This is a genomic window from Pseudomonas sp. BF-RE-25 (genome assembly GCF_019956105.1).
GTDB classification, from domain to species: domain Bacteria; phylum Pseudomonadota; class Gammaproteobacteria; order Pseudomonadales; family Pseudomonadaceae; genus Aquipseudomonas; species Aquipseudomonas migulae.
Genome location: NZ_JAHBDB010000033.1, coordinates 1 through 56,075 on the forward strand (window position 1 = coordinate 1; position 56,075 = coordinate 56,075).

The following is a 56,075-nucleotide window of genomic DNA, read 5'->3' on the forward strand; positions in this document are numbered from 1 at the left end:
GTGGCGGGGCGGCCACCACAGGTTTTGGCGGCGGGACCGGTTTGGGGGCGGGCACCGGCACCGGTTCTGGCTCGGGAGCCGGTACGGGTTTCGGTTCCACTACAGGCTCCGGCTCTACTACCGGCTCGGGAACAGGCTCAACCGGTTTCTCGATCGGTGTCACCACCGGGGCGACCGGTTCGACCGGGACAACCTTTTCCCGGTGCATAAACCACCAGTAAGCCCAGAGCGCCAGGAGCAACAACAGCAGTGCCAGCAATGCCGCGGCGATCCACCATCCACGGCGCGAAGGCGCCACGGCGGCCACCGGAGCCAGCGGAACCACCGGCGGCACCACCGGTTTTGGCGGGCGCTGGTTCCAGCGCACCACCAAAGGCTCACCGTTGAGGCTGTAGAGTTTGTCCAGCTCGGGAGCGCCGAGCAGGCTGCGCAGGTCATCCGCTTCCGTGGGCTGACCGCGTTTTTGCAGTTCGTCCGCCAACTGTCCAAGGGACGTCTGACGCACTTCATAGGTTTCCAGCAATCGCCGTTGAGCGTCCTCGTTGAGGTCGGCATAGGGCGTAGGTTGGCCACCCAGTTCGGTCCACCATTCCAGCACCTCGCCGCTGCCCATTCGCGGGATGGCGAAGAGGCTGGAGACGGTCGGCGGAAAGTGTTTCTGGATGAGGGCGACTTTGGCTTGCAGCGCACTCATCCCCTCTGGTGTGGCTTGCGCATCCCTGATGACCCGCTGCATGACGTCGATTCCTGAAAAGGCTGCAGGCCTCCGGCGGGAGGCCTGCGGGTGAAAAGTTACTCTTCGTAACCGAGGCTGAATTGCAGTTGATTGACCTTTTTCTGCAGCGCCTTCAGTTGTTCCTGCTTGGCGGCCAGGGCCGCCTTTGAAGGCTTGGCCACCGGTGCAGTCTGCGAGTCCTTGAGCTGCTGTTCGAGCCCGGCGATCTGCTTTTGCACCTGGCTTTCGTTGCCATGGCGCGCCTTCAGTGAGGTCAGCAACTTGCCCAGCGACTGGTTCAGTTCAGCCTGGGATTTCTGCTGGCTGGCCAAATCGGTTTTGGTGCTGAGCTGCTGGGCCTGAATGTTCTCGTACACCTGACGGAACATCGCGTTTTGCTGGCGGGACTCGGCCAGGGCCTGTTCCTTTTGTTTGACCTGATCGCTGTAACCACCAGAGTAGTCGCAGTTCATCTTGGTCAGCATGCTGCTGTCGCGATTGGTCGCATCGCATTCGCCCGGCTGGGTCGCGCAACCGCTCAAGGCGAGGACGGCGGTCAGGACCGCCAGTTGTCGTAGCTTCATGTGCTTAACCCAGAGTGATTGCGGAACGCTGGCTGTAGAGACCGTCGACTTCCTTCTGCAAGGCAGCGACTTTCTCGTTCATTTTCAGAATGCTCACATCCACCTGCTTCATCTCGGCGCTGGAGCCTTGGGCGCGTTCGGCATCGGCCACTTTGCTGTACTCGGTGACTTTTTTGCGCATGTTGCTGAGGTCTTTGCGCAAGATTGCGATGTTGTTGTCGATCTCGGCGATTTGCGTCTGGGCTTTGGTCTTGTCGACCTTTTTGCTGGCGATGTCCTGTTTGATCTTGGCGATACGCGCCTGGTCATCCTTGATCACTTGCTGAGCAGTCTCGGTACGGGCAATCACATTGCGCGTGTCTTGCTCGACTTCGCTGTTCATCTTCGCCAGACGGGTGGAGGTGTCGGCGTATTCGCTGCGACGTTGATCCAGATAATAGTTCGCGCCCATGGCCACGCCACACGCGGTAATACCGGCGGCGATGGCGCAGACGGCCTTGTTGCTGCTGTTGGACAGCGCGCAACCGAGGATGCCGACACCGGCGCCGACGGCGCAGGCCTGGTAACCGGACTTGCTGAAGAACTCCGCGTCATTGCCCTGGGTCAGGCGCGGGTCTGCGCCTTCGCTGCCGCCGAGCATCGAACTGCCGGTGTTGGCGCAACCAGTCAGCAACAGGCTGCCGGCAACGACGAATGCGATCTGTAGTTTGAAGCGAGTCCAAAGGCTGCGCGACATGGTGAAACTCCTCGATGACGGTGTTGACGTGTTGTTATTGAGTGACGGTCTTGCAGCTGGTCAGCCAGGCCTCAGTGTCGATCTTCTGTTTTTGCAGGAAGGTCTTTTGATTCGCCCAGTGCGTGCGCAAGTAGGGTTTGAGGTCCTGAAGCTGTTTGTTGCGGGTGATGATTTCTTCCATCACCGGAACTTGTGCCTCGAGCAACGGCTGACCGTACAACGTCGCCGACTCCACCAGGCTGCTGGCGTAGTAACGGCTGAGTTTGTGCAGGCGATCCTTCTGCTCGTCGAGCTTGCCCTTGCGCATGTCGCAACTGGCGTCTTTTTCGGCGGCTTCGCAATTGAGCTTGTAGTTTTTCTGCAGGAAATCCACGTACTGGCCGTCGTCGAGCATCTTGGTGCACAGGAACGCACCCAGATTGAGGCTGGCGCGAATCGCCTGGTCGCGGGTTTCTTCCTGCTGCTGGTTGCTGGCGCGCAGCTGGTTTTCCAGGGCCTGGAGTTTTTCCTTCAGCGCTTTATCTTCAACACCCGAGGCCAGCGTGTTCAGCGACTGAACCGTGCCTTTGTCGGCGGATTCGGTTTCCTTGCTGCCGGTGCCGAGTTTCTTCCAGCTGTTCTCGATGCTGGCCACGCGTTCGCGAGAGGTCAGGGTCGGCGAGACCAATACCAGGCGCAGGCCGGTGGTTTTGTTTTTCACCTGGCCTTCGGCGTTGTAGTACGGCTCTTCCTTGCGCAACGCGGTGCGCAGGTCGGCCTGGGCGGTCAGGTAATTGCCGCCGCGCACGACGTAACCACCGGCCTGGCCATGCTGGCGGTCGAGTTTGTTCAGGCGAAACGGCTCGAACATCATTTCGTCAACGTTGCCGAGCATGTCGTGAAGGCCCAACGGATTGGGCTTTTGCAGGCCGGACAACTGCAGTTTGCCGTTGGACGATTGCGCCCCGGCGAACCACTCGTAAGCGTTGATGCCGTCGGGCATCGGGTAGCGTGTATCGCGGAATTCCGCCGCACCGACTTCCAGGCCACCGCGCGCGGCGAACTCCCATTCGACTTCCGTCGGCAAACGCAGGAAGCCCAGGGCGCCGTCTTCTTTCGGCAGCTTGCCGGCGGCGTTCTTGCGCAGCCACAGGTTGTACTTGTCAGCCGCTTCGACGGCTTGCACCCAGCTCACGGCCACTTGCGGCAGGCGCATCTTGGTCGCTGCGGTGGGGCAGGTTTCATCGGTCAGGGCGGCGTACTGCAACTGACTCATCTCGTACTTGGCCATCAGGTAGTAGCGGGACTTGTCGTTCTTGGCGCCGGTGAAACTGCCGGCGATAAACGTCGGTCGAGTCTGTTCGACATAGCCGTATTCCGCGCCGTCCTGACCGATGTTGATCGGGTAGTCGTCGAGCGGGCCGGTGACCGGAATGAACACCTTGCGAAACACCATCGAGCCTTCGCACGGCATCGGCAAAACGACGTCGCTGGCTTCGGGCATCGGGTTGTAATACTTCTCTTCCCAGCCCGCCGCCGAAGCGTCGAGCAAGTAGCCCAGGCTCAGGGGCAACAGCAAGCCAAAACGTTTATAGCTCACGCAGACTCTCCGCAGGTTGGATGCTGATGGCGCGCACGGCGCCGATCACGGCCACCAGTGTAGCGACCAGAAAGGTCAGAAGCAGGGCGGCGAGGCCATGCCAGAGTGTGATGTGGCAGACAAAGGTGCCGGTGGCCTGGCTGCTGCCGAGCAAGTAGTCGAACAGATGACTGCCGACAGCGTAAAAACCCAATCCGCCGAGGTAGCCGGCCAGGCTCAGCAACAGCGCTTGCACGACCACGAAACCGGCGACCGCCGTGCGCTTGAACCCCAACAGGCGCAGGACCGCGAGGCTTTTGCGCTTGCGGTCGATGTTGGCCAGGAACGCGCCGACCATCGACGCCACACAGCCAATCAATGCCGCCAGGGCAATAACACCGAAGATCAGCCCCAGCACATGGTTGATGGCTTTGACGTTGTCGATGTCGGCCAGTCGGCTCGACGTTTCGATGTGTTGTTCGTTGAGCCAGCGCTCCAGCGGCGCCACTTGGTCGATGTCGTGTGCATACACGCGAGCGCGGGCATACAGCGGTTGCAGATCACCCAGAGGCTTGCCGGTGGTGATGCCGAACGCACTGACCTGATAGCCATCGCGAAAGCGCTCCAGGTCCAGCAGCAACGGCGGGGCGACAAACCCGGCGGCGCGGCCGAAACGGGCGCCATCGAGAATCGCCAGCACGCTCAGCGACATCTCGCCGCGCTCATTCACGCCTTCCAGACGACGCAGCACGCGCAGTTGCACGCGATCGCCGACCTTGGCCTGCAAGCGTTGCGCGGCGCGGGCACTGAGGATCACTTGATCGCCGGTGGGGTTGAGTTCCGGCAGGTTCAGTTGCGGGTCGCCGGGTTCGGTGGCGATGATTTCCGCGCCTTCGACGAAGCGTTGCATGCCGATCAGCAAATCCGCCTGGGTGTTGAGCGAACGGGTCTGGCCGAGGGCAAAACCGGTCTCGGGACGCTGGCGCAGACGCTCGATCCAGGCACTGTCGTAGTTGCCGTTGCTGAGCATCTTCACTTCAAGGTTGCGCGGGTCGCGCAGCAGTTCGTCCTGCAACTGGCTGACCACCCCGTGCTTGAGGCCGAACAGCAGCAGCAGCGGCGCGATCACCGCCACCAACGAGGCGGCGATGCACAGCGACACCTTGCGGTCGTGCCACAGGTCTTGCAGGGCCAGCGTGCCCAGCAGGCGCAGTCGGTCAGTCCATCGGTTCAAACAGAGTCTCTCCCTGGCGGCTGATAGCGCCGAGTCGCGGCAAGCCGAAATCCTTCAACAAGGCCCAATCATGGGACACCACGAGCGCACTCAGGCCCATGCTCGACACCAGGCTCAGCAGCAATTCAAACAGGCGCCGGGCACTGTGCGGGTCGAGCGCGGCGGTCGGTTCGTCCGCCAACAGCAGCAGCGGTTCATGGGCAATGGCGCGAACGCAGGCCACGCGCTGGCGTTCGCCGATCGACAGTGCCTGCGGCTTTTTATCCAGCAGTCCTTGCAGACGCAATACCTCAACCGCGTGGTCGATGTGCGCGCTGTGTGCCGACATGCCGAGCAAACGGCGCGGCAGGCTGATGTTGTCGCGCACGCTCAGAAACGGCAGCAGGCCGCCACTTTGCAAAATGAACCCCAGGTGCCGCGAACGCACCGCCGCCAAAGCCGGTTGATCATCCGTGGCCAGCAATCGGGCGATGTCCTGATCCTGTTTTGCGCCCAAGCGAAAGCGCTCAAGCTCGACCGGTGCCAGCAGCAGGCCGATGGCCTCAAGCAATGTGCTTTTGCCGCTGCCGCTCTCGCCGGTGATGGCGAGGATTTCCCCGCCGCCGATCTGCAAGTGCGGCAGGCGCACGTGATGGGCCAGCGCGCCTTCACCACGGCGCACCAGCAGGTTCCTGATATCGAGCATGGGCGTCTCGTTAAGGCATCATTTCCAGAGGCACCGGGTACACGTTGTCCCGCGCATCGCTGTCCTTGGCCAACGCCACCCAACGGTCGACGTCAGCGTTGTAACGCTGGTAGTGCCGCAGTTTGGTGTTGAGCGTACGGATGAATTTCTCCTGCGCCAGACCGTCCCAGCTCTTCCAGGTTTCTTCATCCAGGTTCAGCACTTCGCTCTGGTACGGCAGGTCTTCGATGTACTCGCCGAGCACGCCCATGTCCGCCAGTTTGGCATTGTTGTTCTGCTTGAGCTGGTTCGGATCGGCGCCCATGGTCGCGGCCACCGAGCGCAGGCGGTCGAACATTTCTGTCGGCGAAATCAGGCCTTCGTTGGCAGCGTCGAGAATCTTCTTCATCACGTCGCTCAAGTCGCTGAGCTGGGACTTGGTCAGCAACACCCGCACGTCGGTGGTGGGGATGTTCTGCTTGATCAGGTCACGGTCGGTGATCCACGCCTTGAACACCGGCGGGGACTTGCTGTTGTTCTTCTCGCCCAGATAGGCCAGTTGCATGGCGTGGCCGATCAGTGCGGCGTCCTCGAGCATTTTCTTCTCGGCCGGGTCCTGCTTGGCGTTCGCCGCGCTGCCGATGGCATCTTCGCCCATGTAGGCGGCTTTCACCTGTGTAGTGATCGCGGTGGCCAGTGCGTCGACCTTGCGCCCGAACTCCTGCACATCACCGGCATTCACCGGGTAATACAGCGAGGTGTTGGTGCCCGGGTAAGTCGACAGGTTCTGGTACTGCGCCTCGGCCTTGGCGTGATCCTTGACCCCGGCCGGGGTTTTCAAGTGCAGGGTGTAAATCGCTACGCCCGGGTTGGCAGCCTCAATACGCACCTGTGCAGCGCTCAAACCGGTTTTCGACAGTTTGTCGTCACCTTCGATGGCGCCCGCGTCGGTGATCAACACCACGTAGCGCGCACCGAACTGGCTCCAGTCGACCTTGTCGATGCTCTCCATGACGCCGGCAAAGGCATCCTCATCGAAGCTGCTGCTCGACACTTTGGCCTGTTTGAGGTCGGCGATCTTGGCGAAAAAGTCGGCGCTGTCTTTCACCTTGGTAGGGTCGGCGTACATCTTGGTGGTGTATTCCAGGCCCGGCACCGCCTGGGTATTGGAACGGAAAGCCACCATGCCGAACTTGACCTGCTTGCCGAGGTTCTGCGATTCGATCTGCTGATAAACCTTGCGGATCGCTTCGCGGGTACGGTCGATGTACGGGTCCATCGAAATCGTCGAGTCGATGACAAACACCACCGCAGCGCTGAATTCCTTCAGTTGGCTGGCGGCCATGTCTTCGGCCTCTTTGCCGCCGGACGCATTTTTGCCGGCCGCGCCCTTGGTGTCTTTTTCGTCGGGCTTGCTGACCGATGCGACATTGAGCAGGCGCGTGCGAAAGCCCGCTTCGGTCATGACTTCTTCGCCGCTCAGCACGGGCAACAGGTAGAACTGCTTTTGCAGGTCGACGAAGTATTCAGGTTCTTCGGCCAGCACGCCGGGTGCTTGCTTGCCCTTTTTCAACGTGGCGCGCAGCGGGGCGACTTTGCTCACCGGGTCCGGTGCATTGAGAATGCCTTCGACCGTGGCGCGTTCCTTGAAGAACAGCAGCCGGTCGCGGTTGGCCGGGTTGGTGAAGGCCAGGGTCAGCTGCATTTTCCAGTCGGTGGTGCAACTGGCGGGCAGCCAGCCAATGGTTTTGCCATAACTGTCGGGGCCGACTTTCAGCCACTCGGCGTTTGCCGCCTGGGCGCGTTCGTACACGTAGAAACGGCTGAACACGGGTTGCGCCTCGCCTGCCGCACCGCCCGCCGTCGGGCTGATCTTGCAGCCCGGGGTGGTCAGCACGCGTTGGAACAAGGTCTTTTTACCGGCCTGGATCAGCGGTTTGTCATCAGCCTGGGACAACGGGCTGATGCACAGCGCCAACAGCGCGGCGCTGCTCAGCAGGAAACGACTCACGGGTGAACGCATCACTTCTGCAACTCCTCGAAACGCTGCTTGGCTTCGGCGTTGTTCGGGTCCTGGGTGAGGATCGTTTCGTACCAGTAGGCCGCGGTGGCGTTATCCGCTACCGGGAAGCACTCGCTGGCCTTCAGGTATTTCGGGTCGTATTCGCGGGCATAGGCGTTGGCGATCAGCGCGTCACCGGCCTGGGCACGGTTGGCGTACAGGCGCTGGGCGACACCGCAGTGTTTGCCGGCCTTGGCTTCGTTGATGATTTCCAGCAGCTTGGCGCTGTCGGGTGCCGCCTTGATGCAGGTCTGGACGAAGGTCAGCTCGGGCAGGCTGTTCATGCTTTCCAGCGTGCAGGCTTGTGCGTCGGCACCGGCCGGTGCGGCGGCCGCGACCGTCGGGGCAGGCGCCGGCGTGCGTTTGTAGAACCAGAACCCGGCCGCTGCCGCCAGCAGCAATACCAGCACAAGCGCGAGGCCGAGCAGGCCTTTGTTGCTCTTCTTCACCGGTGGCGGAGCAGGCGTGTATTCGCGTTCGTTGGGCACCGATTCCAGTTCGATTTCTGGCTCGGCGGTGGGCAAGATCAATTCCGGCAGTTCCGGGATTTCCGGGATTTCCGGGATCTCAGGTGCTGGTGCCGCCGGCGCGGTCAAATCTGCGCCGCCGTACGTCGAGCGCGTCTGACCACCCGCCGTGGACGGCAACAGCCCGACGCCTGGCCGGACCACGCCTTTGTCGGCATGCCCCAGGCTCTGCTCGCGCAGTTCGATCTGGAATTGCGAGTTGGCGCTGCCTTCCAGCAGCGGGTCGACCACTTCCGGGCCGACCTGGGCTTCAAGGGCATCGCCACTGGCGGCGACAGTGAAGCGCGAAACCTTGAACCAGAACGGGTTGTTGCTCCAGGCCTGTTGGTCCTGGAGGTAGAAACCGTCCTGGTTACGCTGAATGGAGAATTCCAGCTGTTCTTCGCCACCCTGCCATTTCTTCACAGTAAGGCAGGCCCGGCCAGGCACATTGGGCTCTAAGGCGAGCAGGTCGACACGAATTGGCATTGCTTATCTCGCTGCGAAGGCTGTGAGCACTTGGCCCAGCCGTTCGTTCTGTTCAGGGGTGATTTCGCGACCGGCACCATGGCCGGCGTTGTCCTGCGTGATACAGGCCAGGCCCGAAAGCCAGTCGCCGAGATACCGTTGCGCCTGGTTCGCCGGTTGCGGCGGCAACTCCGGCACTTGTCCCGGACCGATGTCGGTATAGAACGAGAACAAGGGCGCTTTGGCACCGGTCCGGCTAGGTGGGCGCTCGCTCACGGGTTTCTGGAGGTAGCCGAACCAGGACACGAAATCGCGCAGCACGCGTTGTACTTCCAGTACCTGGCGCTCGACCAGTTGATCGCGACGCGCACCGCTCTGGGCACGCTTGAGGACGGCGCGGCTCAGTTGCCCCGGCAAATCCTGGCGATAACCGGCAGTGATCAGCTCGTCGACCACCGCTTCGAGCAAAGCCTTTTCCAGTCCCAGCAGGTTGAGCAGGCTTTGCCGGGTGGTCAGTTCGCGCAAGTGCGCGACCCAGGCCTTGAAGGCCGCTTTGGCAAAACGGTGTTCGTTGCTTTGCAGTTCCGGGACCGGCGTGTGGGGCTTGCTGCTGGCCGGTGTGCTGTCGGGGCTGGCGTCATCGCCGAAATCGAAATCGAAACCGGCGTCGTTGCCGTACAGGCTCTGGCTCGGTGTCAGGGCGACCGGCTCATCGCTGACCGCTGGCTCGTCATCGGTTTCGTACACGCCGCTGAGGTACAGGTCGCGTACCTCTTCGCTCGGCATGTCGAGTTGATCGATGAGTTCGCCCAGCACCGCCGGACGACGGCCCAGGGTCGACAGAATCATCTGCGCCTGGGCTTTCTTGGCAGCGGCGGCGCCGTCACCGTCGGCGTGATACCAGGTGCTCAGACCATGCGTGGTCAGGCCTTCAAGGCATTCGTCCAGCTGCTCGCGGATGCGCTGCAGCTTGAATTCGATATTGGCCACGCCCTTGAAACTGCCGCTGAAGTGACTGATGCCACCGTCATCGTTGCGCAGCATTTCTTTCCAGGTATTGGCGGGGTTGCTGACGTGTTTGCACACCAGCGCGTTGCTCGCAAAGCTTTCGCCCAGCGCATCGACGCGTTCCTGGTAACTGGCGTTGATCCCGGTTTCGGCGCCGCTGGCGTCCTGGACGATGAATGCCGCGTCCATGCGCGGTTTACGCACCAGGAAGGTGTTCTGGAACGGCGTGCCGGCCCAGTCGTTCATCCAGCTCAGGCTGCCGAAGCGCTCCAGCATGGTCAGCTTGACCATGCCGTTCCAGCTCTCGTCGTACTGATCGGGTGTCAGGCTCAGGGAGTTGGTGATGCGCAAGTCGAGCATGGTCAATGCCCAGATCAGACCGGTGTCGCGTTTGCTGCGAGCGGCCGCGTCGGCGCCCTGGGTTTTTTCGATCCAGCGCGTCAGCACCGGGCCAACGTCGTTGACGTCGCTTTGTTTGGTCGAGCCGGTGCACACCACCAGCGCGTTCATTTCCTGATTGTCGGTGTAGCGCTCAAACAGGTACGCGACCTTGCCGCGCAGAATCAGCTGCGAGACGGAGTTGTCCTTGGTGGCGGATTCCGGGTCGTTGGAGTTGGCGATCTCGTGCAGCTTCTTGCGTCCGCGATAGCCGGGGAAGTCGAGCAGATCGACCTGGTTGACGATGTCATCGGCCGGGGCTTCGATCAGGCCGAACGTCATTTCCGCCGTAAGTGCCGCCAGTTGCGCGACAGGAATGCCCTGGCTGTTTTGCAGGCGACCGTCGATGCGTGGCCGCACGTCGATCGGCAAGTCCCGCGGGCTGCCGAAGCGCTCGAGGATGTCGACGTTCATGATGCTGTCGCGCTGGCTGTAAGTGTCGTTTTCGAAACTCACCAAGGCCTTCAACGGCGCGAATACAGTTTCAGGCAGGCCCAGCTTGTGCAGCGCGCCGGCCAGTTGCTGATACACGCGCGTCAGTTCGCTTTGCTCACCCCAAAGAATGGCGAACAGCTCGGCACGTTCCTGGAAGTTCAGGCGCGGCGCGAGCTGCAAGGCTTTCGGCCAATACAGGTGCTCGAGTTTTTTCACCGAGTTACGGAAGTTGTCCCGCAGGTAATCCCACAACGACACCAGATCGTCGGCGCTGACACCCGGCTGCATCGGCCCGGTCTCGCGACCTTCGAACGGCTTGAGGACTCGCTGGATGCGTTCTTCGTCAATCTCGTAGGAAATCCGCTCAAGGTCGAAATCCTTGAACCAGGAGTTGGCGAGAATCTTCGCCAGCTCGATTTCCTTGAACAGCGTCAGCTCCACCGGGAAATCCGGGTCCTGGCTCGGTGTGGCCCGCCGGCTGAAGCGCGTCACCAGGCCGGTGGCTTCCTTGCCGCCACCCACCGGGTTGATGTGCTTGATGAAGTCCAGGCGCTGGCCGCCGAAATCGGTTTCCAGTTTGCCGTTCTGCCCGGCCGCGAGGGCCGAGATCAGGTAGGACTTGCCCGCCTGGGACAAACCGAAAAAGCCGATGGTCATCGGCGTGCAGGCCACGCGACCGAGGCTGTGGGCCAGGTTGCGGGCGCGATGCAGGCGGATGTTCAGGTTGTCGGCTTCGCTGTCCAGACGTGGCGCGTTGACACGGGTCTGGCCAATCCATTCCAGCGCCTGACCGGCACCTTCATAAACAGCGGCCCAGCGGGTAGAGAGCTGATGTTGATCGGGGGTCAGGTCATTCATTTGCGTTTCACACTTCCACTGTCGAGCCAGTACTTGGTCTCGCTCAGGCCGGCGTCGAGCATGGTGTTGAGTTCCAGCTCGAGGTCGCTGCGCGGGTTGAAGTTGACGTTGCTGCAGTTGGATTCGATGTTGCGTACCGAGAGGCGGTCGCTGACCAGATCCTGCTTGCGTGTGTACTTGTCCGCCGGTTTGACCTCGAAGCGCACCTTGAGCAGCGGCGCGCTGCCGTTTTCACCGATCGCACGGGAGAACTTCTCCCGACCGGCCTTGGTGAAACGCAAGGTGTACAGCGGCGAAGCGGCCCAGCGGTCGGCGGCCAGCTGACGGAAACCGAGGCGCAGATCGCCGCGCATTTCCAGCTGAGGCGTGTCGGCGGTGTCGCCCGTGCCGATTTCCGGCAGCTTGATTTTGTAGTCTTCGGACTGAATGTCGCGGTACAGCACGTCGGCATCCTTGATCACGTTGTTCAGGTCGATAACGCCGATGTTTTTGACCGTCGAATACGGTTTGAGTGCCGAAGCGCGGAAGTAGAAGTTCGGCACACTGTGGTTGGCGCACAACAGGCACAGCATCGCGCCGACCGAAGCGGTGCTTTTCGGGTCGTCGATCAGGCCGTTCTTGTGGAACGGGTACCAGCCGCCGGTGCGGTAGTTCTGCAACGCCAGGATGCGCCCCGGTGGCAGCGGCAACACCTTGCGGATGAACGCCTGAATGCCGGGCAGGCGCGAAGGGCGGCCGGTCAGCAGCAGGACGTCGCACGGGTAATGCGCGACCACTTCACACAGCGCACCGAGGATCTTGGTGATGTTGATCTGATCGTTGAGGAATGCGGCATGGAGCTTTTGCAGGTCGAAGCTGATCAACGATTCGTACAGGTCAAAGGCGCTTTGGCTGCCGACATCACGACGCACGGCGGCATTGACGTAATCGAGCACGGTCTGGCTGATTGCGTTGTCGCCCAGCAATTGGCGGTACGTCTGGGTGCTCACTTCCTGCTGGTCTTGCGGGTCGTAATGCTCGTAGGCCTTGAGCAGCGCCAGGCCTAGCGGGGCAAATACCTGCAGGTTCAGTTGCTGGCGCAGGATCATGTCCTGGGCGCTGACCGATTCATCGCCACACAGCCGCGACATCAGCGAGACGGGCGATTTGACCCCTGAGATCTGCAAGGCTTTTTCGAAGCTCGGCAGGACGAAGTCCTGAATCACGTCCAGCAGAATGTCGTCGCCGGCCACTTTGAAGCCATCGCGAAAACGCTGCTCGGGCACGATGTGCACGTTGCTGCCGCTGCCGGTGTTGCCGGCGCGGTCGAGGCGATAGTCGGTGATCACCAGGTCGGTGGTGCCACCGCCGATGTCGATGGTCGCCAGGGTGATGCGTTCACGGTCGGTTTTGTCCGGCCGGGCGAGGGTGTCGAAAAACTCTTCCGGGTGCCCGGCGAAGTTCTCGTTGACCTCGGTGTACAGGTACACCAACTGACCGCAGGAGGCTTCGTCCCATTCGACGCGGATGCTCGGGATCGGCGTGCGCGGGCTGACGGCCTGGTCCTGATGCGGGTCTTCCTCGCCGGCATGCCAGCCGAGGCTTTTCCACACCAGGCCGATGGCTTGCTGCATGCGTTCGTTGAGGATGCTGCGCTCGGCCTGCGGCATGCCCGGCGGCACGGTCAGGGTGATGCTGTTGAGCTGGCGCGGCACACGGGTGTGACCCTGGCGCGAGCGCTGGGCCGGGCTGTTGATTTGCGACAGCGCCTGGGCCAGGACCTCGGCGAGCATGAACGTCATCAGCGAGCTGCGCGAATAACGCGGCATGAACACCGGCAGACGATCGTCTTCTTCAAGACTGTAAAGCGCCTCGCCGGTTTCATTGATCAGGTGCGAGAACGGCGCGGCAGTGGCGTACGGCTCGCTGTCGGTCTTGATGTACGAGCAGTTGAAGCGCCAGCCGTGGCCGTAGGCGTTTTCGTCCCACAGGTAACGTTTCGGGCTGGACAACCCGGTCGAGCCTTCGGTGCCGCGACGACGGCTGGCCAGACGACTGGCCTCGTTGCCGACACGGGCAATCGTCGCCCACTGGAACGCATCGTGCCGGCCGCTTTTGACCGAGCAGTGGTCCTTGCCGAAATACGCCTGGGCGAATTCCACACGGCTTTCGAACGGCAGGTTGTAAGTGTGTTCGGGGGTGATCAGGTCGCGCAGTTCCAGCACGTAGTTCTGTTTCAACCCGGAACCGGCCTGACCGTGGTTTTCGATCAGGATGCCGCAGGTGCGCGAGTTGCCGACGTCCAGCACCAGGTCCACCGGAATCGGTTTGACCAGGCCATTGCTGTCGTTGGCAACCACCTTCAATTCAGGGATTTCAACTTTCGGCCGGGCAGTCGACTGCTCCGCCGCCGATGGCTTGCTCAGAAGGCTCAGCAAGTTGAGGTAGTGCGCCAAGTGATAGTTGGCGCGGATGTCGGTGTCCAGCTCTGCGCGCGAGCGGTGGGCATTGCCCTCGTTGAACACTTCGAGCAGCCATTCGTTGACCCACGGCTGGGCCAGGAACCAGCGGGTTTCGCTGGCCTTCGTCGCCAGTTTGAAGGACACGCCGGAGCTGATGTCTTCTTCGTTCGGCGCCAGGTAAGCAGTGCCGTCACGCTTGGGCATCACGCGGCTGTCGAACGCCATCGTCAGACGATGGGTGTTGCCGTCGATGTCGGGCGTCGCCAGTTTGACCAGGCGCATGCGCGACCAGTTGGTCGGGCCTTCGTCGAAGCGGTGCGGCGGCATGAAGCGGAAAAACGGGGTCGGCAGCCAGACACCGTCCAGCAGTTCGAGGCTGCTTTTCATGTCGACGCTGAACGCCGGTTTGGCCTTTTCGACCTTTTCTGGCTCCGGCTCGTAGAAAAAGAAGTCTTTCTCTTCGTTGTATGACAGGCGGCAGATCAACCCGCTGATCATCGGCGCGAACTCGCCCGCCGGTTCTTTGCGAGGGTCCAGGCGCAGGGCGAAATCCATGAACTGGATGCCGGTGTCGCTGACCAGCGTGACGGTGTCTTCGAATTGGGTGACTTCAGGCAACATGTCGGGTTATTCCGTTTTTATTCGGCCACGTGCCGCATGGACATGGGGAATTGTTCTTTGCCGTAACCGCCGGTGCAGTCTGCGACTGTGGTCGCCCCTTTGCGGCAGTTGACCTTGGGCATGTCGTAAGTGCTGCCATCGCCACACACGGCCTGGCCCTGACTGTCGATGGCCAAGCTGCCACCCTTCATAGTAGCGCTCACCGGCCCGGTGCATTTCGTGCCGTCGGCCTGGTGTACGGTGACTTCGCCCTTACCGTCCTTGAGCTGGTATTCCAGACGCAGCGGTTTGCCGGTCCGGCGGTCCTGAATACCGGCGCCGGCGCGGAACTGACCGTCGAGGAACTTGGCGGCACCGTCGGCGGCGTCCGGTGGAATGCTCAGGGGAGGGCCGGGTTTTGCGGCGGCGGATTTTTCGGCCTCGGGCGATGTGATATCCGGCGGCGCGGTTTTGTTTTCGGGCGGGGTGGCGGGCGATTCGGCTGCCGGGTCTTTGGCTGGGTCTTTGGCCAGGTCGGCCGGCGCTGCATCTGCCTCGTTGCCCTCGACCGCCGGCGCTTCCACTCCTTGGGTTTCGGTCACGGCGGTACCGGTGCCGGTTCCAGTGGTAGAGCCTACAACGGTGCCCGTCACCGGAACGCCGTTCAGCGTCGTGGCATTGCCGGTCAGTTGCGGTTCTTCCAGCTGTTTTTCCACCGGCACGATGCCCTCAGGCAGCAGGTCTACCGCCACCAACGGAATCGGCACGCAACCACGCAGACCAAGCAACAGCCACAAAAGCAGTAGCAGGAACGGCAGCAGCAACAGCCACCACCAGCGACGCCACCACGGACGAGCAACCACCGGCACGACGGGCGCAACGACGGGCGCAACGACAGGCGCGGCTTCGACCACCGGGGGCAGCGTAAACGCGGGCGGAACCTGATAGAGGCAGTGCAGGGGATCGCGATTGCCGGTACCGGCATGCTCGAAACCCCAAAAGGTCAGCACCGGCTTGCCTTGCACCAGGTAGACGAAATTCTCATCGGGGAAATGAATCACGCGCTTGAGCAGCTTGCCGAACACGGCTTTGTCGCCTTGCTGCTGTTCGCCGGATTCAGTGCCCAGGAAACGCTGGCTCAATTCCTCGAGCGCGGTTTTCAGCGCTTCAAGTTGGCGGCGGGCAGGGACGCGTTCTTCTTCGGTCGCACTGCTCCACGGGATCACATCGCCGTCGAGGCCGCTGTACCAATCGATCTGGTTACCGAGCTCATCGCTTTGAGGGATGGCCAGATGATCGACCATTTCGGGGTTCTTGCGGCGAATGGCTTCGCGCAATTGCAGGGCCGCCCGGTATACCGGTTGACCTGTTTCGCCCAAGGCTGTGAATGACCCGCTCTTACCGCTGCGTAATAGTGCCCCGCGCATTCAAACTCCATATGTTCTGTTGCGCAAAAATGACAGACAAAGGCGTCTGTCCTTGCTCCTGCAATTAGCTGGCGACCTTAATGTCATAATGATGTCGCCGTCAATCATCCGGAGGTCCAAAACCGTATGAGACTAGCGTAAGCGTGCGGAGGTTGCATGGGGTCAATTTAAATTGGCTTGGGAAGGCTTGGGTGTAAGCTTTTTAAGCTTGCTGAATCGTTTCATCAGCGCTATAAAAAATGCACAACTCCAAGAAAGGCCTCCCCATGACTCCGCTCAAATTCGTCGTTGCCTTTGGCGCTCTGTCCGCCTCCCACGCCATGGCTTGGGATTACGTCCTGCTCGACAGCGACAAGGCTGCTCAAAACTGGCAGATCACCAGCCAGCAACTCGGTGTGAAAACCGACAAACCCTTCTCCGTGACCCTTCGTAACTTGCACGGCGGTCGGCAGGAGGGCGTCAGCATCGTCGACATCGATAACGGCGCGATGAAACTCTCGGTGGTGCCGACTCGCGGGATGAACGTTTTGCAGGCATCGGTCGGTAATGTGCGTATGGGCTGGGATTCGCCGGTCAAGGACGTGGTCAATCCGTCCTTCATTGAGCTCAACGGTCGCGGCGGACTCGGCTGGCTCGAAGGTTTCAACGAACTGGTCGCCCGTAGCGGCTACGAATGGGTCGGCCACCCCGGCGTCGACAACGGCGAACTGCTGACCCTGCATGGCCGTGCAGCCAACATCCCGGCCAGCACAGTCACGCTGCACATCGACGAAAAACCGCCGTATGCCATCAGCCTGCGCGGCGAACTGAAAGAACAGGCATTCAAGAAAGTCGACTTCTCGGTGATCACCGAACTGGTCACCGAGCCCGGCAGCACAGCGTTCGCTCTCAACGATACCCTGACCAACAACGGCGACTATCCGAAGGAATATCAGGCGCTGTACCACAGTAACTTCAGCACGCCATTTCTGGAGCAGGGCGCGCGTTTCGTTGCGCCGGTCAAACAGGTGTCGCCGTTCAACGACAAAGCAAAAGGCGATCTGCCGGACTGGCAGACTTACCGCGCGCCGACCAAGGACTACGACGAAACGGTTTACAACGTGGTGCCGTATGGCGACGCCAAGGGTGACACGTTGACGGTGTTGCATAACAAGGCAGGTAGCCTGGGCGTTTCGGTCGGCTTTAACACTAAACCGCTGCCCGTGTTTTCGCTGTGGAAAAACACTGATACCCAAGGCCAGGGCTATGTCACCGGTCTCGAGCCGGGGACCAGCTTTTCCTATAACCGACGCTATCAGCGGCCGCTGGGGCTGGTGCCGACGATTGCGCCGAAGGAGCACAAGCAGTTTCAGATCAGTTACAGCTTGTTGGCGGACAAGGGCGCTGTGGACCAGGCGCTGAAGCGGGTGAGTGACATTCAGGACGGGCGGGAAACCGAGGTTCGGCAGACGCCGTTGGTGGATCTGACGAAGGAGTGATTCCATCAGCTGGAGGTTGGCCGGTATTGCAGCGCTTCAGCCAGATGACCACGGGTGATGCCATCGACCTGCTCAAGGTCTGCGAGGGTTCGAGCGACCTTGAGCAGTCGATGCGCAGACCTCAACGACAGGGTCAGTCGTTCGCACGCTGTTTCCAGCCAGGTTTCGTCGATTGTGGATAACGTGCAGTGTTTGCGCAGGCCCGGCAGATCAAGAAAAGCGTTCGCGCAGCCCTGGCGTTTGTGTTGCCGCTCTCTGGCGTCGGCGACCAGCAACGCGGCGGTGGCGGTGTCATCGCCGGGTTTGAGTGCAGGATTCAGCGCCGTGGCTTCCCGGGCGACGGTCAGGTGCAGGTCGATGCGATCCAGCAGTGGCCCCGACAGTTTGTTGCGGTAGCGCTGGACCATGTCCGGTGTACAACTGCATTTGCCACTCGGTTCGCCAAGATATCCACAGGGACACGGGTTCATCGCGGCCACCAATTGAAAGCGGGCCGGAAACCTCACGCGATCCTTGGCGCGGGAAATCACGATATGGCCGGACTCCAGCGGCTCTCGCAAAACCTCCAGCACCTTGCGGTCAAACTCCGGCAGTTCGTCGAGGAACAGAACACCATGATGGGCGAGGGTAATTTCACCGGGTTGTGGCTTCGAGCCGCCGCCCACCAGCGCCGGGCCGGAGGCGGAGTGATGGGGTTGGCGGAAGGGCCTTTGCGGCCAGTGGCTCAAGGGCACGCAACTGGTGACGGATTGAATGGCGGCGACTTCCAGCGCTTCATTTTCGGCCAGGGGTGGAAGCAGTCCTGGCAAACGACTCGCCAGAAGGGTTTTGCCGGTGCCCGGTGGTCCGCTGAACAGCAGGTTATGAGCGCCCGCCGCCGCGATCAGCAATGCGCGCTTGGCCGAAAGTTGGCCCTGTACTTCGTTCAAGTCTGGATAGGGTTTGCTGGCGTAAAGCAAACCGTTGGACACGTAAGGCTCGACCGGTGTGTGCCCATTGAAGTGCGCAACCGCTTCCAGCAAATGATCCACCGCGATCACCTTCAACCCCGACGCCAGGCACGCCTCCTCGGCATTCGCCCGCGGCACCATCAGCGAGCGCCCGGCCTTGCGCGCCGCCAGTGCGGCCGGCAACACGCCCCGCACGGCACGTACCGCGCCTGATAGCGCCAGTTCTCCCAGACATTCCACATCATCCAGTGTCAGCGTTGGCACCTGCACGCTGGCGGACAGAATCCCTAGGGCAATCGCCAGATCGAATCGTCCGCCGTCCTTCGGTAAATCAGCGGGGGCGAGATTCAGCGTGATACGCCGCGCCGGGAATTGCAGGCCTGAGTTGATGATCGCACTGCGCACCCGGTCCTTGCTTTCCTTCACCGCTGCTTCGGGTAAGCCGACCATGGTCAGCGATGGCAGACCGTTGGCCAGGTGGACTTCGACGGTGACGGCGGGCGCATCCACGCCGATTTGGGCGCGGCTGTGGACGATGGAGAGGGACATGGTCGTTCCTTGAGCTTTACGGGGGCCGCTTCCTGCGGGTTTTTTAAGGGTAGTCGGGAGGTGATGATTTGGTGCGGCGGCTGAGCCGCGAAACTTTCGCAGGATGTTGCGAGCTTTGTTGCGCTGCTTTGGATGCGAAAAAAAACGCCACTTGGACGGTTTATTCGGGGAGCCTGGTCCGACTCGTGCCTGCAAGCCAGCCATCAGGTTCGAGCTCTTTGCCATACATTGCTGCCACTTTAAAAAAACGATGTTGGCTGGCAGAAACGCTTCCGGCTAAACGGAGCGCCTCGGCATGAAGCTCAGCGATGAGTAACAGTTTTGTTTGCCGTTTTTTGGGCTTCACAGCGACCTGCCTTTGATTGATGGTTTAGTTGTTAGGCCAGTCAACTTAAGCGCCGAAGACAGTTTTGATGCAATCAGAATTGCCCCATATTTTTGTAGGACCAAGCTTGGTTTTTGGGGCCTTCTGAAGGGCGTGGGTAGTCCTTTTCCTAGAGTTTTGAAAGAGGGGGAAATACTCATAGCAGCGAGTTTGCATTCATGAATTTGCCTTATACACTCAAGCTTAATGCATAACGTTAAGCTTTAAATTATGATCGTTAGCTTTAAGTGTTCTGAGACCGAGTACCTGTTTTGCAACGGTAAGACCCGTTTGTGGTCAGCCATTCTGAGTGTCGCGGAACGAAAGCTGACGATGCTTGATGATGCTGTCGTGCTGAAAGACCTTCGATCTCCGCCGGGCAATCGCCTGGAGGCGTTGGAGGGAAATCGAAAAGGTCAGCACAGCATCCGCATCAACGCTCAATGGCGAATTTGCTTTGTCTGGGGCTGCAACGGGCCGGAGAATGTAGAAATCGTCGATTATCACTGAGGTGAGTAATGACTAAAAATGGTATGCGCCCGGTGCACCCTGGCGAGATCCTCAAAGAGGAATACCTGGAGCCTCTGAGCCTGACGGCTGCCGCTCTGGCCAGAGCGTTGAACGTGTCGACACCTACGGTCAACGATATTGTGCTTCAGCGTCGGGGTGTCAGTGCTGATATGGCTCTACGGCTATCTATCTGTCTGGACACGACCCCGGAATTTTGGCTCAACCTTCAATCGACCTACGATTTGCGTAAAGCCGAGATTGAGCGAGGGGCCGCGATTCGGGATCAGGTCGAGCGGCTTGCACACTGCGCCTGATTGTTGTCTTGGATTTACCGAACCCCACGCAAAAAGCGTGGGGTTTTTTATTCAGAATGCGTGAAGCATTTTCGCGGCTCTTTTCCACCAAGGTGCACTGATAGCAGACCTTGAAGACTCCTGATCAGGCAGCATCTGCGGCACATCCTGCAGACGAATCCACGGCTGGTTATTCCAGTGCAACAAGTTCAGCGACATCTCCGGCCAGTGCAGCAGGCTCAGGATCGGCCGGTCGATAGATATGGGTTGCTGGGCATCCCTTAGGGCTGGCACTACGTCGTGGGTCAGCCATTCGCGCAGGGCTCGGTGTTCGGGGCAGTAGTGGTAGATCAGTAACGCGTAGACGCCGGATTCGCTGATCAATAGCGTGTGTTCGATGCTGCCGTGGATGAGCATTTTGGCGGACTGGCGTTGGTCGGGATCGAGTTTGCGGACGGCGCGGTCGTCGAGGTAGAGGCGCAGGAAGCGGCCGAGGTCGCGGGCGCTGAACCAGGGTTGGTTTTGGAGGAGGAGGGCGTGGAGGTGGAGTTTGTGGCGGGTGAAGACGTGAGGAATCAGATAGTTTTCGTCCATCGAGCAGTACCCACATTTCGCTTGGTAGATGACTGCCACTGATCGTCGCCAAACAATAAGGGTGGCAGCTGCGTGCGGGTTGGCGAACCGGCCAAGCAAATCCCGGCAGACCCTGAGGTCTCCCACACACAGCCGCCATAACTCGAATCGGGAAATAAATACCTGATGTCGAACGATATGCGCTGCATTTGCTTGGTTCCGGGTCGCCAAACCCGGTGCTGAACATTCAGCATTGGGTGAGCTTAGAAACCGGGGCTTTGCGGCGCAATCGGACGGCGGTGGTTTTGTTGTAGGACGTTGCCGGGATTTTTGCGGGGCTGAAGATCAAATGATCGCAGCCTGCGGCAGCTCCTACAGGTAAATCTGAAGGTCGTTCCGACCTTCAATCGCGAGCAGGCTCGCTCCCACAGTGGATCGGGTTTCAAAGTGGGATTTGCGGGGTTACTCGGTTGGGGGATTGAGCTTTGCTTCCAGCTCGGCAACCTTCGCTTCCAGGCTTTCCAATCTTGCCCGCGTGCGTGCCAGCACAACCATCTGGCTATCGAATTCTTCCCGGCTCACCAGGTCCAGTTTGCTGAAGCCGCTTTGCAGCAACGCCTTGAACTGGCTTTCGATTTCGCTTTTCGGCAGTGGGGTGTCGCCGCTGAAGAGGCGGGAGGCGGTGCCGGTCAAGGCGTCGAGGAAATCTTTGGGCGCGAGCATGGGAAAGGTCCTGGAAACAATGGCGGGCAGTGTATCACGCAGTGTCTATAGTCAATCCCGACCGCAGGGATGCACGCTTTTCGCGCATGCGGACGGACGGTGCCGCACCGTTGTTGTGCGTAACGCGTCCGGTGTTGCAGCGATGTGGTGGGCATCTACGGCCAAGAGCTTGAAAACTGAGGGTTTTGTGGAGATGGCAAGCTTTCTGCTTAGACGGTAGTGACCCATGCACTGATGCAGTCGATGTGACGAATGCAGTGCGCCAAGCGAAACGGGGGAAGAGTTTCGTGCGGAGCGGTTAGCTGGCGTCGGACGGGCAGGTAAGGCCGACGATGCGTTACAAAGCCAGGCACTGCGCTTAGACTTGAGCCGGGTTTGTTTTCCTGGGGCAAGTCCACCAATTCGGGAGAGAGTTTTCATGAAGCTAGTCACTGCCATCATCAAGCCGTTCAAGTTGGACGACGTGCGCGAATCGCTGTCCGAGATCGGCGTGCAGGGCATTACCGTTACCGAAGTCAAAGGCTTCGGGCGGCAGAAGGGTCACACCGAGCTGTATCGCGGCGCGGAATACGTGGTCGATTTCCTGCCCAAGGTGAAGATCGATGTCGCCATTGACGACAAGGATCTTGATCGGGTTATCGAGGCGATAACCAAGGCAGCCAACACCGGCAAGATCGGTGACGGCAAGATCTTCGTGGTCAATCTGGAACAGGCGATTCGCATCCGTACCGGCGAAACCGATACCGACGCGATTTAAGCCGCCACAAACCCCAACGCCCCAGGAGAAAACAATATGACTCTGCGTAAATTCGCAGGGCTAGGAGCCCTGTTGTCCCTCGTAATGCCCAGCCTGGCCATGGCGGCAGACGAAGTGGCGGCCCCAGTCCTCAATTCCGGCGATACCGCCTGGATGCTGACCTCGACAGCCCTCGTGCTGTTCATGACCATTCCCGGCCTCGCGCTGTTCTACGGCGGCATGGTTCGCTCCAAAAACATTCTTTCCGTGATGATGCAGTGCTTCGCCATTACCGGTCTGATCAGCGTCCTGTGGGTCATTTATGGCTACAGCATCGCGTTCGACACCACCGGCATGGAACAGGGCGTCGTCAACTTCAACTCCTTCTTCGGCGGCATGGGCAAGGCTTTCCTCGCCGGTGTCACCCCCGCCAGCCTGACGGGTCCTGCGGCGTTGTTCCCTGAGGCGGTGTTCATCACTTTCCAGATGACGTTCGCCATCATCACCCCTGCGCTGATCGTCGGTGCCTTCGCTGAGCGGATGAAGTTCTCCGCGATGCTGATCTTCATGGGCATCTGGTTCACTCTGGTTTATGCACCGATCGCGCACATGGTCTGGTCCGGCAACGGCGGCCTGATGTGGGACTGGGGCGTGCTCGATTTCGCTGGCGGCACCGTGGTGCACATCAACGCCGGTGTGGCCGGTCTGGTGGCGTGCATCGTGCTCGGCAAGCGTAAAGGCTTCCCGACCACCCCGATGGCACCGCACAACCTCGGTTACACCCTGATGGGCGCAGCCATGCTGTGGGTTGGCTGGTTCGGCTTCAACGCCGGTTCCGCCGCAGCGGCCAACGGCACTGCCGGCATGGCGATGCTGGTTACCCAGATCGCAACCGCCGCCGCCGCACTGGGCTGGATGTTTGCCGAGTGGGTCACCCACGGCAAGCCAAGTGCACTGGGTATCGCCTCTGGTGTGGTCGCCGGTCTGGTTGCAATCACCCCGGCCGCTGGCACCGTGGGCCCGATGGGCGCACTGGTGATCGGTCTGGCAGCGGGCGTGGTGTGCTTCTTCTGCGCCACCACCCTGAAACGCAAACTCGGTTATGACGATTCCCTGGACGCCTTCGGCGTGCACGGTATCGGCGGTATCCTCGGCGCGATCCTGACCGGTGTGTTCGCCGCTCCGTCGCTGGGTGGCTTCGGCACCGTCACCGACATCGCCGCACAAGTCTGGATTCAGTGCAAAGGCGTGGGCTTCACGGTGATCTACACCGCAATTGTCACCTACATCATTCTCAAGGTACTGGACGCTGTCATGGGTCTGCGTATCACCGAAGAAGAAGAGGCTGTCGGCATCGATCTGGCGCTTCACAACGAACGCGGCTACAACTTGTAAGACGCGCATAAAAAACTTGCCCGGCTTGCCGGGCATTTTTTTGTCTGGAGTTTGTCAGTGTGAGGACTGCTGAAAGGTTTTTTCGTACACGTTTAGTGGTGTTTACGGCGGGCGTTTTTCTGCGGCCAATGGCTTACATGATTGAAGGAATATTAGGGCCTTTGTTTTTTCCCAGAGCGCGCTAGAATGCGCCCCGAACGTGCGGAGAACTGTATGTGGCAACAGACTCTGATTACCCTGCGGGCGAGGCCCCGGGGCTTTCATCTGGTAACGGACGAGTTACTCGCCGGCCTGCCTGAACTCAAGGCGTGTCGGGTCGGTCTGTTGCATTTGTGGCTGCAGCATACCTCGGCGTCGTTGACCATCAACGAGAACGCCGATCCGGCGGTACGTCGCGACTTCGAACGATTTTTCAATCGTCTGATCCCACAAGGAACAGACGGCTATGAGCATAACGACGAAGGCCTGGACGACCTCCCGGCGCACTTCAAGGCCAGCGTGCTTGGCTGTCAGCTCAGTTTGCCGATTTCGGCGGGCCGACTGGCGTTAGGGACCTGGCAAGGCGTTTATCTGGGCGAGCACCGTGATTTTGGCGGTGCCCGTAAAGTCCTCGCCACCGTGCACGGTGAAGAGGCATGAACCGCTGGTCACCAGCGGTTATTGAATTTTTCCGGCAGCCTTCGACAGAGGGCAAAGCTGGGCTATAACTAATCTGCTTTTCGCAAGTCATGAGGTAGAACATGAGCGACGATGATCTGGAAAACGACGACCTCGAAGTAGGCGACGACGACGAAACCGAAGAAGGTCTGGAAGCAGCGGCGGAAGACGTCGCTGAAGACGACGGCGGTGATGCGCCCGTTCCGACCGCCAAAGGCAAAGCCAAGGCAGCGGTATCGGTCGATGAGCTGCCGAGCGTCGAAGCAAAAAACAAGGAACGCGATGCCTTGGCCAAGGCCATGGAAGAGTTCCTGGCCAAGGGCGGCAAGGTGCAGGAAGTGGAGGCCAATGTGGTCGCCGATCCTCCCAAGAAGCCTGACAACAAGTACGGCAGCCGGCCTATCTAAGCGTCTGCCCTTGCTTGCTGAAAAAGCCCGCCGTCGCTGCGGGCTTTTTCATGTCTGTAAAAAAGTCTGGAGACCTGTGTAGATCCCCTGTGGGAGCGAGCCTGCTCGCGATGGCGGTGTCTCAGTCAACATCAATTGTGAATGTTAAGGCCTCATCGCGAGCAGGCTCGCTCCCACAGGGTCGGTAGTGAACTCAAGGTCAGTGATGGACATTCCACCGCGCCAGCAACGCCGGCAGCTCGGTCAGGCTGCGAATCTCGGCGTCCGGCGCTTTCTGCGCTTCCCACAATTTGCCTTGCGGGTTAAACCAGATCGCCCGCAACCCCGCCTGCTGCGCCCCGGCAATGTCATCACCCGGATGGTCGCCGATATGCACCGCCGTCGCGGCCGTTGCGCCGCCACGCTTCAGCGCCTCATGAAACAGGCGTGCGTCCGGTTTGGCGATGCCTATGTCTTCGGCGCACAGTGCAAACTTGAAGTAGTCGGCCAGCCCTAAACGGCGCACATCGGCATTGCCGTTGGTGACGACGCCGAGTGCATAGTGTTTGGCCAGCGTCTCCAGTGTCGGCTCGACTTCCGGGAAGATTTCCAGCTGATGCCGGGCATGCAGAAACACTTCAAAACTCTGATCGGCCAGGTCTGACGCCTGTTCATGGCCGTAACCGGCTTCTTCCAGTGCGTGGAAAAGCACCCGACGACGCAAGGCACTGATTCGATGCTTGAGGCCCGGTTCGCTGCCCAGAATGCGCTCGCGAATCCCCCACAAATGCTCCACCGGCACCGCGCCCAGATTCGGTGCATGTTCGGTCAGCCATTCACGCAATACGGCTTCGGCGCTGACGATGACCGGGGCGGTATCCCACAAGGTGTCGTCGAGGTCGAAGGTGATCAATTGGATCGTCATGAATCATCGCCCTTAATGCGTTTGGCCCGTGGATGGGCGCTGTCGTAAACCGTCGCCAGATGCTGGAAGTCCAGGTGGGTGTAGATCTGGGTGGTCTTGATGTCCGAGTGGCCGAGTAATTCCTGCACCGCGCGCAGGTCCTGCGAGGACTCCAGCAGGTGGCTGGCGAAGGAGTGTCGCAACATGTGTGGGTGCAGGTTTTGCCCCAGTTCACGCTCACCGGCGGCCTTGACCCGCACCTGAATCGCCCGAGGGCCGAGGCGCCGGCCTTGCTGGCTGACAAACACGGCGTCATCCGCCGGGTTGGTCATGGCGCGCAATGGCAGCCACAACTCCAGGGCTTCGCGGGCCTTTTGGCCGACCGGCAACAGGCGCGTCTTGCTGCCTTTACCAAGCACCTGAACCATGCCGTCGGCCAGGTCCAGTTGATCGAGATTGAGCCCGGTCAGCTCCGAAAGCCGCAAGCCCGAGGAATAGAACAGCTCCAGAATCGCCTGATCCCGTCGCGCCAGAAAGTCATCCTCCACCGCACCTTCAAGCAGTTGCAGGGCTCGGTCGGTGTCGAGGGTTTTCGGCAATCGCCGCTCGCCTTTCGGCGGCGCCAGGCCATTGGCCGGGTCGTGATCGCAAAGGCCTTCGCGGTTCAGATAATGATAGAGCCCACGCACGGCCGAGAGCAGGCGCGCCAAGCTGCGCGACGATTGACCCTGGGAATGCAGGCGGGCGATCAGGCTGCGCAGGCGCTGAATGTCCAGCGCGGCCCAGCTGCCGATGTTCTGTTTGACGCAGAAGCCCAGCACTTTGTCGAGGTCGCGGCGGTAGGCGTACAGCGTGTGGGGCGACACCTGTCGCTCACTGCGCAGGTGTTCGCAGTAAGCGTCCAGTTGCCGTTCCACGATCAGCGTACCGAGCGCAGAGAGCTGTTGACCCGTGGCAGCACGCGGCCCATGACTTCGGCGATGTAGCTGAGGAACAGCGTGCCGACCGAGCTTTTGTAGTGCTGCGGATCACGGCTGGCGATGGCGAGGACGCCGTGAATGCCTTGATGGCTGATGGCGACGACGGCGGTCGAGCCGATCTGCTTGCGCTGCTCTTCGCCGAACAGGAAGTCCAGTTCATGCTCGCGCAGGCTGCCGCTGACGCTTTTGTCTTCCGAAAGCAAACCACCAATTGCCGTTTGCGCGTCGGCGTGGGTCACCCAGCGGCCAACCGGCATCGGGTTGTCGCCCAGCAGGATCAGGCTGACAAAAGGCACCTGAAAGTCCTGACGCAGACTATCTTCGACGCTGATCACCACATCTTCCAGGCTGGTGGCGTCCATCAGCGCGAGAATCAGGCGGCGGGTCTTGTCGAAGAGACGGTCGTTGTCGCGGGCCACGTCCATCAAGTGCGACAGGCGATGGCGCAACTCGATATTGCGGTCGCGCAGGATGGTCATCTGGCGCTCGACCAGCGAAATGGTGTCGCCTCGCTGGTGCGGAATGCGCAGGGCCGGGAGCAGTTCTTCGTGCTCGACGAAGAAATCCGGATGAGCCTCCAGGTACGCGGCAATCGCCGCCGCCTCAAGGCTTTCGGAAGGGGATTCGTCGGGCTGTAGGGCGGGAACCTGGGGCTTGTCGGTCATGGGTTTGACTCACTCAAAGACGTACTTGTCCTTCATATACACGGACTGCCGGGCCGGTCATCAACACCGGTTGGCCAGGGCCTGCCCATTCAATGGACAGACGCCCGCCGGGCAGGTCGATCAATAGCGGCGAATCCATCCACCCCTGGCTGATCGCGGCCACTGCAGCAGCGCAGGCGCCGGTGCCGCAGGCCTGGGTTTCCCCGGCGCCACGTTCCCAGACGCGCAGCTGCGCGCGGTTCCGGTCGATGACCTGGAGAAAACCGACATTGACCCGCGCCGGGAAGCGCGGGTGATGTTCGATTTTCGGCCCCAGTTCATGCACCGGTGCGTTGTTGATATCGCTGACACGCAGCACGGCGTGCGGATTGCCCATCGACACGGCGGCGAGTTCCACCGTGGTGCCGTCGACGTCGAGCGAGTAGCTCGACGCCTGAGTGTCGGCAACGAACGGGATGTCGGCCGGCACCAGGCGCGGTGCGCCCATGTCGACGCTGATCTGGCCGTCACTGCGGATATCCAGCTCGATAATGCCACTTTTGGTTTCGACGCGAATCTGCCGTTTTGCGGTCAGGCGCTTGTCGAGTACGAAGCGGGCGAAACAGCGCGCACCGTTGCCGCACTGTTCCACTTCGGAACCGTCGGAGTTGAAGATCCGATAGCGGAAATCCACGTCCGGGTTGCTCGGCGCTTCGACGATCAGCAACTGGTCGAAACCGATGCCGGTGTGCCGATCGCCCCATTGCTTGGCATGCTTGGGCAGGATGTGCGCGTGCTGGCTGACCAGGTCGAGGACCATGAAGTCATTGCCCAGGCCGTGCATCTTGGTAAAACGCAGCAGCATGGTTTTACTCCGGCAGCAGGCTTTCGCCAGCAAACAACTCGGCTACCGTCTCACGGCGACGCACTTCAAATGCCTGATCACCGTCCACCAACACTTCAGCGGCGCGGCCGCGGGTGTTGTAGTTGGAACTCATGACAAACCCGTAGGCGCCGGCCGAATGCACAGCCAGCAGGTCGCCTTCTTCGAGGGCCAGCTGACGATCCTTGGCCAGGAAGTCGCCGGTCTCGCAGATCGGCCCGACGATGTCGTAGGCACGAGCGGCGGTGGTGCGAGGGCGCACGGCGGTGACGTCCATCCAGGCCTGGTACAGCGCCGGGCGGATCAGGTCGTTCATGGCCGCGTCGACGATGGCAAAGTCTTTGTGTTCGGTGTGCTTGAGGTATTCGACCTGAGTCAGCAGCACGCCGGCGTTGGCGACAATGAAGCGGCCCGGCTCGAACACCAGCGCCAGGTCACGACCGTCGAGACGCTCGCGCACGGCTTTGATGTAGTCGGCAGCCAATGGCGGCTCTTCATCGCGATAACGCACGCCCAAGCCACCACCGAGATCGATGTGGCGCAGGTAAATGCCGCAATCGCCGAGGCGGTCGACCAGGCCCAGCAGGCGGTCGAGGGCGTCGATGAACGGCGGCAGGGTGGTCAGTTGCGAACCGATGTGGCAATCGACGCCGACCACTTCCAGGTTCGGCAGCTGCGCGGCGCGCACGTACACGTCTTCGGCGTCGGCAATGGCGATGCCGAACTTGTTCTCTTTGAGACCGGTGGAAATGTACGGGTGCGTGCCGGCATCGACGTCCGGGTTCACACGCAGCGAGATCGGTGCGCGAACGCCCAGCTCGGCGGCGACGATTTGCAGGCGTTCCAGCTCATCGGTGGACTCGACGTTGAAGCAGTGCACGCCGACTTCCAGGGCGCGACGCATGTCGTCACGGGTCTTGCCGACACCGGAGAACACGATCTTGTCGGCGCTGCCGCCGGCGGCCAGTACGCGTTCCAGCTCGCCACGGGAGACGATGTCAAAACCGGCGCCCAATCGCGCCAGGACATTCAGCACACCCAAGTTGGAGTTGGCCTTGACCGCGAAGCAGACCAGGTGCGGCATGCCGGCCAGTGCATCGGCATACGCCAGGTACTGGGCTTCGATGTGGGCACGGGAGTAGACGTAAGTCGGGGTGCCAAAGCGTTCGGCGATGGCGGACAGGGCAACCCCTTCCGCGAACAGCTCGCCGTCACGGTAGTTAAAAGCGTCCATGGCGTTCCCTTATTGGTAGACGTCGTGCTTGTGTGCTTTCGACGGCTGCTTTTGCGAGGACTTGGCCTGCTCGGCAGGGTCCTGGGAGTCGTCAGGCAGGTACAGCGGGCCTTTTTGACCACAGGCCGACAATAAACAAGCGACCGCGACGAGCGCAGCAAAGGAAGAGATCAGGCGCTTCATGGCGAAATCCTTGAAAATGCGTTAATTGCGCCGGAGTATACCGGCCACCCGGCAGCTTGCCTATGCGACCAGGGTCCCGTCCGGCGGGGCTTCGCATGAAGCCGGCTAGCAAGGTGCAATCCCTGTGGGAGCGAGCCTGCTCGCGATGGCGGTGTGTCAGGTGACGATGATGTTGAATGTGCCGGCCTCTTCGCGAGCAGGCTCGCTCCCACAGGTGTACCTAAATCGGCCCTTGGTCGTTATCCTTTGCAATCACCGGGGCTCGCCCGTATCTTGCGGCGCTTGAGCCTGATCAGACACTTTTTGAGGTTGCCGTAATGAGTTTGTCCGAAGCGCGTTTCCACGATCTGGTCGATGCCACCCAGCAAACCCTGGAGGACATCTTTGACGACAGCGACCTGGATATCGATCTGGAGAGCTCGGCCGGTGTGCTCACCGTCAAGTTCGAAAACGGCACTCAGTTGATCTTCAGCCGCCAGGAGCCCCTGCGTCAGCTGTGGCTGGCGGCGGTGTCGGGTGGGTTCCACTTCGACTACGACGAAGAGAGCGAGCGCTGGATGTGCGACAAGAGCGAAGAGCAGCTCGGCGAGATGCTTGAGCGCATCGTCCAGCAACAGGCCGGCGCTGAATTCGATTTCGAAGGTCTGTGAGATCGTGACCCAGCCGGCCCCTGTTCGACCGCCCAAGCCGCTTTACAGCAATGTCAGCCCGGCGGTGCCTTCGCCGTGCAGCGGCGTGTGTCGGCTGGATGAGCAGAAGGTCTGCCTGGGGTGTTTTCGCCATGTCGAAGACATCCGCGAATGGCGCTCGGCGGATGATGAGCGCCGGCGCACGATTTGCGTCCAGGCCTCCCATCGCAAAGCCAGCGCCGAGCCCTTGTAGGAGCGAGCCTGCTCGCGATGGTCGTTAACGATGACGAGGGCTGTCTGGATGAGCGCGGCGTGTTCACGTTCTTCGCGGGCAAGCTCGCTCCTACAAAATGTGGCCCTGCTTGTATATTTTTTGAGCTGTGATAGTGTCCAGAAACGCCTCAACCCATCGAGGCTCGTGAAAACCCCGCCTTTTTCTGGCGGGGTTTTGCTTTTTCTGTGCAGAAGAAAGGAGTCTGCCTCTATCATGACCGCACCTTCCATCACCCTTACTCGTCTGGACGTTCAACGTCTGGAACGCCTGATCGACAGCCTGGACGACACGCTGCCGGGCGTTATCGCGCTGCAAACCGAACTGGATCGCGCCGATACCGTGGTCGGTCACGATGAAGTGCCCGCCGATGTCGTGACCATGAATTCCAGAGTGCATTGCCGCGAAGAAAGCAGCGGCAAGGATTATCACCTGACGTTGGTGTACCCCAGGGATGCCAACGCGGACGAAGGCAAAATCTCCATTCTGGCGCCTGTCGGTAGCGCACTGCTGGGCCTGAAGGTTGGCCAGCACATCGATTGGCCCGCTCCGGGCGGCAAAACCCTCAAGCTGACCCTGCTTGAAGTCGAATCGCAACCAGCCAATGGCGGCCCCTTCCCGGAATAACTTGCCTCAGACCAGCTCGAGCGCGTCATTCAATGCGCGCTCCAGATCGGCCTTGTAGCGCAGGTACAAATTGCTTGAGCTCTGACCATCACCGAGCAGGCCCGACAGGTCCAGGTCGGTGATGTAGCAGCGATAGCGATCGGTTTCACGGCGCTGCTCGACGATTTCCCGGGCGACCACACTGAACAGTTGGTCGCCATGCTCCAGCTCTGAAAATTCCCGCTGATTGCAATACAACGTGACTTGCACCTTGCCCGGTGCGGCTTTGCCGATGATCGCCTGCACATCATAGAACGGCTTGTTGACCGGAGTTTGCGGCGCGAGTCGGGCTTCGACCCGGCGCGCTCGTCCGGGGCCCGACGGCAGCAGTTGGTAATACAACGTGTCGAGGCTCAGTGGCTGGGCGGCGTCCATCGGCAGCAAGGCATCGCGCCGGTACTGGATCGATTGCAGGAAGCGTTGCAACGGCACCAGCAGGCTTTGTTCGTCGTGATAGGGCAAACGCTGCTGCCACAAGGCATTGAACTCATCCAGCACGTACAGATCGGCCTGGTCATCCTGAGTCCGGTAGAACACCTGAATGCACTCGGGCTGACCCATGGGCAGAATCAGCGCCAGGTCCTGATCCTCCAGCGCCATTGGGTCCAGGTGCAGCGGGCTGTAGCTCGCCAGCTCTTCTCCGAGGTAGTCGAACAGCGCCGGCAGGGTGGCGAGGGCGACGTGATTGACCTGCCCTGGCACCAATTCCAGCACGTGATAATGCTGCTGGACCTGAATCAGGTAGCGATGATTGAGCTTGCTCAGCAGCAGGTTCTGCGCGGTGTCGATCACTTCCTCGACCCGTTGCGCAATGAACTGCGCGCGGTTGTGGCAGAAACAACGCACCCGCAACTTGGGTTGCTGTGGGCCGTTCGGCAGGTTGTTGAGGTAATCGCGCAGGCAGTCGAGCAGGGCGTGAGGGCCATCGAAGCGATTGACCGACACCTCGTTCCAGCTGTTGAGCGTGACCTGATCCAGGGTCAGCACCAGGTTCTCGCGGACTCCGGCGTAACTCAGCGAGTCAGTGCGCTCGGTGGTCATCAGAATGTTCAGGTCGCGGTGATGCTTGAGCGGATCGACGCCGACGTTCACCAGAATCAGCACCTCGCTCGGCACGCTGGCGCGCAGCAGCGGTTCTTCGGCGACCGTGGGCAGGGGCAGGGCGATGCTCTGTTGCAGGCTGCCGAGCAGGTTGAACAGTTCGAATTCGCTCAGGTCACTGTCGCCGGGATGCAGCGCCAGGCGCGTGCTGCTATCGATCACACCGTTGCGATGGCACCAGGTCAGCAGTTCCAGCAATTGGCGGCTGCGCTTGATCGGTGCGAAATGCTCCCACTCGAGGGCGGTCAGGCTGCCGTTGTACAAGCCCCACTGGGTTTGCCCCGATTCTTTTTTGTCTGGCGCATGCACCAACGTCAGGGTGTCTTCGGCCAGGTCCGGGGCGATGCCCGGATTGATGAACTCGACTTTGTCGGCCTTGCGCTCGAACGCTGCGTACAGACGTCGGCCCAGCACGTTGAGGTCGCGCTTGTTGATCAGGCTGACGGTCTGTTCGCTGCGGGCAAACTCCGTCAAAAAGCGGTAGCTGTAATTCAGTTCGTTGACCAACGCCCGGCGTTCGGAGCTGACCTGCCGGACTTTCCATTGGCTACGGCTATCAAGCAGCGCCAGTTGACGCTGATCCCAATGCCATTCGTGGGCCAGGCGTTCAAGCAACGAGCGCTGCCAACTCTGGGTGCGGCTGCTGCCAGTAAGTTTACGATTGACCTTCAGGTACAACGCGCGCCGCACCAGCTCCAGGCGCTCCGATTCGCCACGGGCGGTGAGGTATTCCTCGATTCGCCGGTAAACCACGACGTACGGGTCCAGCTCATCGAGGTCGAGCTGGTTGGCGAACACCGCTTGCTTGAAACGCAGGCTCAGGCACTGAACCCTGGGGTGTTCGCTGGCGTAGACCTCGGTCAGCAACAGCTTGAGCACCGACTTGTAGGGTGACTCGATCCCTTTGAACAACTGCCAGAGCCCGGCACCGATGAATTCGCCGGGCGGGATATACGCCAGGTGCCCAAGATCCAGGGTTTCGTCGGCACGGATGAAACGTTTGGACAGCAGCGTGTGGGTGTAGCGGTCGTACGCGGCCTCTTCGTATACCGGCACCAGCCACCAGATGGGCGTGCGGCCAGCCAGCCAGATTGCCGTGCGGTAGAACTCGTCCAGCAGCAGGTAATGCTGGGTGGTGCCGCAGTCTTCCGAACTCAGTTGATTATCCCGCTCGCCGAGCACGAAGCGGGCCGGGTCGATCAGGAAAAAATGCGCCTCGGCGCCCTGGCTCGCGGCCCAGGTTTCGAGCAACTGGCACTTTTTACGCAGCTCGTTGAGTTCGCTTTCGCTCAAGTCCGGTGCGTGACAGACCCACACGTCCATGTCGCTTTGATCGGCCTGCGCCAGGGTGCCGAGGCTGCCCATCAGGAACAGGCCGTGAATCGGTCGCGGTGGATTGCTGCCGTGGCGCGGCTTGTATGAAAACGAGCGGGTCAGGCGCTGGGCTTCGGCCAGGGCGTTGGCGTCAGGCTCGAAGTTCGACAGCCCGGCGGGCGTGCTTCCGGAAACGTAACCCGGCAACAGCGGATGATTGACGTGGAAAAACAGCGGCAGCAGGGTCAACACCCCTTGCTGGCGGGTCGACAGCCCTTCCATGGCCCGCGCCATGCGGCCCTCGTTGAGCTTCAGAAAACGTGCGCGCAACTGACCGAGAACCTTGCGGTCGATTCCCTCGTCCAGATCGGGGCGGATTTCATGGGTGCGGGTCATGTCAGCTCAAACCGGCTCGCAGGGCTCGGACGTGGAGGATCTCAGGATGAGGGGCAGTTTAGCGCCTCGGCCCCGGGATATTCAGGCTGATTTTGTTTTTTTGGCGTCAGATTTCTATCGTTGGGCGACAGTTCGTATCGAAGAGTGCCCGCGGAAATCCCGTAGCGGGGGTTTCCGTGGGCGATACGGTGGGTCAGGCTGTTTCCTGGACGCTCAGAATGGTGAGAACGGTTTGCACACTTTGTGCGGCATCACGACCCAGGCTGGTCAGATAACCGCCATCGGGTTGGTCGATCAGTTCTTTTTCGAACAGGCGTTGAGCGGCAGCTATGGCTTTCGGGGCAGCGGTCTGATGAATTTTCAAACCTTCCTGGGAACTGTCCAGGTTGAAGAGTGCGAGGATTTCCAGTTCGGCAACCAACTCAGGGGTAAGCGACATAAGGACTCCAGACTTTCTAGGAATTGGACGACAGCGCCCCTAAGGTGATCCCACTCGCGCGGCATGTCCAGTGCTCACGACAGGGTTTTTTCTCTTCGGGAAGCATTCCCCGGCAGCGGGGTGCGTACCAGTGTAGTCAGGGTCTGGAAGTCGGCAGGAGTGATTGGTCACAAACTGTGTGGGAGCGGGCTTGCTCGCGAATGCAGTGTGTCAGGCAGCAACAATATTGACTGACCCACCGCATTCGCGAGCAAGCCCGCTCCCACAGAGGTATTCGCTTACTTCTTTTCCGGCGGCAATTCCGGCAAGGCACGCAGTGCCGCTTCGTACCATTCGGTGTTGAACGCGCGGTCTTCTTCGAGGATCGCGTCGATTTCTACCGCTAAAACGTGAGCCATCAGGTTGAGGATTTCCTCACGCTCGTAACCCACCAGGGTCAACTTGTTGAAGGTCGCCTTGGCGGCTGGCGGGTTGTCGCTCTCGATCTGGTTTTCGATCGCTTCGATCAGGGTATTTTCGGTGAATTCTTCTTCGTCGCTATCGATGTCGGTTGGCTCGCTCATGGCAGGCTCCTCAAGTTAAGGCGGGCAGTTTACCTGCATTCAGCGCTGTGATGCTGCTGGCGAGAAACCCCCGGGCGTTCTATAAACAGGCACTGCCAACCCCGCACGGCCTGGAGGCTTCGTGATGCTCAAGCTTTATGGATTTTCCGTCAGTAACTACTACAACATGGTGAAACTGGCGCTGCTGGAGAAAGGACTGCCGTTCGAGGAAGTGCCGTTTTATGCGGGGCAGAGCCCTGAGGCGCTGGCCATCAGCCCCCGTGGCAAGGTGCCGGTGCTGCGCGTCGAGCAAGGGTTCGTCAACGAAACCTCGGTGATTCTCGAGTACATCGAGCAGAGCCAGAAAGGCACGCCGCTGCTGCCGAGCGATCCCTTCGAGCGCGCACAGGTCCTGGCGCTGGCCAAGGAAATCGAGCTGTACATCGAGCTGCCGGCTCGTGCCTGTTATGGCGAAGCATTTTTCGGCTCGCCTTTACCCGACGCCATCAAGGACAAGACCAAAACCGAATTGCTGCTGGGTTTTGCCTCGCTTGAACGGCACGGCAAGTTTGCCCCTTATGTCGCAGGCGACAGCCTGAGCATTGCGGATTTGTACTTCCTGTACAGCGTGCCGCTGGCCTGTGCGGTGGGCCACAAGCTGTTTGGTGTTGACCTGTTGGCAGACATGCCAGCGGCCAAGGCATTGCTCGAGCGCCTGGAGCAGAACCCGAACGTGCAGAGGGTTGCGGCGGACAAGGATGCGGCGATGCCAGCGTTCCTGGCGATGGTGGCGTCCAAGAAATAAAGAAGTGGCGGCCATTGTGTGTGTCAGAAGATTCGCAATCTTTTGTCCCATATGGCCGTCGCCCTTGTCCGACGGACCGTTCAGGCATTTCCGTCTTACGCGGTAATAACCAGGTTCTTCCACGACCCCGGGTATTGGTTACTTTGAGCATCGATCGTTTCCGATCAGGAAACTTCCACGGTCAAGGAGACCCGACGATGCTCAAACTGTATGGCTTTGCGGCCAGCAATTATTTCAACATGGTCAAACTGGCACTCCTGGAGAAAGGCGTGCCGTTTGAAACGGTTCCGTTTCATGGATGCCAGAACCCGGACATCCTGGCGGTCAGCCCGCGCGGGAAAGTGCCGGTACTGGAAACCGAACAAGGGTTCTTGAGCGAAACGGACGCGATCCTCGATTTCATCGAAGAGACTCAACCGGGCATTTCACTGTTGCCGCAAACGCCGTTTGAAATGGCAGGCGTTCGAGCCTTGGCCAAGGAGATCGAGTTGTATATCGAACTGCCGGCGCGAGTCTGTTATGTCGAGGTGTTCTTTGGTGGCAGGCCGACCCCCGAGGCGCTGAAGGCCAAATCCGAGCGAGACCTGATCAAGGGATTTGCCGCCCTGAAACACCGGGCGCGGTTTGCACCGTACGTTGCGGGCGAACAGTTCACCCTGGCCGATTTGTACTTTCTTTACAGCGTCGATCTGGCTGTTGACGTCGGAAAGCGTTTGTTCAGCGTCGATTTCCTCGGCGACATGCCCGGCGCCAAAGCGTTGCTGGAGCGCCTGGCGGATAACCCTAATGTACAAAAAGTCGCCGCTGACCGGCTGGCCGAGGCGCCTGCCTTTTTGCAGCGGGTGGGAGCCGTTGGGCGCGCGACAGCCTGAGCATAAAAAAGCTCGATGGCCTTTCAGCCATCGAGCTCAGGTATTACAGAGGCCGTTTAGCGGCTGGCGAGCAACGCCTGGCCGCGAGCCACCGCCTGCTTGACCTGCGCCGGAGCGGTCCCGCCGATGTGGTTACGGGCGTTCACCGAACCTTCGAGGGTCAGCACGGCGAACACGTCCTGATCGATCTGGTCGCTGAACTTGCGCAGCTCTTCCAGACTCATTTCCGCCAGGTCTTTACCGCTTTCCACGCCGTACTTCACGGCATGGCCAACGATTTCGTGGCAGTCACGGAATGGCAGGCCGCGACGCACCAGATAGTCGGCCAGGTCGGTGGCGGTGGAGAAACCGCGCAGCGCCGCTTCGCGCATCATCGCGTGCTTGGGTTTGATCGCCGGGATCATGTCGGCAAAGGCCCGCAGCGAGTCGCGCAGGGTGTCGGCGGCGTCGAACAGCGGTTCCTTGTCTTCCTGGTTGTCCTTGTTGTAGGCCAATGGCTGGCCTTTCATCAGGGTCAGCAGGCCCATCAGTGCGCCGAATACGCGGCCGGTCTTGCCGCGAACCAGCTCTGGCACGTCCGGGTTTTTCTTTTGCGGCATGATCGAGCTGCCGGTGCAGAAGCGGTCCGGCAGATCGATGAACTGGAACTGGGCGCTGGTCCACAGCACCAGCTCTTCGGAGAACCGCGACAAGTGCATCATCGCGATGCTCGCGGCCGAGCAGAACTCGATGGCGAAGTCACGATCGGACACGTTGTCCAGCGAGTTGCCGCCCACGGCGTCGAAGCCCAGCAGTTGCGCGGTGTATTCGCGGTCGATCGGGTACGTGGTGCCCGCCAGCGCGGCACTGCCCAACGGCATGCGGTTGGTGCGTTTGCGGCAGTCGACCAGACGCTCGTAGTCGCGGCTGAGCATTTCGAACCAGGCCAGCATGTGGTGCCCGAAGGTCACCGGCTGCGCGGTTTGCAGGTGAGTGAAGCCCGGCATGATGCTGCCGGCTTCGCGCTCGGCCTGTTCCAGCAGGCCTTTTTGCAGGCGGGTGATTTCGCCCAGGATCAGGTCGATCTCGTCACGCAGCCACAGGCGAATGTCGGTGGCGACCTGGTCGTTACGGCTGCGGCCGGTGTGCAGCTTTTTACCGGTCACGCCGATGCGGTCGGTCAGACGCGCCTCGATGTTCATGTGCACGTCTTCGAGGTCGATGCGCCAGTCGAACTGGCCGGCCTCGATTTCACCCTGGATGGTCTTCAGGCCATCGGTGATGCTGTCGCGCTCGGCATCAGTCAGCACGCCGACCTTGGCCAGCATGGTGGCGTGGGCGATCGAGCCCATGATGTCGTGGCGATACAGGCGCTGGTCGAAAGTGACGGAGGCGGTGAAGCGGGCGACGAAGGCGTCGACGGGTTCACTGAAGCGGCCGCCCCAGGACTGATTGGTCTTGTCAGTGCTCATGAATTCGCTCGTATCGGCTGAAGAAAGATGGCGTTGAAAGCTGCGGCGGATAATAACAGGGTTGCCAATCCTGTCGCTGACACTGGTCGATACGTTTTTTTCTCATGCGTCGACCCATACTCAAGGCAGGCATTGTGGAAATTGCGCAACGATATTTTTCAATTGAGCAATAACGTGCCGGCAACCGTCTACAGTTGGACAGTAGGATCAGCGCACTTCCTGGCGCTGCAGCGGACGATAAGAAGAGGGGGTGTTCATATTGTGTATCAGCAAACCCTACGGCGATGCCTCGCCAACCGCCAATTGCCCGGCAAATAAAAATTTAGCAGTCGGACGGGCGGCACTTTTTGGCCCTCGCGCTAGTCTTAGCGTGGATCGCGGTGACAGACGTCACTTCACCTGTCTACGCTATCCTTGTGCGAGACTCACGCAGGAATCCAGCGCAATATGAATGTCCTGATCGTTGATGACGAACCCCTTGCCCGCGAGCGCCTGAGCCGAATGGTCGGCGAACTCGAGGGATACAGTGTCCTGGAGCCGAGCGCCACGAACGGCGAAGAAGCGTTGGCACTGATCGACAGCCACAAACCGGATATCGTGCTGCTCGATATCCGCATGCCGGGCCTCGATGGCCTGCAAGTGGCTGCACGATTGTGCGAACGCGAAACCCCGCCCGCCGTGGTGTTTTGCACAGGTCCCGATGAATTTGCCGTGGAAGCCTTACAGGCCAGCGCCGTAGGCTATCTGGTGAAACCTGTGCGTACAGAACAATTGCATGATGCGTTGAAAAAAGCCGAACGCCCCAATCGCGTCCAGCTCGCGGCTTTGACCCGTCCCGCCGCCGAAACCGGCAGCGGCCCGCGCAGCCATATCAGCGCCCGTACCCGTAAAGGTATTGAACTGATCCCGTTGGGGCAGGTGGTCTACTTCATTGCGGATCACAAATACGTGACCTTGCGCCATGAAGGCGGTGAAGTGCTGCTGGATGAGCCGCTCAAGGCCCTTGAGGATGAATTCGGCGACCGTTTCGTGCGGATCCACCGCAACGCCCTGGTCGCCCGCGAACGCATCGAGCGCCTGCAACGCACGCCACTGGGGCATTTTCAGCTGTTCCTCAAAGGCCTGAACGGTGACGCCCTGATCGTCAGCCGACGCCATGTGGCCGGTGTGCGCAAAATGATGCAACAGCTTTAATTCGCCACCCGCAGGCGAATTTCTCACCCGATTGCCGGACGTCCGGGGCCAGGGAGGCCAGGCAATTCCTGATTCAAGTCAAAGCGGATTTGGTTGAGCTGTTATTATCTGCCGTATCTATTCAGTACGGATTGATCCATGTCCTCTCGCGAAATCCGCATCGCCACCCGCAAAAGTGCTCTCGCCCTGTGGCAGGCCGAATACGTCAAAGCCCGTCTGGAAGAGGCCCATCCGGGGCTGCTCGTGACGTTGGTGCCCATGGTCAGTCGCGGCGACAAGCTACTCGACTCGCCGCTGTCGAAAATCGGCGGCAAGGGCCTGTTCGTCAAGGAGCTGGAAACCGCGCTGCTGGAAAATGAAGCCGACATCGCCGTGCATTCCATGAAAGACGTCCCGATGGACTTCCCGGAAGGCCTCGGTCTGTTCTGCATCTGCGAGCGAGAAGACCCGCGCGATGCCTTCGTCTCCAATACCTATGCCAGCCTGGACGAATTGCCGTCAGGCAGCATCGTCGGCACCTCCAGCCTGCGCCGTCAGGCTCAGTTGCTGACCCGTCGCCCGGACCTGGAAATCCGCTTCCTGCGCGGTAACGTCAACACGCGCCTGGCCAAGCTCGATGCCGGCGAGTACGACGCCATCATCCTCGCGGCGGCCGGTCTGATTCGACTGGGCTTCGAGGATCGCATCACCTCGGCGATCAGCGTCGATGACAGCCTGCCGGCCGGTGGCCAGGGTGCTGTAGGCATCGAATGCCGCTCCGCCGACCGCGAAATTCACGCCTTGCTCGCGCCGCTGCACCATCAGGACACCGCCACCCGTGTCACCGCCGAACGTGCCCTCAACAAACATCTGAATGGCGGTTGCCAGGTGCCGATCGCCTGCTACGCCGTGCTGGAAGGCGAGCAGATCTGGTTGCGTGGCCTGGTGGGCGATCCGAGCGGCGGTCTGCTGCTCAGCGCCGAAGCCCGTGCGCCGCGCGGCGATGCCGAAGCACTGGGTGTGCGAGTGGCCGAAGACCTTCTGAGCCAGGGTGCCAACGACATTCTGAAAGCGGTCTACGGTGAGGCAGGTCACGAGTGACGGGCTGGCGCCTGCTGCTGACGCGTCCGGCGGATGAGTCGGCGGCGCTGAGCGCTGTGTTGGCCGAAGCGGGGATTTTCAGCAGCAGTTTGCCGCTTTTGGAAATTGCACCGATTCCGGCCTCTGCCACAATGCGCCAGGTGATTCAGGATCTGGATCGTTATTGCGCCGTGATTGTGGTCAGCAAACCCGCCGCCAGAATCGCGGTGGACCTGGTCGACCAGTACTGGCCGCAAGCACCGCGCCTGAAGTGGTTCAGCGTAGGCGCGGCGACGGCGCAGATCCTTGATGAACACGGGTTGGACGTGAGTTTCCCGGCCGAAGGTGATGACAGCGAAGCCTTGCTGGAGCTTGCGTCGTTGCGCGAGGCTGTCGAGCAGCCTGATCCACGGGTGCTGATCCTGCGTGGGGAGGGTGGCCGTGAGTTGCTCGCTGAGCGTTTGCGCGAGCTTGGTGCTAGTGTCGACTATCTGGAGTTGTATCGCCGCAAGCTTCCACAGTATCCGCCGGCAACACTGCCTGAGCGGATCAAGGCGGAACGCTTGAACGGGCTGGTGGTCAGCAGTGGACAGGGTTTTGAGCATCTGTATCAATTGGCCGGCGATGCCTGGCCACAGTTGGCGCAGTTGCCGTTGTTTGTACCAAGCCCCAGGGTCGCCGAGCTGGCACGTGCCGCCGGGGCCCAAACAGTTGTGGATTGTCGTGGCGCGAGTGCCACGGCTTTGCTGACGGTGTTACGGGAGCATCCCGAACCCGTTCTCTAATGCAAAGGATGGATACGTGAGCGAAACAGCCTTGCCTAAAGATGACTCCCGGCCAGTGATCGATGCGCCGGTAGATGCACCGGTAGAAAGTGCGCCACCTGCTGCAGTGCAGCGCCGAGGCAATGGGCTGGCAATCGTCGCGCTGTTGCTGGGCGCCGCCGGTGTGGTGGTGGGCGGTTGGGGCGTCTGGCAGGTGCGTCACCTGCAAGCCAATACGCAGGAGCAGTTGAGTCAGGTGCAGGCGTTGAACGATCAGGCGCAAAGCCTGAAGCTCAACGAGCAACGCCTTAGTGCACGCCTTGAGCAAATGCCTGCCGCCGAAGAACTCGATGCCCGCAGCCGCCTGGTGATTCAACTGCAAGGCGATCAGCAGCGCTTGAATCAACGTCTGGAAACCGTCCTCGGCGCCAGCCGCAAGGACTGGCGCCTGGCTGAGGCCGAACACTTGCTGCGCCTGGCCAGCCTGCGGCTTTCGGCGTTGCAGGACATCAACAGCGCTCAGGCCCTAGTGCAGGGCGCCGACGAAATTCTTCGCGAACAGAACGATCCGGGTTCCTTTGCCGCTCGCGAGCAAGTGGCGAAAACCCTGGTCGCCTTGCGCAGTACCGAACAGCCGGATCGCACCGGCCTGTTCCTGCGACTGGGTGCGCTGCGCGATCAGGTGGTCAGCCTCACCGAGCTGGCTCCCGAGTACAAGGACCGGGGTGATTCGCTGCTGGGCCTGACCGCCGATGGCGACGGCGCCAGTCGTTGGGCGCAGTGGTGGGATCAGATCTCGCGTTACATCCGTATCGATTTCAATGCCGATAAAAATGTCCGTCCGCTGCTGGCAGGGCAAAGCCTGAGCCAGGTGCGCCTGGCCTTGAGCCTGGCGCTTGAACAGGCGCAGTGGGCGGCGCTCAATGGTCAGGCTGCGGTCTACACCCAGGCGCTGGCCGAGGCGCGGGACGTGCTCAAGGGTAATTTCAACCCGGACAACCCGCAGAGCAAAGTGATGCTCGAACAGGTTGGCGAACTGAGCAAGCAGCCGGTCACCGTGGTCACGCCGGACCTGACCGGCACGCTGAGCGCGGTTCAGGGCTATCTCGAGCGACGTAATGTCAACGCCGAGGACTCGATCAAACCCATGGCCAAACCTGCCGCAAGCACCGTGCAGGAGGCCACGCCATGAAACGCCTCTATGTGATCGTGTTTCTGGCCATCGCCGTTGCCGCCGCGCTGGGACTGGCGATTGCCGAGCATTCCGGCTACGTGCTGATCGCCTACAAGAGCTTCCGTTTCGAATCGAGCCTGTGGGCCACCCTGGCGCTGTTGGCGGTGCTGTGGCTGGTGTTCTGGGGCATCAAGGCGTTGATCGAATTGGTGACGACCTCTAGCGGCGTGGTCAACCCATGGTCGCGGCGCAATCGCAGTCGTCGGGTGCAAGTGGCGATCGAGCACGGTCAGCTGGATTTGGCTGAGGGTCGCTGGGCCAGCGCGCAGCGTCATCTGCATCGCGCCGCCGAAGCCGAGCGCCAGCCGCTGCTTTACTACCTCGGCGCTGCCCGCGCGGCGAACGAACAGGGTCATTACGAAGAAAGCGATAACCTGCTGGAGCGCGCACTGGAGCGACAGCCTCAGGCCGAGTTGGCGATTGCCCTGAGTCATGCCCAATTGCAGACCGACCGTGGCGACACCGACGGCGCCCTCTCGACGTTGCAGGCGATGCATGAGCGTCACCCTCACAACGTTCAGACCTTGCGCCAGTTGCAACGCTTGCATCAGCAGCGCGGCGACTGGTCAGCGGTGATTCGCCTGCTGCCGGAGCTGCGCAAGGATAAGGTCCTGCCAGCGGCCGAGCTGGCCGAACTTGAGCGCCGGGCCTGGGGTGAAAACCTGTCCCTGGCTGCGCGTCAGGAAGAAGACGGGACGGTGGGTTTGCAATCGCTCAACCGCGCCTGGCAACAACTCACCTCGGCTCAGCGCCAGGAACCGCAACTGGTATTGGCGTATGCCGAGCAACTTCGGCAACTGGGCGCGCAGGTTGAGGCCGAAGAGGTCCTGCGAACGGCGCTCAAGCGCAACTACGACAGCCATCTGGCACGCCTTTACGGGCTGGTTCGCGGCAGTGACTCTGCGCGTCAATTGCAGACCGCCGAGGGCTGGCTCAAGGATCATCCGGCTGACCCGAGCCTGTTGCTGACCCTTGGTCGTCTGTGTCTGCAAAACAGTTTGTGGGGCAAGGCCCGGGACTATCTGGAAAGCAGCCTGCGCGTGCAGCGCAACCCGGAAGCCTGTGCCGAGCTGGCTCGGCTGCTGGCGCAATTGGGCGACACCGAGCGCAGCAACCAGCTGTTTCAGGAAGGCCTTGGCCTGCTGGACGAACGCTTGCTGGCCGCGCCGCTACCGGCGCCGGTTCATGCCTGATTGTGTGGCGAGGGGGCAAACTCCCTCGCCACGCAGTAGGTTTTGCAGCGACGTTTTCTTACATTCGTAGAGCCTCGACGGCAGAGTCCTACAGAGGACTACACCTGATCCTCTCGCTTCTGTCGGGAATTCCCTACACTTCTGCTGAAGTGTCCTTGCTGGCTTGCCTTGAAAGGCTGCTGCGCTTTCCTCTACCGTAACCACTTGTCTCTACTGGTACGGAAAAGCCATGACGTTGGCCTGCTCACGCTCCTTGTTTTTCATGGTTTTCATTGCCGGCGCGCTGGCGTTGGGCGTTTCCTACTACCTGGAATATGCAGTCGGCCTCAAGCCCTGCGGGCTGTGTCTTTTACAGCGGTTTTGCCTGACGATTCTCACGGGGGGCTGCCTGATGGCTGCGGTTCATGGCCCCGGTCGCGTCGGCTCGTTCCTGTATTGGCTGCTCGGTCTGTTGTGCAGTCTGGCGGGTACGGTGACGGCGTGGCGTCAGGTGTTGTTGCAAGGCGATCCGGTGCAACAGCTGTCAGTATGCTCGCTCAGTCTGGCGGACCCGTTCGCAAGCACCCCCTTGGTTTATGTGGTGCAGCAGATGTTCAAAGGTACGGCCGAATGCGCACAGATTTCCTGGACGCTGTTTGACCTGAGCTTGCCCGAGTGGAGTCTGCTCTTCTTCATCGCCATGACGATCCTGAGTGTTTACCAGTTGCTGCGCGTGGTCTGGATCGCTTGTCAGCGACCGTTCAGCGGCACGTCGTCGCACCGGGCGCTGGCCGGCGATTAAACACTTGTATGAACTTTATCTGCTGCGTACCTTGAAGCCACAGTCGCGCGGGCATAATCTGGCCCGCACGTGTCATTGGAATTATGTTGCTCGAATGACGCTCTGCCTGGCCGACTCTTGATCTTCAAGTGTGCGACAGGTGTAGAGCAGCATGACCCACAAGGGAAGAGAGACCGCCATGCTCGAAAGTTGTCAGAATGCTCAGGAACGCTGGGGTGGAGTGCATCTGCTGATCGATCGTTGGTTGCAGGAACGTCACGAACTGGTTCGGGCCTATGATGATCTCGGCGCCAAGCCTGAGGCGCTGGGTGAGAACCGCAAGCCATTGCAGGAATTCTGCGGCGTGCTGGTCGATTACGTGTCTGCCGGGCACTTCGAGATCTACGAACAGCTGACGGGGGAGGCCAAGGCTTTCAACGACAAGCGTGGTCTGGAACTCGCCGAGACCATCTACCCACGCATCGACGTCATCACCGAGAAGCTGCTCGCGTTCAACGACCTGTGTGACGCAGGCAAATGCGTAGCAGAGAAATTCAAGGAGCTGGGTGGCCTGTTGCACGAACGCTTCGAACTGGAAGACTGCCTGATCGAAGTGCTGCACACCGCTCACAAGGAAGTGGATTCGGTTCAGGCCTGACCCCCTTCCTGCCACACCTCAAAACGGTGCGCTTTGCGCGCCGTTTTTCGTTTCCGCTGTTTAGCTGGTGGCGCCGCGCAATTCGACTTCGAATACCAGCGGCGTGAACGGCTCGATCAAGTCGCCGGCACCGTCGGCGCCATAGGCTTGGGCCGATGGAATCACCAATCGCCACTTCGCACCGACCGGCATGTTTTGCAGCGCGCTGCGCCATCCGCTGATCACGCTGTCGAGACTGAACCACTGCGGCTGAGTGTTCTGATCGAACACGGTGCCGTCGGGAAGACGACCGACGTACAGCACCTGAACCTTGCCATTCGGACCGGCTTTCGCGCCGGTGCCGGGTGTCAGCTCCGTCAGCAATATTCCATCGGCCAGTTCGCGAACGCCGGGTCTGGTTTTTTCTTCGGCGAGAAATCGGTGCTCTTTTTCGAGGGCGGCTTCGCTCTGTGGCGGAGGCGACTGCAAAGCTGTCTGCGCTTCGTGCTCGGTCAGAATCTGTTCGATCTGCTCATCTTTCAGGGCCAGGGGTTTGCCTTGATAGGCTTGCTGCAAACCTTCGACCAGCGCTTGCAGTTGCAGGTCGGGAACCTCCAGGCGCAAGCGTTCGCCGAGGCTCGCGCCCAGGCTGTAAGCGAGATCGTGAGCTTCATTTTCCTGGGTTTTTTCGGCGGCTTGAGCGATGGAAAAAAACACGCACAGCGATAAAAAAAGGTAGCGCGACATGGGCACTCTCCGACCTGAGATGCGGCAGATTATGCCAGTGTGAATGCGTTCGACAGTGAACTTGTTTTGCGTAAGCGCAGAAGATTTTCGATCCGTTGCAACGCGACGCTTTCGATACTGTCAACATGCCCTAGCGGCGGTAGCAGCAGAGGTCTAGTATGAGCCGCACCCACGTCAGCCAGGAGGTAAACCATGTCGGCCACCAAGAAGCCTGTAAATACCCCGTTGCACTTACTCCAACAACTCTCGGGCAGCCTGCTCGAGCATCTGGAAACCGCTTGTTCCCAAGCCTTGGCTGATGCTGAAAAACTGCTCGCCAAACTGGAAAAACAGCGCGGAAAAGCACAAGAGAAATTGCACAAATCCCGCACCAAATTGCAGGACGCTGCGGCGGCCGGCAAAGCCAAGGCACAAGCCAAGGCGAAGGACGGCGTGCAGCAACTCGAAGACGTGCTCGATGCCCTCAAGGATCGTCAGTCCGACACCCGCGCCTACATTCTGCAACTCAAGCGCGATGCCCAAGAAAGCCTGAAACTGGCCCAGGGCGTCGGTCGTGTTCAAGAGGCTGTCGCCAAGGCGTTGTCCTTGCGTGCGGCCAAGCCTGCTGCGGCCCCTGCGAAGAAAGCCGCTGCCAAACCGGCTGCTGCAAAAGCACCGGCCAAACCTGCCGCCAAGGCACCTGTGAAAGCGGCAGCTAAACCTGCAGCTAAACCTGCGGCGAAAAAACCAGTCGCTGCCAGCGCTGCGAAACCGGCTGCAAAACCAGCCGCTAAAACTGCTGCTGCCAAACCTGCTGCCAAGCCAGCCGCTGCCAAAACAGCTGCCGCAAAACCGGCTGCAAAAACCACTGCTGCCAAACCGGCCGTAGCGAAAACTACAGCGGTCAAACCCGCCGCAAAACCGGCCGCTAAAACAGCTGCAAAACCAGCCGCTAAAACTGCCGCTGCGAAGCCTGCTGCCAAGCCAGTCGCCGCTAAAACCGCTGCCAAGCCAGCGGCAAAACCAGCGGCTAAAACTGCTGCTGCGAAACCTGCTGCCAAACCGGCCGCTACCAGGACTGCTGCTGCAAAACCTGCGACTGCAAAACCTGCCGTCGCTGCCAAGCCAGCCACCGCGGCAAAACCTGCCGCAGCGAAACCAGCAGCCAAACCTGCCGCTGCCAAGCCGGCTGCAAAACCAGCTGCCAAGCCAGCAGCCAAACCAGCCGTGAAAAAACCGGCCGCTGTTGCCAAGCCGGCCCCGGTAATTGCTGCCAAGCCAGCGACACCGGCGCCATCCGCTTCGGCCGCGCCTGCACCAGTAGCCTCCACCTCGACAGTCACCACGGCGCCAACGCCTGTCGCACCGTCGAGCACCAGCTCCACCCCAACCAGCGCTTCCTAAGTGCCGGTTGCCGCGACGCGCAGCTGATGCAGCGCGTCGCGGTCCAGGTGGGCGGCATCCGCCGCCACACCCTCCAGCCAGGCCGATAAATCGGTCGCCTCACACTGCGGCCAATTCAACGCCGCTCGCTCCAGCCGCATCAGCAAATGCCGCTCGGCTTCCAGCTCCAGCGTTTTTACTTGTTCGCGTAACGCATTCAGTTCGGCGTCCTCAGTCGCGACGACTTTCCATCGCATGCGCAAGGCGCGCAGCGGTTGAACGACATCCGCGTCCCAAGGCTGCGCCACGTTGCGAAGCTGCTGCAGTCGATGCTCGTTGCAGGCGACTCCCCGCTGGCCCAGCCACAACCCGCACAGCAACAGGCACACATTCACCCCCGCCGATTGCAGGGTCAGGCACGCGGCTTCAACGCCGGGACGGGCATAAGTGCCAAGGGAAAAGCTCCACAGGTCAGAGGACATAGTGCTACTCGCGCCAGTTGCGAGCGAAGCTGGTAGACTCCGCCGCCATTATGATTCGACTTCAGAACCTGACTTTACAGCGTGGCCCGCAACGTCTGCTAGAAGACGCCGAGCTGACCCTGCACGCCGGCCACAAAGCCGGCCTCATCGGTGCCAACGGCGCCGGCAAATCGAGCCTGTTCGCCTTGATCCGGGGCGAACTGCACCCGGACTCGGGTGACTGCTTCCTGCCGGCCGACTGGCGCATCGCCCACATGCGCCAGGAGATCGAGACGCTCGAACGCCTGGCGGTCGACTACGTGCTCGATGGCGACCTGCGCCTGCGCGAGGTACAACGTGACCTCGCCGCGGCCGAAGCCGCCCATGACGGCACCGCTCTGGCCCGCCTGCACTCGGAACTCGACAGCGCCGACGGCTACACCGCCGATGCTCGTGCCCGCAAGCTGCTGGCCGGGCTTGGGTTCACCAATGAGCAGATGGATCGCCAGGTCGGCGATTTCTCCGGTGGCTGGCGGATGCGTCTGAACCTGGCGCAGGCATTGATGTGCCCCTCGGACTTGCTGCTGCTCGACGAACCGACTAACCACTTGGACCTCGACGCCATCATCTGGCTCGAAGAATGGCTGAAAAGCTATCCCGGCACCTTGCTGCTGATTTCCCACGACCGGGATTTTCTCGACGCCGTGGTTGATCACGTGGCCCACGTCGACCAACGCAAAATCACCCTGTATCGCGGTGGTTACAGCGCTTTCGAACGAGCCCGCGCCGAACGTCTGGCCCAGCAACAGCAGGCCTACGAGAAGCAGCAGGCGCAGCGTGCGCACATGGAAAGCTACATCGCCCGCTTCAAGGCCCAGGCCACCAAGGCCCGCCAGGCCCAGAGCCGGATCAAGGCGCTGGAGCGGATGGAAGAATTGTCCGCCGCCCACGTCGATTCGCCGTTCGACTTCGTCTTCCGCGAGTCGACGAAGATTTCCAGCCCGCTGATCGATCTGTCCGATGCCCGTCTGGGCTACGGCGACAAAGCCGTGCTGGAGAAGGTCAAGCTGCAACTGACCCCCGGCGCGCGCATCGGTTTGCTCGGCCCCAACGGCGCCGGTAAATCGACCCTGATCAAAAACCTCGCCGGTGAGCTTTCGCCGCTGGCCGGTCGGCTGACCCGTGGCGAGAACACCGTCGTCGGCTACTTCGCCCAACATCAGCTCGATTCCCTCGACTCGAAGGCCAGCCCGTTGCTGCACTTGCAGCGTCTGGCGCCAACCGAGCGTGAACAGACGTTGCGCGACTTCCTCGGTGGTTTCGACTTCCGCGGCGCGCGCATCGACGAGCCAGTGCTGAACTTCTCCGGTGGCGAGAAGGCGCGTCTGGCCCTGGCGTTGATCGCCTGGGAGCGGCCGAACCTGTTGCTGCTCGACGAACCGACCAACCACCTGGACCTGGAAATGCGCCTGGCGCTGACCATGGCCCTGCAGGAATTCAGCGGTGCGGTACTGGTGGTCTCCCACGATCGTCATTTGCTCAAAAGCACCACCGACAATTTCTATCTGGTGGCGGACGGCAAGGTCGAGGAGTTTGATGGCGACCTGGAAGACTACGCCCGTTGGCTGGTCGACTACCGTCAGCGCAACGCCCCGGTCAGCTCCACGCCGGTCAATCCGGACAAGACTGACAAGAAGGCCCAGCGTCAGGCCGCCGCTGCGTTGCGTCAGCAACTGGCACCGCACAAGCGTGAGGCTGACAAGCTCGAAGCCGAGCTCGGCAAGCTCCACGAGAAGCTGGCGAAGATCGATACCAGCCTCGGCGACAGCGACATTTACGAGCCGGCGCGCAAGAACGACCTGCGTGATCTGCTGGCCGAGCAAGCCAAGCTGAAAGTGCGTGAAGCCGAACTGGAAGAAGCCTGGATGGAAGCCCTGGAATTGCTGGAAAGCATGCAGGCGGAGCTGGAGGCGCTGTCCTGATGGAGGCGTTCAAGCTGCCGCTGCCGGCGGTGTGGGTCGAGCCGATCTGGCTCGTCGTGCAAATCCTGCTGATTCTGTTGGCCGGTTACTTCACCCAGCGCTTTGTTGCGAAATGCCTGACACGCCTGGGCGAGCGCTACCCGTTTCCGCCGCAGTTGCTGATGCCGCTGCGGGGCGGTCTGCGCTGGCTGATCATGGGCAGTGCGCTGATTTTCGTGCTGGAACGCCTCGGGGTGTCGGCGACGGTGCTCTGGACCGCGTTGTCCGGCTTCGTCGCGGTAGCGGCGGTGGCGTTTTTCGCCATGTGGAGCGTGCTCTCCAATCTGCTCTGCGCGATCCTGATTTTCACCGTCGGCCCGTTTCGCCTCGGCGATGTGGTCGAGTTGGTGGACACCACTGACAAGCCTGGCGTCAAAGGTCGGGTGGTGGCGATCAATCTGCTTTACACCACGTTGATCGAAGCTGAAGAGCTTGGGACCGGCAGTGCGATGGTTCAGGTGCCTAACAGCCTGTTCTTCCAGCGCTCGGTTCGACGCTGGCGTGGGACTGATGTGCTCCCTTCGAGCGGGTTCGAGAAGTAAGCCTTCCGTTGCCTGACATGCCGCTTTCGCGAGCAAGCCCGCTCCCACACTAGGTCCGTGTGGTTCGCATGATTTGTGTTCGCCAAGATCAACTGTGGGAGCGGGCTTGCTCGCGAAGGGGCCCTTGAGTCTTAAAACGCTGGTCGGCGACCGCAACATCCTGCAAAAAATCGATGGTCATCGGCCCAAAGCCGCATTAGCTTAGACATCTGTTTACGAGTCTGAGTCGAGGTGTGCGATGGAGCTTCAAACATGGCTGGCGTTTTTTGCCGCCTGCTGGGTGATCAGCCTGTCTCCCGGTGCCGGCGCCATTGCGTCGATGTCCAGCGGTCTGCAATACGGTTTCTGGCGCGGTTACTGGAATGCCCTGGGCCTGCAATTGGGCCTGGCGGTGCAGATCGCGATTGTCGGCGCCGGTGTCGGCGCGATCCTCACGGCCTCGGCCAGCGCTTTTTATGCGATCAAATGGTTCGGCGTGGCGTACCTGGTTTATCTCGCAATCAAGCAATGGCGCGCACTGCCCAGCGACATGAGCGATGACGCGGCGGTGCGTCAGATCGGCAAACCGATGGCCCTGGTGTTCCGCGGTTTCCTGGTCAACATCAGCAACCCCAAGGCCCTGGTGTTCATGCTGGCGGTGTTGCCGCAGTTTATCGATCCGCATGCGCCATTACTGGTTCAATACCTGATCATCGGCGTAACCATGGTCTGCGTTGACCTGATCGTCATGGCCGGTTACACCGGGCTGGCGTCCAAAGTGCTGCGCATGTTGCGCACGCCCAAGCAGCAAAGACGCATGAACCGCACGTTTGCCGGGCTGTTCATTGGCGCTGCGGCGTTTATGGCGACGCTGCGCAAAGCGGCGGTGTAAAACCGTCAGACACAAAAAAGGCGACCCTTGAGGTCGCCTTTTTCGTTCAAGGGATCAGCGCAAAATGACCGGCTCTGTATCCTCTGGCAGGTTATTGCTCAACGGCGCCTGCTCTTGCTGCTCATTCCCGCTGCCACCCAGTTGTTCGCTCAATTGACGAGCCACATCTTCCCCCAGGGACTTGGACACCTCACGTACCACCCGTGGGCGACTCTGTGAGATCTTCGCGTCCCGATGGTTCGTCAACTTGGTGTCCTGGCCTTCGCCCATCGCCGTGAAGGCCGAGGTGATTTCGAAGGTTTTGGTGTCGATCAGGCTGAAATCCGCTACCAGGGTCAGTGCCAGCACCGAGGAATAGCTGTCGGTGTTGGGTATCTCGTTGACATCACTGTTGAAGTCTACGTCCGACAAGGTGCCGAACAGTACATAGTCGGCGCCCTCGAAGTTGCCGGCCTTGATCCGTTCGATCACGTCATAGATATCGCCTTTGGACTCGGCGGTGTGCGGCTTGCCTTGCACCAGCTGGAACATTCCGGAGCGCAGCATCTGGCCCTTGATGTCGCCGGTGAATTTGCGCAGCTCAGTTTGCTCGATGTAACTGGTTTTGGATTCGAACTCGTCGTAGCTCGAAGAACCGCTGGCGCTGTACTCACCCTCGCGGTAATTGTTCTTGGACGAAACGGTGTGGATGTACTGCTCCACGCGCTCCTCGTACGCCAGGTCGGTTACTGCGACTTTCGGGGCCGCCTGCACGCTGAACGTGCAAGCCAGGGCCATCATCCCAATCCATGCGCGCATTGATTAATGCTCCGTAGTTTTGCGGATCTCTTTTTCGTCCATCCACTCGGCCAGACCGCTTTCAACGTCGATCAATTGCAGGCTGAATTTGTAGAAGACGTCCTTGTACTCGCTGCTGCGCTTGACGATCGAGCTGATCGAACCTTCAAGGCGGTATTTGGCGGCGATCATGTTGCCGATCTTGGACACGGTGGCTTTCTTGTACAGACCGCTCTGGTTTTGCAGCTGGATCTGATCAATCTGGCTCTGCATATCGGTGTTGTCGCTGGAGAAGCGTGCCGTGCCCGATTTCATCAGTTGGGTCTTGATGGTGGTGGTGATTTCACGGGTGTCGATGTATTCGCTGGTCTTGTTCTTCACGTCGTAGACCTGGACCACCGGGCGTCCACGCAGAATGCCGGACTGGGCGAGAGAGCGGGTCATGGACTCGGCGATGATCTGCAGGTCGGTGGAGCTGAACTCGTTGGTGATGGTTTCCACAGCCTTGGTGTCGCCATAGCTGGTGTTCTTGCTGCCCAGGGTCGGTGGGTGGTTGCTGGCGCAACCACTGGCCAGGAGGGCGATAGCGGCAATCATCGAAAAGCGTACAAACATGGGAATGCTCTCTGAAGCTGAACGAATAGGGTGTTAAGGCGTATTGATTTCCAGGCGGAAATCCACGGCCTTGGGGGTGGGCGCTATGGCCTGAATGTAGCGGGTCTGCTCGCCGTACATCATCTGGCTCTTCCAGGTTTCTTCTTCGGCAACCGGGAAGCCATCAGGGTCGAGCCAGGCAAAGCGGTAGTAGAAGGTCTTGTTGTCGGAGCTGGTGTTGCTCAGCTGTGTATTGACCGTAATGAAGCCGTTTTCCCGGGCGACACGCATGGCGTCGATCTCAATGTCCCTTAGCTTGCCCAAGGCCACGACCTTGCTGGCGGCTGTTGTGGCGCAACCGGCCAACAAGGCCAGGATGACGACAGCGATGAGTTTGAAGCGCATGGGAAGACTCCGTAATTAAAGTTGTTTGAAGCTGGCCACGGCTGTCGGGCTGGCGCTCGGGGTCGCGTGAACGGCCAGGCCGCTGGCGAAGACCTGGTTGCCCACGGCGCGCAGGCTGATGACTTGATAGCGCTGGTCAACGGTGATCTTGAGCACCGTCGTTCCAACCGCGACCTGGTGCTCGCCTTTCTTCAGGCGCAGGCGCACGACATGGGTGTTGTCCGGCAGGGTGCGCCACGTACGGGTATCGGCACCTTCGAACACGGTTGAAGTGAAACCGACTGCTATGCCCGCCAGCTGGCTGACTTGTTTGATCTTTTCCTGCGCCACGCCACGGGTAGCTGCACGAACAGTGGTGCGCACAATGATGCCCGGCATGTCGTCACGCAGTGCGCGGCGGGACATGGTGGTAATGCTGTTGAGTTGCGTCAGGGTGAGTTGCTGACCGTCCACGCCAATCTGGGTGAGCGGGGCGGTGGAGGTATCCGGCTTGATGACCGGGAAGGACAGCGGAGCGATCACCACGCCGGCGCTGATCGGCAGAGTCAGTGGCACGCGGATCGAACCCCGGGCCGGCGCCAGCCCGCTTTGCACGACGATCAGGATGTCGCTGTCTTCGTCCTTGGCACTTTTCTGGTCCAGATCCTTCAACGCCTGCTCCAGCAACGGAGTGTTCGGGCGCAGTTCGGCTGCTGTGCGGTAACCCGGTGCGGCCAGGTCTTTTTCGCCCAGGGCTTCGTAGACGAAGCCGGCCAGGTAATGGCTGAAGGCACTCTGGTAGCTGTTTTTCAGCCCAACCACTTCAGGTGCGTCGAGGCTGGCGACGGGATAGCCATGCAAGTCTTTTAACTCGGTCTTGATGCCTTCTTTCTCGGCTTCCTCTTCGCTCTTGAGGTATTCCTTGTCGCGCAGGTCGGCGATCACCGCTTCACGTTCGTGGGTTTTCTTGATCGCGATACGTGCGCCGTCGAAGTCGTTGACGGCCAGCAGGTTCAGGGCCATTTGCGTGGTCAGCATGACTTTTTCGTAGTCGTAGCCTTCGTAGCGGCGGACCTTGTCGTTCACCAGGAAGCTGCCGAACTGAGCGAGGTACTTGCCGGTATCGAGTTTGACCGACTCTTCCCATTGACCGACCACGACATCGGCGCTGCTCCAAGCGTTCTGGCTGCCGGACAGATCGCCCTTGGCGCGCAGCAGTTCACCCTTCTCGAAGTAGTAGAGGAGGTCCTTGTCGGCACCGAAGTTGTTCTTTTCCAGCAGGGTCAGCGCCGCATCGATATTGCCGGTAGCCAGCTGCAGGTTGGTTTGTGCGAGTTCCGAGTCGTAGTTGCGAAATACCGAACAGCCGGAGAGGAGCGTGACAGCGCTGAGCGCAATCACTGCAAGGGCGCGGGACGCCATAGGTACTTCTTCCCTGAATGGTAGGCAGCCGCGCTTGCTGGTCGGGCTTTTTGGACCTATCGGCGCAGACGGGCGTCCTGCCAATTCCTCATGAGCAGAGGAGCTTTGAGTGCCATATCGATCAATTGAAGGCTCGGCATTATAGACAGGGATAGTGGCGCGGTAATGGCTTTTTGATTGCTTTTAAACCGAATGTGCCATCATCTGGAAAAAGCACCAATCGAGGTCTGCGACGGCGTTTCAGACAACAAAGCTTGAGCGAAACTCATTCGAAGTGAACAATGTGTTACTTCGTATTTCCAATTGAGATTCATTCATGACTGCCCCGTCCCGTTTCTTGGCCTGGCTGGTATTGCCGCTGTTTGCCTTGTGCAGTTCCAATCTGCTGGCCGACACCGTAGAAGGTGCGCCGCAAGCGCTGCATTTGCTTGATTACATCGGCGCCGATTACCCGGAGTCGGTCGAGGCCGGCAAAGTCATCAATGAGTCTGAATACCGCGAGCAGCTGGAATTCAGTAAGGTGCTGCAAGGCCTGATCGCTGCCCTGCCGGCCAAGCCGGAAAAAGCGGTGCTGGAGCAGGGTGTCAGCACACTGCGCAAATCCATCGCTGCGCGGCAGGACGGCTCGGACGTTTCCCGTCAGGCACGGCAGCTCGGTGCGAAGCTGGCGGTGGCCTATGAAGTCAGTCAGGCGCCGATCATTACACCGGACCCAACCCGTGGTGCGTCGATGTACACCCAGCATTGCTCGGTCTGTCATGGCGATGCGGGGGCCGGTGATGGCCCTGCCGGTGTCGGCCTGACGCCGCCGCCAGCCAATCTGCGCGATGCCGCGCGGTTGGATCGCCTGAGCCTGTACGCGATCTACAACACCTTGGGGATGGGTGTCGAAGGCACTGACATGCCGGCCTTCGCCGACCAGCTGGACGATCGTCAGCGCTGGGACCTGGCGACCTACATCGCCGGTTTCAGTGCCGATTCGGCCGCAGCTGCATCTGAAAAGACCTACAACATCGCCGACCTGGCCCGTCAGACTCCGGCCGAAGTGCTGGCTGCCGAAGGCCCGCAAGCGGCAGCGACTTTCCGTGCGCAGCGTGCGCAACCGCCGCAGGTCAAGCGTGGCCCGGCGCAGTTGCTCGATTACACCGCTGCAACGCTGGACAAAAGTATCGCGGCCTATCGTGCCGGCGATCACGACCAAGCCTATGACCTGTCGGTGGCGGCGTACCTGGAAGGTTTTGAACTGGTCGAAAGCTCGCTGGACAACGTCGATGCCAACGTGCGCAAGGACACCGAAAAATCGCTGATGGCGTACCGTCAGTCTTTGCAGGACGGTTTGCCGGTGGCCCAGGCCCAAGAGCGTCTGGAGGCGGCCAAAGCCAAGTTGAAAGAGTCTGCCGGCCTGCTGGGCAGTGATGGCCTGAGTTGGTCCTTGAGTTACATCTCCGGTCTGCTGATTCTGCTGCGCGAAGGTCTGGAAGCGATTTTGGTGCTGGCGGCGATCCTAGCCTTCCTGCGCAACACCGGCCAGCAATCGGCGGTGCGCAGCGTCAACGTCGGTTGGGGCCTGGCGTTGCTGGCCGGTCTGGCGACCTGGGCACTGGCGGCGTACGTGATTGATGTCAGCGGCTCGCAGCGTGAATTGCTGGAAGGTGCGACGGCGTTGTTCGCCGCGGTCATGGTGCTCTGGCTCGGGGTGTGGATGCACGACCGTCGCCACGCGGCGGCCTGGCAGGATTACATCAAGAGCAGCCTGGTAGGCGGCGGTGGCCGTTTCGGTTTTGCGACACTGGCGTTTTTCTCGGTGTACCGCGAACTGTTCGAAGTGATTCTGTTCTACGAAACCCTGTGGTTGCAGGCGGGGCCGGCGGGGCATAACGCGGTGTTGGCGGGCGGGGCGACGGCGCTGGTGTTGTTGGTTGGCCTGGCGTGGGTGATTCTGCGGGGCTCGGCGAAACTGCCGCTGTCGCTGTTCTTCAGTATCAACGCCGGGTTGTTGTGCGCGTTGTCGGTGGTGTTTGCCGGTCATGGCGTGAAGGCGTTGCAGGAAGCCGGGATCTTCGGCACACGGCCGGTGCCGTTCTTTGACTTCGACTGGCTGGGCATTCACGCAGATGCGTATTCGCTGAGTGCGCAGGCGGTGGCGATCATTGCGATTATCGTGCTGTATGGGCGTAGCTGGATGGCGGAGAAGCGGCGGGTGCCGGTTTCCTGACAGCATTCGCTGCGCTCACTATCGCGAGCAGGCCCGCTCCCACAGAGATTGCGTATAACCTGTGGGAGCGAGCCTGCTCGCGATTTTTTTTGGAGAGGTAAAACGTGATGCGTGTGTGGATCGATGCCGACGCTTGCCCCCGGGCAGCGAAGGATCTGGTGGTGAAGTTCGCCCTC

General features: G+C 60.6%; 54 protein-coding genes and 2 pseudogenes (1 of these 56 running past the window's edge). 26 read left to right on the plus strand and 30 right to left on the minus strand.

Translation table 11 applies throughout. From position 1 onward, the window contains the following. The 11 genes and pseudogenes from KGB24_RS15825 to KGB24_RS15875 form a co-directional block, all read right to left on the minus strand. A pseudogene (locus tag KGB24_RS15825) lies at positions 1–736 on the minus strand (hypothetical protein); the annotation flags it as partial. A 56-nt stretch (positions 737–792) separates the two neighbouring features. Continuing rightward, positions 793–1,299, minus strand: coding sequence for a hypothetical protein (locus KGB24_RS15830; protein WP_207284939.1), 507 nt, complete (start codon positions 1,297–1,299; stop codon positions 793–795). Between the two features lie 4 nt (positions 1,300–1,303). After that, positions 1,304–2,035 (minus strand): hypothetical protein, encoded by a 732-nt coding sequence (locus tag KGB24_RS15835; protein WP_008030532.1) that lies wholly within the window; start codon positions 2,033–2,035, stop codon positions 1,304–1,306. Positions 2,036–2,069: 34 nt separating this feature from the next. Continuing rightward, complete coding sequence (locus KGB24_RS15840) at positions 2,070–3,614, minus strand: SUMF1/EgtB/PvdO family nonheme iron enzyme (RefSeq protein WP_008030530.1); 1,545 nt, start codon at positions 3,612–3,614, stop codon at positions 2,070–2,072. Further along, entirely contained in the window at positions 3,604–4,827 is a 1,224-nt protein-coding gene (locus KGB24_RS15845; RefSeq protein ID WP_008030528.1) for an ABC transporter permease, read from the minus strand. The genes KGB24_RS15840 and KGB24_RS15845 overlap by 11 nt, the downstream gene beginning before the upstream one ends. After that, positions 4,811–5,512 carry an ABC transporter ATP-binding protein gene (locus tag KGB24_RS15850; RefSeq protein WP_207284936.1) on the minus strand — a complete coding sequence of 234 codons (702 nt, stop codon included), beginning with the start codon at positions 5,510–5,512 and terminating at the stop codon, positions 4,811–4,813. Before KGB24_RS15850 ends, KGB24_RS15845 begins: the two co-directional genes overlap by 17 nt. Before the next feature lie 10 nt (positions 5,513–5,522). Beyond that, entirely contained in the window at positions 5,523–7,514 is a 1,992-nt protein-coding gene (locus tag KGB24_RS15855; protein ID WP_223415431.1) for a vWA domain-containing protein, read from the minus strand. Further along, complete coding sequence (locus KGB24_RS15860) at positions 7,514–8,548, minus strand: hypothetical protein (protein ID WP_223415405.1); 1,035 nt, start codon at positions 8,546–8,548, stop codon at positions 7,514–7,516. The genes KGB24_RS15855 and KGB24_RS15860 overlap by 1 nt, the downstream gene beginning before the upstream one ends. A gap of 3 nt (positions 8,549–8,551) precedes the next feature. Then, positions 8,552–11,266 (minus strand): putative virulence factor, encoded by a 2,715-nt coding sequence (locus tag KGB24_RS15865; protein WP_223415406.1) that lies wholly within the window; start codon positions 11,264–11,266, stop codon positions 8,552–8,554. Beyond that, entirely contained in the window at positions 11,263–14,328 is a 3,066-nt protein-coding gene (locus tag KGB24_RS15870; protein ID WP_223415407.1) for a virulence factor SrfB, read from the minus strand. The genes KGB24_RS15865 and KGB24_RS15870 overlap by 4 nt, the downstream gene beginning before the upstream one ends. Positions 14,329–14,345: 17 nt before the next feature. Further along, entirely contained in the window at positions 14,346–15,734 is a 1,389-nt protein-coding gene (locus KGB24_RS15875) for an SrfA family protein (RefSeq protein ID WP_223415408.1), read from the minus strand. Positions 15,735–16,000: 266 nt separating this feature from the next. Between KGB24_RS15875 and KGB24_RS15880 the strand changes: the two genes are divergently transcribed. Continuing rightward, positions 16,001–17,212: an aldose 1-epimerase family protein gene (locus KGB24_RS15880; RefSeq protein WP_223415409.1), complete on the plus strand. Its 1,212-nt coding sequence runs from the start codon at positions 16,001–16,003 to the stop codon at positions 17,210–17,212. A gap of 5 nt (positions 17,213–17,217) precedes the next feature. On the opposite strand, the gene KGB24_RS15885 is transcribed toward KGB24_RS15880, so the two are convergent. Continuing rightward, positions 17,218–18,711 carry a YifB family Mg chelatase-like AAA ATPase gene (locus KGB24_RS15885; RefSeq protein ID WP_223415410.1) on the minus strand — a complete coding sequence of 498 codons (1,494 nt, stop codon included), beginning with the start codon at positions 18,709–18,711 and terminating at the stop codon, positions 17,218–17,220. 595 nt (positions 18,712–19,306) lie between these two features. Between KGB24_RS15885 and KGB24_RS15890 the strand changes: the two genes are divergently transcribed. Then, positions 19,307–19,585 (plus strand): type II toxin-antitoxin system RelE/ParE family toxin, encoded by a 279-nt coding sequence (locus tag KGB24_RS15890; RefSeq protein ID WP_084320214.1) that lies wholly within the window; start codon positions 19,307–19,309, stop codon positions 19,583–19,585. 8 nt (positions 19,586–19,593) lie between these two features. Beyond that, complete coding sequence (locus KGB24_RS15895; protein WP_007980826.1) at positions 19,594–19,899, plus strand: HigA family addiction module antitoxin; 306 nt, start codon at positions 19,594–19,596, stop codon at positions 19,897–19,899. Between the two features lie 51 nt (positions 19,900–19,950). On the opposite strand, the gene KGB24_RS15900 is transcribed toward KGB24_RS15895, so the two are convergent. Then, a complete protein-coding gene (locus KGB24_RS15900) occupies positions 19,951–20,472 on the minus strand; it encodes a Bro-N domain-containing protein (RefSeq protein ID WP_223415411.1) in 522 nt (173 codons plus the stop codon). A gap of 441 nt (positions 20,473–20,913) precedes the next feature. Continuing rightward, positions 20,914–21,174 (minus strand): accessory factor UbiK family protein, encoded by a 261-nt coding sequence (locus tag KGB24_RS15905; RefSeq protein ID WP_008030504.1) that lies wholly within the window; start codon positions 21,172–21,174, stop codon positions 20,914–20,916. 418 nt (positions 21,175–21,592) lie between these two features. Between KGB24_RS15905 and glnK the strand changes: the two genes are divergently transcribed. The 4 genes from glnK (at position 21,593) to sutA (ending at position 24,369) form a co-directional block, all read left to right on the plus strand. Then, positions 21,593–21,931, plus strand: a complete 339-nt coding sequence (gene glnK / locus KGB24_RS15910; RefSeq protein WP_002555808.1) for a P-II family nitrogen regulator — start codon at positions 21,593–21,595, stop codon at positions 21,929–21,931. A gap of 36 nt (positions 21,932–21,967) precedes the next feature. Then, on the plus strand, positions 21,968–23,305 hold the full coding sequence (locus tag KGB24_RS15915) for an ammonium transporter (RefSeq protein ID WP_008030500.1): 1,338 nt from the start codon (positions 21,968–21,970) through the stop codon (positions 23,303–23,305). 213 nt (positions 23,306–23,518) lie between these two features. After that, complete coding sequence (locus KGB24_RS15920) at positions 23,519–23,944, plus strand: secondary thiamine-phosphate synthase enzyme YjbQ (RefSeq protein ID WP_008030499.1); 426 nt, start codon at positions 23,519–23,521, stop codon at positions 23,942–23,944. A gap of 101 nt (positions 23,945–24,045) precedes the next feature. After that, complete coding sequence (gene sutA / locus KGB24_RS15925; protein WP_008030496.1) at positions 24,046–24,369, plus strand: transcriptional regulator SutA; 324 nt, start codon at positions 24,046–24,048, stop codon at positions 24,367–24,369. A gap of 199 nt (positions 24,370–24,568) precedes the next feature. On the opposite strand, the gene KGB24_RS15930 is transcribed toward sutA, so the two are convergent. The 6 genes from KGB24_RS15930 to lptM are packed head-to-tail and all read right to left on the minus strand — an operon-like array spanning position 24,569 to position 29,176. Next, positions 24,569–25,273 (minus strand): HAD family hydrolase, encoded by a 705-nt coding sequence (locus KGB24_RS15930; RefSeq protein ID WP_207284929.1) that lies wholly within the window; start codon positions 25,271–25,273, stop codon positions 24,569–24,571. Beyond that, a complete protein-coding gene (gene xerC / locus KGB24_RS15935; protein ID WP_008024378.1) occupies positions 25,270–26,169 on the minus strand; it encodes a tyrosine recombinase XerC in 900 nt (299 codons plus the stop codon). The genes KGB24_RS15930 and xerC overlap by 4 nt, the downstream gene beginning before the upstream one ends. A 2-nt stretch (positions 26,170–26,171) precedes the next feature. Continuing rightward, positions 26,172–26,897 carry a DUF484 family protein gene (locus KGB24_RS15940; RefSeq protein ID WP_192416630.1) on the minus strand — a complete coding sequence of 242 codons (726 nt, stop codon included), beginning with the start codon at positions 26,895–26,897 and terminating at the stop codon, positions 26,172–26,174. Positions 26,898–26,910: 13 nt separating this feature from the next. Beyond that, on the minus strand, positions 26,911–27,741 hold the full coding sequence (gene dapF, locus KGB24_RS15945) for a diaminopimelate epimerase (RefSeq protein WP_223415412.1): 831 nt from the start codon (positions 27,739–27,741) through the stop codon (positions 26,911–26,913). A gap of 4 nt (positions 27,742–27,745) precedes the next feature. Continuing rightward, positions 27,746–28,993, minus strand: coding sequence for a diaminopimelate decarboxylase (lysA, locus tag KGB24_RS15950; RefSeq protein ID WP_223415413.1), 1,248 nt, complete (start codon positions 28,991–28,993; stop codon positions 27,746–27,748). A 9-nt stretch (positions 28,994–29,002) separates the two neighbouring features. Next, on the minus strand, positions 29,003–29,176 hold the full coding sequence (gene lptM / locus KGB24_RS15955; RefSeq protein ID WP_008024369.1) for an LPS translocon maturation chaperone LptM: 174 nt from the start codon (positions 29,174–29,176) through the stop codon (positions 29,003–29,005). A gap of 317 nt (positions 29,177–29,493) precedes the next feature. On the opposite strand from lptM, the gene cyaY reads away from it, so the two are divergent. The 3 genes from cyaY to rnk all read left to right on the plus strand — a co-directional run bounded on the left by cyaY (position 29,494) and on the right by rnk (position 30,703). Further along, positions 29,494–29,826, plus strand: a complete 333-nt coding sequence (gene cyaY / locus KGB24_RS15960) for an iron donor protein CyaY (RefSeq protein ID WP_008024366.1) — start codon at positions 29,494–29,496, stop codon at positions 29,824–29,826. Positions 29,827–29,830: 4 nt separating this feature from the next. After that, on the plus strand, positions 29,831–30,058 hold the full coding sequence (locus KGB24_RS15965; protein ID WP_223415414.1) for a DUF1289 domain-containing protein: 228 nt from the start codon (positions 29,831–29,833) through the stop codon (positions 30,056–30,058). A 234-nt stretch (positions 30,059–30,292) separates the two neighbouring features. Beyond that, positions 30,293–30,703: a nucleoside diphosphate kinase regulator gene (gene rnk / locus KGB24_RS15970; protein WP_223415415.1), complete on the plus strand. Its 411-nt coding sequence runs from the start codon at positions 30,293–30,295 to the stop codon at positions 30,701–30,703. Between the two features lie 6 nt (positions 30,704–30,709). Here the strand turns inward: rnk and KGB24_RS15975 are convergent, their stop codons facing one another. The 3 genes from KGB24_RS15975 to KGB24_RS15985 all read right to left on the minus strand — a co-directional run bounded on the left by KGB24_RS15975 (position 30,710) and on the right by KGB24_RS15985 (position 34,555). After that, positions 30,710–33,553, minus strand: coding sequence for a class I adenylate cyclase (locus tag KGB24_RS15975; protein ID WP_223415416.1), 2,844 nt, complete (start codon positions 33,551–33,553; stop codon positions 30,710–30,712). 193 nt (positions 33,554–33,746) lie between these two features. Next, entirely contained in the window at positions 33,747–33,992 is a 246-nt protein-coding gene (locus KGB24_RS15980; protein WP_008024358.1) for a TIGR02647 family protein, read from the minus strand. A gap of 278 nt (positions 33,993–34,270) precedes the next feature. Beyond that, the gene (locus tag KGB24_RS15985) at positions 34,271–34,555 is read right to left on the minus strand and encodes a hypothetical protein (protein WP_008024357.1); all 285 of its coding nucleotides are present in this window, start codon (positions 34,553–34,555) and stop codon (positions 34,271–34,273) included. A gap of 124 nt (positions 34,556–34,679) precedes the next feature. Between KGB24_RS15985 and KGB24_RS15990 the strand changes: the two genes are divergently transcribed. Beyond that, the gene (locus KGB24_RS15990; RefSeq protein WP_223415417.1) at positions 34,680–35,339 is read left to right on the plus strand and encodes a glutathione S-transferase family protein; all 660 of its coding nucleotides are present in this window, start codon (positions 34,680–34,682) and stop codon (positions 35,337–35,339) included. Between the two features lie 197 nt (positions 35,340–35,536). Continuing rightward, on the plus strand, positions 35,537–36,211 hold the full coding sequence (locus tag KGB24_RS15995; RefSeq protein ID WP_223415418.1) for a glutathione S-transferase family protein: 675 nt from the start codon (positions 35,537–35,539) through the stop codon (positions 36,209–36,211). 56 nt (positions 36,212–36,267) lie between these two features. Here the strand turns inward: KGB24_RS15995 and argH are convergent, their stop codons facing one another. After that, positions 36,268–37,662 (minus strand): argininosuccinate lyase, encoded by a 1,395-nt coding sequence (gene argH / locus KGB24_RS16000; RefSeq protein WP_008024352.1) that lies wholly within the window; start codon positions 37,660–37,662, stop codon positions 36,268–36,270. Positions 37,663–37,903: 241 nt separating this feature from the next. Here argH and KGB24_RS29435 point away from each other — a divergent pair. From KGB24_RS29435 to KGB24_RS16035, 8 genes and pseudogenes are all read left to right on the plus strand, one after another. Then, positions 37,904–38,113, plus strand: a pseudogene (locus KGB24_RS29435) (sensor histidine kinase); the annotation flags it as partial. Then, a complete protein-coding gene (locus KGB24_RS16005) occupies positions 38,110–38,856 on the plus strand; it encodes a LytR/AlgR family response regulator transcription factor (RefSeq protein WP_008024350.1) in 747 nt (248 codons plus the stop codon). The pseudogene KGB24_RS29435 and the gene KGB24_RS16005, both read left to right, overlap by 4 nt. Positions 38,857–38,994: 138 nt before the next feature. Next, entirely contained in the window at positions 38,995–39,936 is a 942-nt protein-coding gene (gene hemC, locus KGB24_RS16010) for a hydroxymethylbilane synthase (RefSeq protein ID WP_223415419.1), read from the plus strand. Then, positions 39,933–40,700: a uroporphyrinogen-III synthase gene (locus tag KGB24_RS16015; protein WP_223415420.1), complete on the plus strand. Its 768-nt coding sequence runs from the start codon at positions 39,933–39,935 to the stop codon at positions 40,698–40,700. The genes hemC and KGB24_RS16015 overlap by 4 nt, the downstream gene beginning before the upstream one ends. A gap of 16 nt (positions 40,701–40,716) precedes the next feature. Continuing rightward, the gene (locus tag KGB24_RS16020; RefSeq protein WP_223415421.1) at positions 40,717–41,871 is read left to right on the plus strand and encodes a uroporphyrinogen-III C-methyltransferase; all 1,155 of its coding nucleotides are present in this window, start codon (positions 40,717–40,719) and stop codon (positions 41,869–41,871) included. Continuing rightward, a complete protein-coding gene (locus tag KGB24_RS16025; protein ID WP_223415422.1) occupies positions 41,868–43,106 on the plus strand; it encodes a heme biosynthesis protein HemY in 1,239 nt (412 codons plus the stop codon). The genes KGB24_RS16020 and KGB24_RS16025 overlap by 4 nt, the downstream gene beginning before the upstream one ends. A 229-nt stretch (positions 43,107–43,335) precedes the next feature. Further along, positions 43,336–43,887, plus strand: a complete 552-nt coding sequence (locus tag KGB24_RS16030; RefSeq protein ID WP_223415423.1) for a disulfide bond formation protein B — start codon at positions 43,336–43,338, stop codon at positions 43,885–43,887. 178 nt (positions 43,888–44,065) lie between these two features. After that, complete coding sequence (locus tag KGB24_RS16035) at positions 44,066–44,524, plus strand: Rsd/AlgQ family anti-sigma factor (RefSeq protein ID WP_032828552.1); 459 nt, start codon at positions 44,066–44,068, stop codon at positions 44,522–44,524. A gap of 60 nt (positions 44,525–44,584) precedes the next feature. Here KGB24_RS16035 and KGB24_RS16040 read toward each other — a convergent pair whose 3' ends face one another. Beyond that, a complete protein-coding gene (locus tag KGB24_RS16040; RefSeq protein ID WP_207284923.1) occupies positions 44,585–45,250 on the minus strand; it encodes an FKBP-type peptidyl-prolyl cis-trans isomerase in 666 nt (221 codons plus the stop codon). A gap of 192 nt (positions 45,251–45,442) precedes the next feature. Between KGB24_RS16040 and KGB24_RS16045 the strand changes: the two genes are divergently transcribed. Continuing rightward, entirely contained in the window at positions 45,443–46,633 is a 1,191-nt protein-coding gene (locus KGB24_RS16045; protein ID WP_223415424.1) for an AlgP family protein, read from the plus strand. Here the strand turns inward: KGB24_RS16045 and KGB24_RS16050 are convergent. Beyond that, positions 46,630–47,094: a TIGR02444 family protein gene (locus tag KGB24_RS16050; RefSeq protein ID WP_223415425.1), complete on the minus strand. Its 465-nt coding sequence runs from the start codon at positions 47,092–47,094 to the stop codon at positions 46,630–46,632. The two genes, KGB24_RS16045 and KGB24_RS16050, sit on opposite strands and share 4 nt — an antisense overlap. Positions 47,095–47,144: 50 nt before the next feature. Between KGB24_RS16050 and KGB24_RS16055 the strand changes: the two genes are divergently transcribed. From KGB24_RS16055 to KGB24_RS16065, 3 genes are all read left to right on the plus strand, one after another. After that, entirely contained in the window at positions 47,145–49,055 is a 1,911-nt protein-coding gene (locus KGB24_RS16055) for an ATP-binding cassette domain-containing protein (RefSeq protein WP_223415426.1), read from the plus strand. After that, positions 49,055–49,636, plus strand: coding sequence for a mechanosensitive ion channel family protein (locus tag KGB24_RS16060; RefSeq protein WP_008024322.1), 582 nt, complete (start codon positions 49,055–49,057; stop codon positions 49,634–49,636). Before KGB24_RS16055 ends, KGB24_RS16060 begins: the two co-directional genes overlap by 1 nt. 238 nt (positions 49,637–49,874) lie before the next feature. Then, the gene (locus KGB24_RS16065) at positions 49,875–50,507 is read left to right on the plus strand and encodes a LysE family transporter (RefSeq protein ID WP_008024319.1); all 633 of its coding nucleotides are present in this window, start codon (positions 49,875–49,877) and stop codon (positions 50,505–50,507) included. 54 nt (positions 50,508–50,561) lie between these two features. Here KGB24_RS16065 and KGB24_RS16070 read toward each other — a convergent pair whose 3' ends face one another. Genes KGB24_RS16070 through KGB24_RS16085 form a run of 4 tightly spaced genes read right to left on the minus strand, consistent with a single transcriptional unit; the run spans position 50,562 to position 53,684 of the window. Further along, positions 50,562–51,305 (minus strand): hypothetical protein, encoded by a 744-nt coding sequence (locus tag KGB24_RS16070; protein WP_008024318.1) that lies wholly within the window; start codon positions 51,303–51,305, stop codon positions 50,562–50,564. Between the two features lie 3 nt (positions 51,306–51,308). Beyond that, positions 51,309–51,899: a penicillin-binding protein activator LpoB gene (lpoB, locus tag KGB24_RS16075; RefSeq protein WP_223415427.1), complete on the minus strand. Its 591-nt coding sequence runs from the start codon at positions 51,897–51,899 to the stop codon at positions 51,309–51,311. A gap of 33 nt (positions 51,900–51,932) precedes the next feature. Then, a complete protein-coding gene (locus KGB24_RS16080) occupies positions 51,933–52,283 on the minus strand; it encodes a YcfL family protein (RefSeq protein ID WP_192227488.1) in 351 nt (116 codons plus the stop codon). 15 nt (positions 52,284–52,298) lie between these two features. Then, positions 52,299–53,684 carry a COG3014 family protein gene (locus tag KGB24_RS16085; RefSeq protein WP_223415428.1) on the minus strand — a complete coding sequence of 462 codons (1,386 nt, stop codon included), beginning with the start codon at positions 53,682–53,684 and terminating at the stop codon, positions 52,299–52,301. A 316-nt stretch (positions 53,685–54,000) separates the two neighbouring features. On the opposite strand from KGB24_RS16085, the gene KGB24_RS16090 reads away from it, so the two are divergent. Further along, a complete protein-coding gene (locus tag KGB24_RS16090; protein ID WP_223415429.1) occupies positions 54,001–55,899 on the plus strand; it encodes an FTR1 family protein in 1,899 nt (632 codons plus the stop codon). Positions 55,900–56,006: 107 nt separating this feature from the next. After that, positions 56,007–56,075, plus strand: partial view of a YaiI/YqxD family protein gene (locus KGB24_RS16095; RefSeq protein WP_223415430.1) — the start only. The gene runs 387 nt beyond the window's last position; 69 of the gene's 456 nt are visible here — the first part of the coding sequence; the start codon lies at positions 56,007–56,009; the stop codon falls past the right edge of the window.

Coding starts and splice junctions, on each gene's coding strand:
- KGB24_RS15830 (WP_207284939.1), bottom strand. CDS start 1,299: ATGAAGCTACGACAACTGGCGGTCCTGACCGCCGTCCTCGCCTTGAGC.
- KGB24_RS15835 (WP_008030532.1), bottom strand. CDS start 2,035: ATGTCGCGCAGCCTTTGGACTCGCTTCAAACTACAGATCGCATTCGTC.
- KGB24_RS15850 (WP_207284936.1), bottom strand. CDS start 5,512: ATGCTCGATATCAGGAACCTGCTGGTGCGCCGTGGTGAAGGCGCGCTG.
- KGB24_RS15855 (WP_223415431.1), bottom strand. CDS start 7,514: ATGCGTTCACCCGTGAGTCGTTTCCTGCTGAGCAGCGCCGCGCTGTTG.
- KGB24_RS15860 (WP_223415405.1), bottom strand. CDS start 8,548: ATGCCAATTCGTGTCGACCTGCTCGCCTTAGAGCCCAATGTGCCTGGC.
- KGB24_RS15865 (WP_223415406.1), bottom strand. CDS start 11,266: ATGAATGACCTGACCCCCGATCAACATCAGCTCTCTACCCGCTGGGCC.
- KGB24_RS15870 (WP_223415407.1), bottom strand. CDS start 14,328: ATGTTGCCTGAAGTCACCCAATTCGAAGACACCGTCACGCTGGTCAGC.
- KGB24_RS15875 (WP_223415408.1), bottom strand. CDS start 15,734: ATGCGCGGGGCACTATTACGCAGCGGTAAGAGCGGGTCATTCACAGCC.
- KGB24_RS15880 (WP_223415409.1), top strand. CDS start 16,001: ATGACTCCGCTCAAATTCGTCGTTGCCTTTGGCGCTCTGTCCGCCTCC.
- KGB24_RS15885 (WP_223415410.1), bottom strand. CDS start 18,711: ATGTCCCTCTCCATCGTCCACAGCCGCGCCCAAATCGGCGTGGATGCG.
- KGB24_RS15890 (WP_084320214.1), top strand. CDS start 19,307: ATGATCGTTAGCTTTAAGTGTTCTGAGACCGAGTACCTGTTTTGCAAC.
- KGB24_RS15895 (WP_007980826.1), top strand. CDS start 19,594: ATGACTAAAAATGGTATGCGCCCGGTGCACCCTGGCGAGATCCTCAAA.
- KGB24_RS15900 (WP_223415411.1), bottom strand. CDS start 20,472: ATGGACGAAAACTATCTGATTCCTCACGTCTTCACCCGCCACAAACTC.
- KGB24_RS15905 (WP_008030504.1), bottom strand. CDS start 21,174: ATGCTCGCGCCCAAAGATTTCCTCGACGCCTTGACCGGCACCGCCTCC.
- glnK (WP_002555808.1), top strand. CDS start 21,593: ATGAAGCTAGTCACTGCCATCATCAAGCCGTTCAAGTTGGACGACGTG.
- KGB24_RS15915 (WP_008030500.1), top strand. CDS start 21,968: ATGACTCTGCGTAAATTCGCAGGGCTAGGAGCCCTGTTGTCCCTCGTA.
- KGB24_RS15920 (WP_008030499.1), top strand. CDS start 23,519: ATGTGGCAACAGACTCTGATTACCCTGCGGGCGAGGCCCCGGGGCTTT.
- sutA (WP_008030496.1), top strand. CDS start 24,046: ATGAGCGACGATGATCTGGAAAACGACGACCTCGAAGTAGGCGACGAC.
- KGB24_RS15930 (WP_207284929.1), bottom strand. CDS start 25,273: ATGACGATCCAATTGATCACCTTCGACCTCGACGACACCTTGTGGGAT.
- KGB24_RS15940 (WP_192416630.1), bottom strand. CDS start 26,897: ATGACCGACAAGCCCCAGGTTCCCGCCCTACAGCCCGACGAATCCCCT.
- dapF (WP_223415412.1), bottom strand. CDS start 27,741: ATGCTGCTGCGTTTTACCAAGATGCACGGCCTGGGCAATGACTTCATG.
- lysA (WP_223415413.1), bottom strand. CDS start 28,993: ATGGACGCTTTTAACTACCGTGACGGCGAGCTGTTCGCGGAAGGGGTT.
- lptM (WP_008024369.1), bottom strand. CDS start 29,176: ATGAAGCGCCTGATCTCTTCCTTTGCTGCGCTCGTCGCGGTCGCTTGT.
- cyaY (WP_008024366.1), top strand. CDS start 29,494: ATGAGTTTGTCCGAAGCGCGTTTCCACGATCTGGTCGATGCCACCCAG.
- rnk (WP_223415415.1), top strand. CDS start 30,293: ATGACCGCACCTTCCATCACCCTTACTCGTCTGGACGTTCAACGTCTG.
- KGB24_RS15975 (WP_223415416.1), bottom strand. CDS start 33,553: ATGACCCGCACCCATGAAATCCGCCCCGATCTGGACGAGGGAATCGAC.
- KGB24_RS15980 (WP_008024358.1), bottom strand. CDS start 33,992: ATGTCGCTTACCCCTGAGTTGGTTGCCGAACTGGAAATCCTCGCACTC.
- KGB24_RS15985 (WP_008024357.1), bottom strand. CDS start 34,555: ATGAGCGAGCCAACCGACATCGATAGCGACGAAGAAGAATTCACCGAA.
- KGB24_RS15990 (WP_223415417.1), top strand. CDS start 34,680: ATGCTCAAGCTTTATGGATTTTCCGTCAGTAACTACTACAACATGGTG.
- KGB24_RS15995 (WP_223415418.1), top strand. CDS start 35,537: ATGCTCAAACTGTATGGCTTTGCGGCCAGCAATTATTTCAACATGGTC.
- argH (WP_008024352.1), bottom strand. CDS start 37,662: ATGAGCACTGACAAGACCAATCAGTCCTGGGGCGGCCGCTTCAGTGAA.
- KGB24_RS16005 (WP_008024350.1), top strand. CDS start 38,110: ATGAATGTCCTGATCGTTGATGACGAACCCCTTGCCCGCGAGCGCCTG.
- hemC (WP_223415419.1), top strand. CDS start 38,995: ATGTCCTCTCGCGAAATCCGCATCGCCACCCGCAAAAGTGCTCTCGCC.
- KGB24_RS16025 (WP_223415422.1), top strand. CDS start 41,868: ATGAAACGCCTCTATGTGATCGTGTTTCTGGCCATCGCCGTTGCCGCC.
- KGB24_RS16030 (WP_223415423.1), top strand. CDS start 43,336: ATGACGTTGGCCTGCTCACGCTCCTTGTTTTTCATGGTTTTCATTGCC.
- KGB24_RS16035 (WP_032828552.1), top strand. CDS start 44,066: ATGCTCGAAAGTTGTCAGAATGCTCAGGAACGCTGGGGTGGAGTGCAT.
- KGB24_RS16040 (WP_207284923.1), bottom strand. CDS start 45,250: ATGTCGCGCTACCTTTTTTTATCGCTGTGCGTGTTTTTTTCCATCGCT.
- KGB24_RS16045 (WP_223415424.1), top strand. CDS start 45,443: ATGTCGGCCACCAAGAAGCCTGTAAATACCCCGTTGCACTTACTCCAA.
- KGB24_RS16050 (WP_223415425.1), bottom strand. CDS start 47,094: ATGTCCTCTGACCTGTGGAGCTTTTCCCTTGGCACTTATGCCCGTCCC.
- KGB24_RS16055 (WP_223415426.1), top strand. CDS start 47,145: ATGATTCGACTTCAGAACCTGACTTTACAGCGTGGCCCGCAACGTCTG.
- KGB24_RS16060 (WP_008024322.1), top strand. CDS start 49,055: ATGGAGGCGTTCAAGCTGCCGCTGCCGGCGGTGTGGGTCGAGCCGATC.
- KGB24_RS16065 (WP_008024319.1), top strand. CDS start 49,875: ATGGAGCTTCAAACATGGCTGGCGTTTTTTGCCGCCTGCTGGGTGATC.
- KGB24_RS16070 (WP_008024318.1), bottom strand. CDS start 51,305: ATGCGCGCATGGATTGGGATGATGGCCCTGGCTTGCACGTTCAGCGTG.
- lpoB (WP_223415427.1), bottom strand. CDS start 51,899: ATGTTTGTACGCTTTTCGATGATTGCCGCTATCGCCCTCCTGGCCAGT.
- KGB24_RS16080 (WP_192227488.1), bottom strand. CDS start 52,283: ATGCGCTTCAAACTCATCGCTGTCGTCATCCTGGCCTTGTTGGCCGGT.
- KGB24_RS16085 (WP_223415428.1), bottom strand. CDS start 53,684: ATGGCGTCCCGCGCCCTTGCAGTGATTGCGCTCAGCGCTGTCACGCTC.
- KGB24_RS16090 (WP_223415429.1), top strand. CDS start 54,001: ATGACTGCCCCGTCCCGTTTCTTGGCCTGGCTGGTATTGCCGCTGTTT.